Genomic DNA, 57,317 nt, shown 5'->3' with positions numbered 1-57,317 from the left:
ATACTCCCGAGTTGCCGGGGAGTCTGGACGACTTGCGGCGCAGGATCGGCATGGCCGAGGAGCGCACCCTGCGTCGAGATGGGATCGTCCTGAAAGGGATCCGCTACTCGGGTCCCGATCTCGATCCCATCCTGCGCACCTGGGGACCGGGGATCAAGCTCCGGCTCGTTTTCGACGCCGAGGACCTGGGCAGTATCCAGGTCTGGGCGCCCGAACAGCAGGATCCGGTGACGGTTCCGGCCTTGAACCAGGCTTACGCCAAGGGCCTTACACTCCTCCAGCACGAGCTCATCCAGCAGCAGGTCCGTGAAAACGGTCACTCCGCCGAGAACCCCGACGCCCTGGCCAAAGCCAAGTACGACCTAGCCATTGCGGTGGATGAACTGCTCAAGGGACGCAAACAGCGCAGCCGGCGCCGGGCGGCCAATATCCACGGCAAGACCAGCACTCATCCCGAGGCCCGACTTGATCCTGGCACGCCTCCCAAGCCCGTCACTAAACCCGTCCCGACACCGAAGGCGGCTCTCGACGAACCACCCGCGCCGCTGCCCACCTTCCAGCTCTCGCGAGGGAAGCACGGATGAACGTCGCAGAATTCGAAGCCCTGCGGGTGTTCACCAGCGAATACCTGCAGTTTCCTCCATTCGTATCGGCCTTCAACGAGATCGACAGGCTCGTCCAACTCTACCGGCAGACCAGCGTCGCCCAGCATCTGCTGGTGACCGGGGAGTCCGGCACGGGTAAGACGACGCTCTGTAAAGCGCTGGTAGAACGCTATCCACGTGCGACCTTGCCGGAGCGCGATGTGGTGCCGGTCCTCGTCGTACCGATTCCACCGGCTGCAACCATCGCCAGCGTGGCCGAAGCCATGCTGGCCCGCCTGGGGGATCCGGCTCCAACGACGGGTACGACCTCCGCCAAGACAGCCCGGGCTGCACGTCTTTCGCGAGCCTGCGGCGCCGAGCTCCTGATGTTCGACGAAGCCAACCATATCCAGGACCGGGGCCAGTCCCCCACCCAGTACATGGTGGGGGACTGGCTCAAAGGCTTGATGGACGATGTCCAGGTGCCCACAGTGCTTCTGGGCCTGCCTCGGGTCGAGGACCTGCTTAGGGTCAATGAGCAGCTACGGCGCCGCTTCACGCGCCGTCTGCAGATGGCCTTGGGACAGGATCCCGACAACTCCATCGAAACCCAGTGTCTGCGGCTGTTCACGTCCCTGACTCCTTCTCTGCCAGTGCCCTTCAACAAGGGCGCAACGACTTGGAACGAGCTCGCATACCGGCTACACGCGGCCACGGATGGAAGGGTCGCTTACGTCAAGTCTCTGCTGATCGGGGCGATTCGCTTGGTGTTCGAGCGGGAGGTGTCCGAGATCACTCTGGCGGAGCTGGAAACCGCATTCACTGCCGAGATCTGGCCTCAAGGGGTTGGCGCGCTCAATCCCTTCTGTCCGAATTTCGATTTTCGGCGCCTGGACAGGGCAGGGGAGCCCTTCGAGCGGGGGGCTCTGGTGGATCGACCTTCGCGGAGGCGTGCCCATGCTGCTTGAACTGGCAGGCTATCCCCTCCGACCCACACGCCAGCCGGGCGAGAGTCTGGCCGGGTTTGTGAGCCGGCATTTCGGTACGAACGGTCACTGGATGCCGGAGGCGCTGCACCGTGCGCTTTCAACCCTGTACCGCTCCGAGGACGCTTCGGCACGCGAGGAGGCTTGGGAGCTGATTTGCAGCCTCACCGGCCAGGCCTCCCTTGCAGATCACAAGATATGGGTGGAGGAACGCTTCACTCTGCCTGAAGCCGCGCCGAGACGTAAGGGGCGCCACTGGCAGCGCGCTTACTCGTCGAAAGTACGCATCTGCCCTTACTGCTTGGCGGAGTACGGTGTTCATCTGGCCCTCTGGGAGTTGCCCCTGGTGGATGTATGTCCGCGCCACGGCGGCCTGCTCGTGCATCGCTGCGAGTGCGGAAATGAACTGACATGGCCAAGCATGGGGCCGGACTGGACCTGTCGTTGTGGCAAGCCCCTTTCAAGCCTGCCCAGTCGACCGGCGTCGGGATCACTCAGGCAGCTCGCGCAAGTGGTTGCAGCCGCCAGCGGGCTGCCCTTCCCATGGGGATCACCCAGTTCGGCCGGGCGCATCGCCGCGAACCTGCGCCAAACCTATGAGGCACTCTTCTGGCTGCAGAGGCTCGTCGCGTTGATCACGGAAACAAGCCAAAACCCGATGCCCCCAGAACCTCGGCCTGGGCGTCGGGTTGGATACCTCCTTCGCGACTGGCCCGATGGGATGGCGGCCCGGATTCGGCGATTACTTTGCTTCCGCCACCGGCATGACCAGAACAGTCTTGTCTTGCTGCTTGACGATGCCCATCCGTCGAAGCGGCTGCTCGATTACCTGGCCAATACCGGGGCGTTGTCTTCGGAACTACCGGCAGACCTGCTTCAGAGTGCGTGGGCAGTGGTCGAGCATTTACGGTCGCCCATCGGCCCACCACCAACGTTGATCTTCAATCCAGCGCTCAGCATTTCAGAACGGCAGCAGCGCATCACGTCATTGAGAGATTGGTGGTCCGATCTTCGCGACCGGATGGAGGTGGAGGAGGCGCCAAGAGTGGCTCCCAGTTCGCCTGTGCTTCACTTGGACAATCTCGATGCGCGGTTCCGCATGCTGCTGATCAATATCCTCGTCAACGCGGCCAGGACAAAGATCTCTCCACAGCGCTTCCGCCGCTTCGCCGTTGTCTGGCCGCCGGCTCGTCCTCTGCTGGCAAATGCTAGTCCGGAGCTCTTCATCCAGGTGCTGGATGCACAGCTACGAACGGTATCCAGCGCACACCTGCAATACCTCTGCGAACTCGCGTGTCACGCGGCAGGAGTCACCCGTGCAGCGGTTTGAGCCGATTTACCACGCATCCGCTGCCGTGTCGGTGACGGGAGGTGGGTGTTGGTGGCGGCGTCGTGGTCTCCCGGTGCGCCCGAGGCCTTATCCGGGTGAGTGGGCGTACGGCTATCTGGTACGGGTCGCGGAGGCTAATGGTTATGAATCACCCCGTGCCCTGTGGCGTGGTTTGGGGCCGAGGCGCACGGGATCCATCTCCTCGGTCAGGTACGCGCTGCGCTTGTCTCCTGCCGAATGGAGTTTCTTGTCGGGACCCTGGCCGCGCTTCTGTCGCGTTGAACAAGTGTTGGCTGAGGGCCTAACCCCATCCGATTACTGCCATGACCACTTGCGCTGGTGCCCCCATTGCCTCGCCGAGCAGCGGTTTCTGCAAGCTCGGTGGGTGATCAAGCTATGCGTCGTGTGTCCTGAGCACAAGTGCTATCTATGGGACACCTGCGCTGTCTGCCATCAGTATCAACGGCCAGAACGAGCCGTGCTCGACCGCTGCCTGTGCGGCGCTTCGCTGATTGGCATCCCCGTTGAGCGTGTCACCGATGATGAGCTCCGGCTCCAGCTTGCCTTTCAGGGTGCCTTGGCAGGGCAAGTCCAGGAGGGCATCCCTTCGTTGAGCGTGCCTGCCTGGATGACACTCTTTCATCGTGTAGCCGCGCTCTTCGATGCCGAGCGGGAAAGTCGCAGCGGCCAGATACCTGGGCTCCACCGTCTTGATCTGGCCATTGCGGTGAATCGGCAACTCGCCAGTCTGCTCGCCGCCTGGCCTGCTGGCTTTTATCACTACCTGGACGATTTGCAGCGACATGCGGAACCATCGTTCAGCTTGGTTCGAACCTTCGGGCGCCTGTACCGCTGGCTGTACCGGGATTTCGAGGGGGACGAGTTTGCCTTTCTGCGCGACGCATTCGAGGACTACCTCCGAGAACACTGGTGGGGGCTGTTGTGTCGTCGTAACCGCCGCCTTGGCACCCGAACCACCGGCAGTCGGAAGACAGCCCAGGCTATCGCCGCAGCGGCAGGCACAACTCCGGCTCGTGTCCGGCAGTTGCACCTGGTCGGGTGGGTCGAAGCCGACATTGCGGCCCAGCCCAGCGGCCGTCGTGCGTGGTCTTTTCCTGCTTCGCAGGTCGAACCTATTGCCACCTTGATCGCTGATGGCCTCACTCTGAAGGACGCGGCCACCTATCTACAGCTTCCCAAGCACCGTGTTCGCGAGTTGATCGCGGCAGACATGATCAAACCGCTTCTTTCGACAGCAGGACATGGAGCGGCAACGTGGCTGATTTCCAAGCATCAACTGGATGACCTGGGCCGCACGCACTTGGCAGGCCAAGCTCCAGTAGCCGACGAAGAACCCCCGGACTGCGTTCCGCTCGTGCAGATTCTCAAGGCCTGGCGCCTGGAGGCCGGGGCATTCCCCGCACTGCTTCATGCGCTTCAATCAGGCGTGCTCGCGGCGGCTCACACCCGCGACATGGAAAGCACTGGGCTGGGAGGTCTGCTGCTTCCTCGTCGGGGAGTACAGGCCTGGCTTGCGCACTGGCGTGAGTCCAACGGCAGGAGCTACTCGATCACCGACGCGGCCGGAATTCTGGGGATCAAGGCTCAAGTGGCCTACCACCTGGTTCGATGCGGTCTCCTGGAAAGCACGTCGTCCCCGCTGACGCAGGTGCGTCGAGTTTCTCGCGACGGGATCGCGAAGTTCAAGGCGCGTTACATCTCCTTGGTGGAGATCGCCAAGCGCTCGGGCACTTCGCCCAAACAAGCCCTTCACCGCCTGCAAATTCACCCTGTGGTAGGCCCTGCTATCGATGGATGCCGGCAGTACTTCTATCTGCGCAGCGACGTGGAGCACCTTCTTGACCAACCTCTCCAAACCCAGGAGTCGGGCAATGCTTAACCGTGAAGACATACCAGATACCGACCTTGACCGTTTGCAGGCTGAGATCCTCAGCGGTCCCTTCGACGCCGCACTCCCCGTCAACATGACCGACGAGTGGTTGAACCTGATCGCACGGGATATCTGTGAAGCCCTGAGTGACGACGAGCCCACTACGCAAAATCCAGGCGTGCTGCGTGCAGAAGCCCCTTTCCGGCTGATCACACGCCTCTTGGTCGAAAGTGAAGACAAGGCCTGGCATGTCGAGGACTTCGACTCCCTGCAGGGCCACTACATGAACTACCTCGCCGAAGTCGTCCTGGAATTGGTCAGACGCCAGAAGGGGCACTGGATACCACCCGCGACGCTGGACACGGTCCTGACGCGGACGGATCTGACGTTGGAGCAGGCCCTCTATGGTGTCGCCAAGGTGCGTTGTGAGTGAGCTGATGACGAAGTCGAGTCGGAGAGTGCGGCCGCCCCCCAACTGCCACTCGAACACCCTCGTCAATCCGGAGTAATCATGAAAAATCCCCGATACGAACGTTTCCGCATCCTGATGCGCCAGTATCACCGCAACCACCCCTGGCGCCTGACCAACGGCTTGTTCATCCCACATGCCTATCCGGAGCCCGACAAAGTGAACCTGTGGGATGACGTCGGCTTCATCCTCAACGGACGCCGGGTGATGGTGTGGTGGATTCACCCCAAAGCCAGGTACGAGGACGAGATCGCCCGACGAGCCTACGAGGAAGCCGGGCCAATGCCCGAAGATTCTGCTCCGTGGAGCGAAGAGACGCGCTGCAAGCGCGTCGGCCGTTCAAGGAAAAGGGCGGTCACGTACCGTACCCAGGGCTGGTCGGACCAGATGAAGGCGTATTTTGAGCGGGTTGATGCTATCGAAGAGCGACTGCGTCAGGAGGGAATCGACTACGAGGCCCGCCCAAGTCTAGTTGTGCGGTGGTATCGATGGGGGATCGGGATGGAGCTCTGCGCACCGCTGGAGGTGAGGGGGGTAGAGGGCGTCCGGGCCTTGGCTCAATTTGCCAAACGGCTCATGAGATATAAGCAGATTGCGCTCAAAGGGCTGCGCGTCGATGCCGGAGTTGAACTTACCCCGCACTTTCGAACGGGGCAAGTGATCAACCCACACTGTCAGGCGACGATTTTGCAGTTCGAGCCGCACTCGGACTGCGCCAGCAAATTGTCACCCCACTTACCGTCTGCGTAGGTCCGCAGGTAAGGCACCTTGCCTGCTTCACGGACTACGCCGATATATGCGCGTTTCCCGGTTGCCCTGTCGACCGTGTAGAAGGCTTCGGATTTGGACTCAATGCGAGCAATGGCGGCCTCCCGAGTGAGGCGCCATTGGTTCACCGTATGCCCAATATGCGTAATGTGCTCATGCGGGCTGTTGCGATTGGGCTTGTTCACACAGTTCACTTCGAATTCTTTCATTTTGCGATCCTTTATAAATTTTGCATCAACCGCGATGATGCGGCTGCAAGAGAATCGTACTTGCTGATTCGCCCCTTTGCAAGCACAATTGTGCATCAACCTGATTGATGCACAATGAACGTGATACTCAGAAGCTTGGCTGACGTACAGGCTGGCCACCCTTTTCGCGGTAGCGTGCCTTTCGCGGAGAACGGCAACGCCTACGCACTGCAAATGCGCGATCTCAGCCCCAGCGGCGAAGTCGCCTGGAACGGTTTGCTTCGTACAGAAGTAGATGCCAGCAAGCCTGTGCAATGGCTAGAGGCAGGAGATGTGGTTTTCGTAGCTCGAGGAGCACGCAACTATGCCGTATGCCTGCGCGAGATCCCCAAACCCACCGTGTGCTCTCCGAACTTCTTTTTGGTGCGCGTCAAGACACCAGCACTGCTGCCTGAATTCCTTGCTTGGCAGATCAATCGCACGCCTGCTCAACGTTACTTGGCCAGCAACGCAGAAGGCTCAGATCAGCTCAGCATCCGTCGGCCGGTACTAGAGGCCATGCCTTTGGCGGTACCACCGCTAAGTCAGCAACTCCTCATCATTGCACTGGCTGAGGAGGCCGTGCATGAAGAGCGCCAGCTACAGGCGTTGATCCGCAACCGCCAGCAACAGCTCGACGCGCTGGCGTTTGCGCTGTTTTCAAACAAATCACAAACGAATTGACGTCATGACCGCCACACCTATCCAGCAAGACTCGATCAATGCAGCCGTCTGGAACGCCTGCGATACGTTTCGAGGCACGGTGGACCCAAGCATCTACAAGGACTACGTCCTGACCATGCTCTTCTTGAAATACATCTCCGATGTCTGGCAGGACCACTACGATCGCTACGAGGCTGAGCACGGAGACCACCCGGCGCTAATCGAAGAGCTGCTGAAGAACGAACGCTTCGTCCTGCCTCGCAGCGCTAACTTCTACGCCTTGTATGAAGCCCGTCATCAGCCCGGCAACGGCGAGCGCATCGACAAGGCCCTGCATGCCATTGAAGAGGCCAACCTGACCAAGCTGCGAGATGTTTTCCAGGACATCAGCTTCAACTCGACCAAGTTGGGTGACGAGGCACAGAAGAACGACATCCTGAGGCATCTGCTTGAGGACTTTGCCAAGCCCGAACTTGATCTGCGCGAGAGCCGGGTGGGCACCCTGGACGTGATCGGCAACGCGTATGAATTCCTGATCAAGAACTTCGCCTCAACCAGTGGAAAGAAGGCCGGCGAGTTCTATACGCCGCCCGAAGTTTCTCAACTCATGGCCCGTTTGATGGCCCCGCAGGAGGGGGACGAAATCTGCGATCCAACCTGTGGTTCAGGCTCTCTGCTCATGAAGTGTGGTCAGCTCATTCGCGCCCAAGCCGGGAGCCGCAAATATGCGCTCTACGGGCAAGAGGCCATTGGTAGCACCTGGGCCTTGGCCAAGATGAACATGTTCCTGCACGCTGAGGACAACCACCGCATCGAATGGGGCGACACGCTGCGCAATCCCAAGCTGCTCGATGGCAAGGGCTTACTCAAGCACTTTGACATCGTCGTGGCCAACCCGCCGTTTTCACTGGAAAAGTGGGGACACGAGGCGGCCGCCGATGACCCGTACAAGCGTTTCCGCCGTGGCGTGCCTCCTCGCACCAAGGCCGACTACGCCTTCATCTTGCACATGGTCGAAACCATGAAGCCCGGCACTGGCCGTATGGCTGTGGTGGTGCCGCATGGTGTGCTCTTTCGTGGTGCCGCCGAAGGCAAGATCCGTCAGAAGCTGATCGAAGAGAACCTGCTCGATGTGGTCATCGGGCTGCCCGAAAAGCTGTTCTATGGCACGGGAATTCCTGCCGCCATCCTGGTGCTGCGCAAGAAGAAGACCGATGACAAGGTGCTCTTCATCGACGCTAGCCGCGACTACCAGGACGGCAAGAACCAGAACGTCCTGCGCCCGCAGGACCTTGAACGCATCGAACAAACCGTGCGCGGAAGGCAAAGCGTTGAGAAGTACGCTTGCCTAGCTAGCCCGGCTGAGATTGCTGAGAACGAGTTCAACCTCAACATCCCACGCTACGTGGACACCTTCGAAGAGGCTGAGACCATCGACCTGAAGGCGGTCCGCGAAGAACGCCTGAAGCTCAAAGCTGAGCTGGCGGTTCTGGAGGAAAAGATGGCGGGCTATCTGAAGGAGCTGGGCTATGAGTGAGCAAATGCCGCGCGCCGAACTGGTGCTATACGCCACTGAAGATGGCTCTGCGCAATTCTTCCTGCGCGCCGAGGATGGTAGCGTCTGGCTCAGCCAAGCCGAACTGGCCGAGCTCTTCCAGACTTCCATCCCGAACGTCAACATTCACATCAAAAATGTGCTCGATGAAGGAGAGTTGGCTGAAGTTCGAACTATTAAAGATGACTTAATAGTTCAAACCGAGGGCAGTCGCCAAGTCCGCCGAACGGTCAAGCTGTACAACCTCGACATGATTCTGGCCATCGGTTACCGGGTGAAGTCGCCACGCGGCACCCAGTTCCGCCAGTGGGCCACCACCCACCTCAAGGAGTACCTAATCAAGGGGTTCGTCATGGACGACGAGCGCCTGAAGGGCAGCGACCGCTGGGACTACTTCGACGAGCTCTTGCAGCGCATCCGCGACATACGTTCGTCGGAGAAGCGCTTCTACCAAAAGGTGCGAGACCTGTTCGCGCTCTCCGTGGATTACGCGGACGATGGCCAAGCTACGGGCCTCTTCTTTGCCGAGGTGCAGAACAAGATGTTCTTTGCGGTGACGGGCCACACTGCCGCCGAGTTGATCGTGCAGCGCGCCGATCCAACCCAGCCCAATATGGCGCTCACCTCCTGGAAGGGCGGACGTGTCCGCAAGGGTGATGTGACCGTGGCCAAGAACTATCTGAACGCCGAAGAGTTGGACCAGCTCAACCGCATCGTCGAGATGTTCCTGAACTTTGCTGAGATGCGAGCCGTGCAACGCAAGAACCTGCGTATGACCGACTGGCGAGCCTATGTGGACAGCTTCATGGCCTTCAACGAGCAGGCCGTGCTGCAGGGCCCAGGCCGTATGAGCCATCAGGCCATGACGACGATTGCGCACGAACGCTACGAGCAGTTTGATGCAGCGCGGCGTCAGGCAGAAGCGTTGGAGGCTGATCGCGCAGAGATGCGAGCACTAGAGCAGGTGGAGAAGCAACTGAGTAGCCGACGCAAAAGCGGCAAGGAAGGGAAAGATGTTGCCTAAAGGATGGAGGCGTGTGCCATTGCACACCGTTGCCGAAATCCGCACGGGGCTGGCGAAAGGAAAACAAGGACTTATTGATCCTGTGGAGTTGCCGTATCTGCGAGTCGCAAATGTCCAAGACGGTCACTTCAATCTGGACGAGATTAAGACGATTCAGGTCGAGCGAAGTGCCGTAGCCAGATACTCGTTGCAGCCCGGCGATGTCTTGATGACCGAGGGCGGTGACTTCGACAAGCTGGGGCGTGGGGCCGTTTGGCAAGCTCCCATTGTACCCTGTTTGCACCAGAATCATGTTTTCGCAGTGCGCCCAAACCCAGGGATTCTTGACTCCACATTTCTTGCCGCTCTTTCCTCTAGCCGGTACGGTCGAACCTATTTTGAAAGTTGCGCAAAGCGAAGTACCAACTTGGCGAGCATCAACTCTTCCCAGTTGAAAGACTTTCCGGCGCTGCTGCCACCCTATGCAGAGCAGTTAGGCATCGCCCGAGTGCTGAACGTTTGGGATGATGCGATTGCTACAACCGAAAGGCTTCTCGCTAGCATCCGCAAGCAGAAGCAGTCGTTGATCGGCCATGTCCTGATGCCCGTCCCTCTCGGCAATGGAAAACGCACCGCAGGCGATGCCTTTCCCCCTTCTGTTCAGCCAGGCATTCCTCACTTGCCGCCAACCCCGGAGGGCTGGTCCAAGACCACATTGGGCGCCCATCTGAAAGAAGTCGTTCGTCCTGCAAGCCTTGATCCAGCCATGGTCTATCGACTGGTCACCGTTCGTCGGTCACGTGGTGGTGTCGATGAGCGCTGCGAATTGCCGGGGTCGGAAATCAAGACGCCCACTCAGTTGTACGTCAAGGCAGGAGACTTTCTTATCTCCAAGCGCCAGATTGTTCATGGCGCATGCGGCATCGTTCCGTCAGATCTGGACGGTGCCATCGTCTCCAACGAGTACGCCGTTCTGAACACCCATGGCGATCTTGATCCGCGCTTCCTGCGCTACCTGTCTGAAACCACCTATTTCCAGCAAACGTGCTTTCACTCAAGCAGCGGCGTGCACATCGAGAAGATGCTGTTTCGTCTCGACAAATGGTTGAAATGGCCCCTCAATTTGCCGCCGTTGGATGAGCAGCAGTGCATCGTGGCCATCCTTGATGCTGCAAGCGAAGAGGAGACGACAATTCAGCAACAGTTAGATTTGCTTAGGGAAGAAAAACGCGCCCTCATTGCCGACCTGCTGACCGGCAAACGTCGCGTCCGTGTGCCCGATACCACGGCAGAACCGGAGGCTGCATGAGCGCCCTCCCCCAAACCCGCGAGCAATACAGCGCCCATATCCCGGCGTTGCATCTGCTGATCAATCTGGGCTGGCATTTCTTGAGCACGGCCCAGGCGCTGGCCTTGCGTGGCAGCACACGGGAAGTCATCCTCAAGACGCGCCTCATCGAAGTGCTGCAAACCCGGCGCTTCGACTACAAGGGCGAATGGTTCCCGCTCTCGCCCAGCGGCATCGACCAGATCCTGCGCCAAGTGCAGGCGGTGAACCTGACCGAGGGTCTGTTATCAGCCAACGAGCGCGTCTACCAGATGCTCACACTGGGCGTGACCATCACCGAGTTCATGCCCGATGGCAAGAAGCACCAGCCAACCATTGCCCTCATCGATTGGCACGACGCAGCTGCCAACCGCTGGGACGTAACCGAAGAGTTGGAGGTGCTGTCTACCCATGGCACGCACCACCGTGTGCCTGATGTGGTGGCCTATGTGAACGGCTTGCCTTTGGTGGTACTAGAGGCCAAACGCCCCGATGCCACGCATGTGGGCCAAGCGATGGTCGATGAAGGTATCAGCCAGCAGTTGCGCAACCAGCGGCCTGACGAGATTCCGCAGCTCTTTGCCTACGCCCAGTTGCTATTGGCCGTGAGCCACACCGAAGGGCGCTATGGCACCACCGGCACGCCCATGAAGTTCTGGGCGCGCTGGCGTGAAGAGCAGTTTGGTGACACGCAACTGAGCGAATGGAAGAACCGGCCACTCAGCACCGATGCGGAGACTGCATTGCTGGCCGGCAAGCCAGCCAAGCTTCAAACCTACTTCCGCCAACTGTGGGCGCAGCCGCTGCTCCCGACCGATCAAGACCGCCTGCTTGCTGCCTTGCTGTACCCGCAGCGCTTGTTGGAGTACCTGCGGCTGTTCGTCTTGTTTGATCGCAAGGCGGGCAAGGTGGTGGCCCGCTACCAGCAGTTTTTTGGCATTCGGGCCTTGCTGGAGCGCATCAACCAGCGCAAGCCAGATGGCGGGCGCGAAGGCGGTGTGGTGTGGCACACCACGGGCTCGGGCAAGAGCTTTACCATGGTCTTCCTGACCAAAGCACTGGTGTTGCACCAGAACACCCAGGCTTGCCGCGTGGTGGTGGTGACCGATCGGCTGGACTTGGAAGACCAACTGGCGCGCAACTTCCTGAACAGCGGTGCCTTCGGCTCGGCAGTTGCGACCAAGAAGGACGGCGAGAAAGCCAAGGTGGGCTCGGGCCGCGAACTGGCCAAGCGCATTGGTCAGGGTTCTGAGCGCATCATCTTCACCCTGATCCACAAGTTCGCAACCGCCTCGAAGCTGCCCGAGTGCTACAACCCGTCGGCAGATATGATCGTGCTGGTGGACGAAGGCCACCGCAGCCACGGCGGCGAAACCCACGAGCGCATGCGCAGGGCTTTACCGCGCGCGGCCTACGTGGCTTTCACGGGCACGCCCCTGCTGAAGAAGGACAAGACCGCCAACAAGTTCGGCCCTATCGTGCATGCTTACACCATGCAGCGTGCCGTGGAAGATGGCACCGTGGCACCGCTGCTGTACGAAGAGCGAGTGCCAGAGTTGGCGATCAATGATGAGGCCGTCAACCGATGGTTTGATCGCATCACGGCGGGTCTGAGCCCCGAGCAGGCGGCCGACCTGAAGCGAAAGTTCGCCAACAAGCAAGCCGTCTATGGCGCCGCGAACCGCATCGAGCTCATCGCCTGGGACATCGCCCAACATTTCAACGAGAACATCAAGAAGCTTGGGCAAGGCCTCAAAGGTCAGGTGGCCACGGCCAGCAAGCTGGAAGCCATTCGCTACAAGCAGTACCTTGACGACACGGGGCTAGTGAGCAGCGCCGTCATCATTTCCGCCCCGGACAGCCGCGAAGGCAACACCGAGGTTGATGAGAGCAAGCTGCCCGAGGTTCAGAAGTGGTGGAACACCCATGTTGGTAAGAACGCCGAGGCCTACGAGGAGCGGGTGCTGCAGGACTTCGGCAGCGACGGCGAGCCGGACTTGCTCATTGTGGTGGACCGACTGCTGACCGGCTTCGACGAACCGCGCAACACGGTACTCTATATCGACAAGCCGCTTAAGGAGCACAACCTCATCCAGGCCGTGGCGCGTGTTAACCGCTTGCATGAGGCCAAGCGCTACGGCGTGCTAGTGGATTACCGCGGCATCCTCAAGGAGTTGGATACGGCAGTGAGGGCCTATCAAGACCTTGAGGCCCGCACTCAGGGCGGCTATGAACTGGCCGACATTGAGGGGCTGTATCACCAGATCAGCACTGAGTACAAACGGCTGCCTAGCCTACACGACACCCTGTGGACCATCTTTGCCGAGGTGAAGAACAAGCAGGACCTGGAGCAGTACCGGCAAGTCTTGATGCCGCGCTACGCGGAAGACGATGAGGGTCAGACCTACGACACGCGCCAGAAGGTACGCGACGACTTCTATGGCGCGCTGACGGCTTTCGGCCTGTGTCTGCAGACCGCACTGTCATCGCGCAGCTTCTTCGAGGACCATAGCTTTTCGGATGCCGATGTGCAGCGCTACAAGGAGGATCTACGCTTTTTCGCCAGTCTGCGTACGATCGCACGACAGGATGCGTTGGAGACAGTGGACTACAGCGTTTACGAAGAGCAAATCCGACGCCTCGTGGACAAGCAGGTGATCGGTAGCCAGGTACGCGAGCCTGAGGGTGTCTATGTCGTCCACCAGCTTGGCCAGCCAGAAGAAACCGAACAATGGAGCGAGGAGAAGACGCGCAACGAGACGGACATGATCCGCACGCGTCTGAAGAAGACCATTGAGCAGGATCTGGCCGACGACCCCTATGCACAAAAGGTGTTCGCCGACCTGCTAAAGCAGGCGATCGCCGAGGCCGAGGCAATGTTCGACCACCCAATCAAGCAGTATGCCCTGTTCAAGGAGTTCGAAGAGAAGGTCGAAGCGAGAGATGTGGAAGGCGTACCGGACAGCTTCGGCGACAACAAGCACGCGCGTGCCTACTTTGGTATCTGCCGCATGGTATTGGGCGAAGACAGCTTTAAAGCTCTGAACCCTGGCTCCCTGGTGAAGGAAGCAGAGGGCATCGACGATGTGGTAAAGCAAGCCGTAGCGGAAAACTCCCTGAATCCCCAGAACATCGAGGCGGCCATCCGGAAAGCTTTACTGCCTAAACTGTTCAGCCTGATGGGATTAGACAAAGCAAAAGAGGTAATAGACCAGGTGATCCAGGTCATGCGGATTGGCCTCGCGCGTGGCAGTCTCTGACGTGGAAACGCAATCCATCATCTATGGTGACGAGCGGATCGGATTCACTGTCCGCTTTTTGCCACGCCCACAGCGCTGCGTTGCTATTCATGTCATGCCTGACGGTGCGGTTTGCGTAGATGCCCCAGAACACAGTGAGCTTACCCAAGTCATTGCGGCCGTCAGACAACGAGCACGGTGGATCTGGTCTCAGTTAGAGGCTCAACGCAAACGGCACCTCCACGTATTGCCGCGCGAGTATGTGAGCGGCGAAACCCATCTCTATCTGGGTCGTCGGCACATTCTGAAGGTTCACCTGGATGAACAGGTGCCGTCTCGAGTGAGGATGTGGAGAGGGCGTCTGGACGTCACAACTCGCAGTCGGGAACCGGTCGCGGTGCGTCGTCTTCTGGAAGACTGGTATCGCATACGGGCTCAAGAAGTATTCGCACAAGTTCTCGCGAGCTTCGCGAAACATACTGCCGAGTCGAAGTCTGCTCCACCTTGGCGCCTCTTGGCGATGCGCACGCAGTGGGGAAGTTGTTCCCCCAAGGGAGAGCTCCTGCTCAATCCGTACCTTGTGAAAGCGCCACGTGCCTGCATCGAATATGTTGTCGCGCATGAGCTGTGTCATCTGATAGAGCACAACCACAGTCCGCGTTTCTATCAACATCTCAGCGCCATGCTGCCAGACTGGCAAGCACGCAAGGACGAACTGGATGGGATGGCAGAATGGCTACTGAACCGGTAGCGTTGGGCGCCGAAATACATGAAAACGTTGTCAACACAACAGAATTTTTCACTTTCACTGTCACAGATGCCAGGATTTTTCATGTTCTGTGGCACAAGGGACGAACGCGATGTCGAAGAAAATGAAAAAAGTCTTTGAAATCAGAGGATCTGATTTCACTTAGTGTGTCATCCGACAAAGGGTTTTTGGGTTACACGGAAAACGCAATCTATGCCAAGGTAAGAAAAAAGCCCCATATAGGGGCTTTTTTCTTGTGTGTGGTGCAGCATTTTTAGGGTGACGAAGTGAGCGACATCAAGCTTTTTAAATATTCGGAGAACGCAGCAAGCGAATTAGCAGGAAAATCTGCTGCTATTGAGAAGACATTGCAAAACCTGATTGAGTCCCAGATGGAGACTTTTCTTGGTGTGCGTTTCTTGGCTACGGAGTACAGCACTGGAAATAAGCATCGGGGGCGCATCGACTCCTTAGGTCTGGATGAGAACGGCTGTCCGGTGATCATTGAGTACAAGCGTCACAGTAATGAAAATGTTATCAATCAGGGTTTGTTTTACCTGGATTGGTTACTCGATCACAAGGCGGATTTTCGCCTGCTTGTCATGGACAAGCTAGATAAGGAGGAAGCCGACAAGATTGAGTGGAGTGGAACACGGCTATTGTGTATTGCAGCCGACTTCACACGTTACGATGAACATGCGGTTGCACAGATCAACCGGAACATTGAACTGATCCGCTATAAGTTGTTTGGGGATGATTTGTTGCTCTTCGAACTGGTCAACGGCTCCAGTGCAGCAAGTACCGCATCGGCTGGCATTACAGAAGATATCCCTGTCGAAACTAAGCCCGCAAAGACGTTGGCAGCCTCAACGCTGGCGATGAAAACCCATGCTGACCAAGTAGCAACGGCATCGCCGGAATTGCTCGCACTGTTCGAGCAGACGCGAAGCTTCATTCTTGTCCAGGGGGACGACATCATCGAAAAACCCCTCAAACTTTACGTCGCCTTCCGTCGCCTGAAAAACTTCGTTTGCATGTCGCTGATCTCCAAACAAGACCCTCATGTTTTTCTGACACTGAAACTTGATCCAGAAACAGTTGATCTGGAAAAGGGCTTTACTCGGGACGTGACCAACATTGGCCATTGGGGAACAGGTGATCTGGAGGTTGTGTTGCGTAAGCCCGCGGATTTTGAAAAGGTGAAGCCACTTATCGAGCGCGCCTATCAGGAAAACTGAGTCTTAATATTTATATGGGTTATTCAGCGTACGCGAGCTGACTCGCCCATAAGGAAGAATACGTTGAACAGAAGGGCGGAATAGTAAATGAACTCCCCTGCCGGCGAATTTCTGCTGTACGAGAGCGACGATGGCCACACCCGCATTGAGTGCCGATTTGTAGAAGATTCGTTGTGGCTCACGCAGGCGCTGATGGCCGAACTCTTCCAGGTGAGGGTGCCGACGATCAACGAGCACCTGAAGACGATCTATGCTGATAGCGAGCTGCAGCCGGAGGCAACTATTAGGAAATTCCTAATAGTTCGTCAGGAAGGTAGCCGGCAGGTAAGCCGTAACCTCGATCACTACAACCTCGATGCCATCCTCGCCGTGGGCTACCGTGTGCGTTCGGTGCGCGGCACGCAGTTCCGCCGCTGGGCAACCGAGAGGCTGCGCGAATACCTCGTCAAGGGCTTTACGCTGGACGACGAGCGCCTGAAGAATCCTCCGGTGGGCTCTTCGAGCGCGCCGGATCGCTTCGACGAGTTGCTCGACCGCATCCGCGACATTCGCGCCAGCGAGCGGCGGATGTATCTGCGCGTGCGCGAGATTTTTGCGATGGCTACGGACTACGTGCCGAGCCTGTCGGTAACCACGCAGTTCTTTCAGACCATCCAGAACAAGCTGCATGTTGCTATCACCGGCATGACGGCGGCGGAGTTGATTCTGGCCCGGGCCGACGCACTGGCGCCGAACATGGGGCTGACGCATACGAAGACCGGGCGTGTGAGCAAGGCCGACGTACGCGTGGCAAAGAATTACCTGTTTGAAGGAGAGATCGAAGAGCTGAACCGCATCGTGACGATGTGGCTGGATTTCGCCGAGGATCAGGCGAAGCGCCGTAAGGCGGTCTTCCTCAAGGACTGGGAGACGAAGCTCGATGACTTCCTGAGGTTCAACGACCGCGAAGTCTTGCAGGATGCGGGCAGTCGATCGCACAAGCAGGCGATGGTGCATGCTGACGTGGAATACGAGCGCTTTGCGGCCCAGCGTCGTGCCCTGCTGGAGGCCGAGGGCAGTATGCACAACGTGCAGATGCTGGAAGACGCCGCCAAAGTGCTGCCGAAACAGGGCAGGAAGGCGCAAAAGTGAGAGAGCTCAGAGCTCTCAATTTAGTACCTCTTTAGTCAAGCTTACAGCGCCCAAGATTACGCCCGTCCATGTCGAACTCCTGGCATCCCCCCGGCACGTAGCGCTTCCCATCAAAGTCGTAGCGTGTCTTGTAGCACTTCACCGCCGTGCAGTTAGTTTCATCGACCGACGCGAAAGATTTGTCTGTCGCCACGACATCGACACGATCCGCACCGCCGTACAGCAAGACTTTATTGCGGTCATCGACGATCCAATAGGAGAACGTGTGCGCTCCAGCCAGTGGCGAGAAGTGCTCGGCCGATGCTCTGATGAATGCATATTTGCCTGGGCACGCTGAACAAATGGCAACGTTTCTTGCGGCGAGAATAGTTCGTTTGTCCCTGATTTCCTTATGCTCTTTGAAATAGTCGCCCAAGAGACTCTTCAGGTCGGCATCAAGAGACCCGAAGATCGAGCGCGCGACTGTGGCACTGGGCAAACTCCAGCCTGATTTTGTGCTGTCGTCAGTTTGTGTCGTCAGGATGGGGTCAGAGGCCTGGGCTCCGATGGAAACAACCAAGGACAACCAAGCGAACTTCGACGTCATTTGAGCGTGCCGCCAGCTGCTTTGTACCAAGCTTCCAGCGTTTCGTACTTGTGCACACCGAACGAAGTCCATTGCTTTCTCGTCAGTAGTACCTTGATGGGGGTTTTGATCTCGCCGTCGACAATGTGTTGGATCATCTTGAAGCTGCGAATGTTGTCGACCGCAATCAAGTCCTGCGTGTGCGGAGAGAAGTCGACCAACCCTTGTGATTTGATCCCATGTTCTGTCCAGCAGGCGCGGTTGATTTGGTAAAGCCCTGCCGCAGTCGTATGGCCGTCTTTGCCCACTCCGGGGTGAGTTGATTCGTCGGAGAAGGTCCAGGCGTCCTTGCCACGAACCCATCCGAATTTGGCGTGATAGTCACCCCCCTCGGCTTTGGCCGTCATTTGCAGAAACGCCTGCACATTCTTGTTCTTCAACAATTCTTCGTTCTGCGCACGCCGCACGGCCTTCTTGTCGATCTTGAGCGTCTTCGGATCGGTATCGCCGGCAGACGTGGTGGTCGCATTGGCTGCAGCCATCAGCGGTACGCGTGAAGAATGATGAGCCCTACGGGCCACACTATTGCTCATTCAAATCCTCCCAATCACCCATCTCGATGCGGATACCCTCGGCGTTGTTCGTATTACCCACCAGGTGGGTGTAGCCTTGGGCATCTGTCACACCGTATTCTGATCGGCCGTCTGCCCGGTGCACCACGTATTCGCAGTGGGCCAAGGGGGTTCCTGTCTCGTCGTCGACCAGACGGAACCAGTCGTTGAACGCCTTGGCCGTTACTGGAACCGATGTGTGACCCGCATGCGCAAGCCACCCTTCTGCACCGGCCATTTGTGCAATCTCATGGCCTTCAAAGCTCATACGGGCGTTGCCAGATAATGCTTTGAGGCGTGGCGGCGTCGGGCATTTGCAAAGACACAGATCCCCGTCCAAGTTCGCTTGTCGGCCGTCTGCTCCTGTATGGGGATGGTAGGGCGGTACGCACTTAGTCACACCCCAACTTTTGCAGGTATCGCAATACACTGGGTCGCCCTCGAAGCAACCATGTTTCCCATCATAGGTTATTGACCACTGCTGAGGATTCGGGCGCACTCTGCCCCCGCCTGGGGTGAGACTGTCTCCCTCACGAACGAACAGACGCCAGTACATATTTATTTCTCTTTCGTTGGGGTTCATTGCTTGCGTCAGCCACACTACAGATTCCGTCATCGAGCATTCGGCGAGCTCTGGATAATCTAATTGACATATTCTACACCCCTCTCCCAGAATCCCCCTCGCACAATTTCGTGCCAATGTCATGAATCGGCAAGCCGAGAAGGAGCAAGAGGATGACCCAGAATGTGATTTCACTGCCGCTGTCCGTTGAGCAGATCGACCTGGTCCAGAAAGCCCTGGAGGTGCTGGAGCAGCAGTTGGCGGTTTTGATTTCCCTGTCGGTGGATCAGCGGCGGGAGCTGAGCAAGATGGGGCCGAAGTCGGAGATGTTTGCGCGCAAGGCGTATGACGTGATCGCCCAGTCTCCGGAGATCCTGCCGGGGACTTTCGATCTCAAGGAGTTTGGCGCGGACATCCAGGCGCTGGATCGCCTGCGTCCGGTGCTGGCCCGTCTGACCGCGCTGACTCAGCGCGGGGAGGACACCGAGATGGCGCTGGGCAGCGACATCTACGCTGCGGCCCTGGAGGCTTACCGTTTTGCCAAGCTCGCGGGCAAGGGCACGGCACTGGATGAACTCCGCGCTCAGGCGTCGACGCGTTTCAAGGGGCAGAGTCGGCGTCGCGATGAAACGGGTGCCGTTCCGGCCTGATGGTCCTTGCTTGCAGGGGAGTGCGCGAGGCCCGGATCGAAACCCGTGTTGCTCTGAGCTTCACGGGTTTCAATTTTTGGTGAGCCAGCTTCCTTCGGACATGAACGGGCTTCCATCAGGGGTGAGCCAGCTCATGTCGCAGCCTCTAGCGCTTCGCTCTGAGGGAAGTGGGCTTCAATCGTGGGATCAAATGCTGAGTTCCGAGGGAAGTGGACTCCCATCGCGGGATCAAATGCTCAGCTCCGAGGGAAGCGAGTTCAAATCCCGGCATCAAGCGTTCGGCTCCGCGCATCGAAGGTTCAAGTCGGAGAGGCGAGAGTCTGTCCAGGTCTGGCGTGTTTTATCCGGTTTTATCTTGTTCAGGATAAAACCGGATAGTTGGGGCGGATCGCCAGTTGGCCGGGATCGCCGCAAATCTTGACCCCCGCTGTAACTCGGGCCGATACTTCACTCGTTACCTAAACAATGGTGACCGGGATTGGAACCCCGGATCGACATAGGCCGATACGATCAGGCCGCGCTGTGCGCGGTTTTTTCTATTGGTGCATGGCTGCGTCCATCCTATGGCGGGCCGTGCGGGGCAGCCGTGAGGCTGGCCGGTTCCTATGTCCCGGTAGTTCCAACCCCGTACGGTTCCGCCGCCCTCATTGGAACGAGAGCGCGGAAATCCATATCGCAGACATAGGAGCTATCACCATGCACCACCGCGAAATGGGCCCACTTGCCCGAACCCTGCTTTACCGTCTCCGTCCGAGCAGTGTCATGCCTGCATGTCATCCGATCGTCATCGGAAGGAGTGTCGCATGAGCACGCCGATGGCGTTTCCTGCAACGGCCGATCCGCTTTACCTGCTCAACGACGAAGTTGGAAATTTGGCGCTCACCGACCAGCTTTCCGCCCGTCAGGCCCAGCTCCAGGCCTTGCTTGCCGTGACTTTCGGCAGTTCGGGCGACGCCTTTCGGCGTCTCAGTCCCACTTACCAAGACAATTACCTGTGGGCCTGCGCGATGATCGCGGAGGAGGTGCAGGAATTGTTCGAGGCCTTGCGGGCGCGGGGGCGCCCTTAGGGGATCAGTTGGGCCAGAGGGCAGGTGTTTCTTGCCGTTGCGTATGTCGTGCTGGTTGGCGTCGTAACGGCACACTTGCTCCACAAAGGGCTGGGACGCTCTGTCAAAATGGGCCTTCCGCTATCTCCCAATCTCATACCGCAGTTCCACCATGCTGGTCCCCATCTGGCGAACTGACGTCAGCCGCAGTGTGGGGCTCAGGACGCGGCGTGGGAAGATCTGTTTCCCTTTGCCGAGGGTCACGGAGCCGACCTGGATGATGATTTCATCGAGCAGGCCAGCGTCATGAAACTGCCCGGCCAGGTCTCCGCCGCCGACGATCCAGATGTTCTTCGGCCCCGCTGCGGCGCGCATCTGCTGGTGCACCTCGCGCACGTCGCCTTTGACGAAGCGGATGTCCGCAGCTTCGACGATGGGGAGCTGGCGGGTGGTGAATACCCAGGCCGGCTGGGTGTAGGGCCAGGGTGAGCCGGTTTCGGCGGCCACCTGGTCGGCGTTGCGGAGCATCCATTCATAGGTGGAGGACCCCATGGCCAGCGCGCCGACTTCTGCGATGAAGGTAGGATAGCTGGACGCGTTCAGATCGCCAAGGGGAAACAGCCATTCCAGTGAGTCGTCCTCGGTGGCGATGAAGCCATCGAGACTGGAGGCGGTGTAGTACTGGGTTTTCGTCATTCTGCTCACCTCTTGCCAAAGGCGTTGTGCACACGGCGAAAATTACTCTCATGTGATAATCCGGCACACCCCTCCTGCACGGAAGATCCGCATGGAATCCCTGCTCGTCCTGCTGGCGTTTGCCTTTGTCATCGCGCCCATCGTGCTGCTGTTCCTGGTGATCGGCGCCCGGCGCCGGTTGGGGGACCTGGAGCAAAAGGTCCTGCTGCAGGAGGAGCGGATCCAGCAGCTTTATCGTCAAGCCAGTGCAGCCCGGACGGCTGAGTCGCCCGAGGTTCCCGCCGTCCGGCCAGTCGAAGCGTCCGTGGCTCCGACGCCCGGCGAAGCCCCGGCGGCCGTCCCTGCCGAAATCGATTATGGCCCGGTGTTCGTGCCGGCGCTGCCGGGCCGGGAGCCGGCTCCGCTTGCGGAGGCCGTGGCCGACTACGAGCCGGTGCCGGCCACGATGCCCGGCACCGTGGAGACGCCTGCCGAGCCCGTCCGGCCCGCTCCGCCGCCGGAGGCTTACGAACCGGCACCGCCACCGGCCTGGCTGCTGGCCGCCAAGGCCTGGCTGTTCGGCGGCAATCTGGTGGCCAAGGTCGGCCTGCTGATTCTCTTCTTCGGCGTCAGTTTCCTGCTCAAGTACGCCGCGGCGCGGGTCTCGGTGCCGATCGAGCTGCGTCTGGCCGGCATCGTGGTCGCCGACATCGCCCTGCTGCTGTGGGGCTGGCGCATCCGCGCAAGCCGCGCGTCGATCAGCCTGCCGGTGCAGGGGGCGGCCCTCGGCATCCTGATGCTGGTGACCTTCGGCGCCTTCCGTTTGTACGACCTGATTCCGGGCGGCCTGGCCTTCGCACTGCTGTTCGTCCTGACCTTGTTCACCTGCCTGCTGGCGGTCCTGCAGGATGCGGTCTGGCTGGCGGTGTTCGGCATCGTCGGCGGCTTTGCGGCGCCGATCCTGACCTCCACCGGGCAGGGCAGCCATATCGGCCTGTTCTCGTACTACGCGCTGCTCAACGCCGGGGTTCTGGCCATCGCGCTCAAGCGCTCGTGGCGGCTGCTCAACCTGCTCGGCTTCGCCTTCACCTTCCTGATCGGCACGGCCTGGGGCGTGCTGCGCTACCGGCCTGAAGACTATTTCTCGGCCCAGGGTTTCCTGATCCTGTTCTTCGTCTTCTACGTCGCCATCGCCATCCTCTACGCCAGCCGCCAGGCGCCGCGCCTCAAGCACTATGTGGACGGCACGCTGGTCTTCGGCACGCCGCTGCTGGCCTTCGGCCTGCAATACGGCCTCGTCCGCGACACGCCCTTCGGGCTGGCCTTCTCGGCGCTGGCGCTGGGGCTGTTCTACACCGGCCTTACTGTGGCCCTGTGGCGGCGCCGCGGCGACACGCTGAAGCTGCTGGTCGAGTCCTTCCTGGCCCTCGGCATCGTGTTCGGCACCCTGGCCATTCCGTTTGCCCTCGATGGCCGCTGGACCTCGGCCGCCTGGGCGCTGGAAGGCGCCGGCATCGTGTGGGTCGGTCTGCGCCAGAAGCAGACGCTGGCCTGGGTGTTCGGCGTGCTGGTTCAGGTCGGCGCCTGGGTGTCCTACGTGGCATCGGTCAGTGGCCTGCAGCCGGACGTCGCCACCCAGTCCAATCTGTGGCTCGGCTTCCTGCTGCTGGCGGGTACCGGCTTCGTCATGGCGATGAATTTCCGCAAGGAAAGCTTTGCCGACGCCAGCGAAGGCTCGTCCGTCCCGATCGCCGCCACGCTGGCCACCTTCTTCCTCTTCTTTGCCGCGCTGTGGCTGCTGGTCGGCGCCTGGTCGGAGATCTTCCTGCACGGCGGCGCGCACGCGCATACCTTGTATGTGCTGAGCGCGATGGCCGTGGCCGCCATCCTCGGCGTGATCGCCGGGCGCCTGGAATGGCCCATCGCGCGTTATTTCGCGCTGGTTCCGCAGGTGCTCGCCGGTCTGGCCCTCTTCTGGTTGCTGGATTTCGACTTCACCGTTGCGGGGCAGCTTGTCAGCGACAGTCTTTTCGATACCGGCTTCCTCGGCGGCCTGCTGCTTGCGCTGGGCGCGGGGGTCAGCAGCCGGGCCTTCCTGCGCCAGCCGGAAGGCCGCTATCGCCTGCATTCCCGCATCCTGCTCGGCTGGGCCGCCTATTGGTGGTTTGCCTGGGTGCTGGGCAGCCTCAACGGCTGGGGGGAGCAGGTTCTCGCCAGCCATGATCTGTTCCGCGAGACGGCCTGGCCGCTCGTCCATCCCCTCTATTGCCTCTTCCTGGCGCTGGCCGCGCCGCTCTTTGCCCGCCTGGCCACGCGCTGGCAATGGGCCGAGCTGCGCTGGCTCGCCGCCGCCGTGTGGCCGGGCCTGCTCCACGCCACGCTGCGGATTCTCGAGCAGCTCGGCAACCAGCTCGCCATTCCCCCGTGGCCGGTGTGGCTGGCCTTTGTCGCGCTGTGGGCCGCCAGCGAATGGCTGCTGCGGGATGCCGGTCGCGCCGGTTGGTTGCTGCCGGCACGCCAGCCCCGGCTGTTGCGGGTGCTGCACACCCTCCGCACGGTCGGTCCGTGGCTCATCCTGTGGCCGCTCGGGCACCATCTGGTCATCCTGGGCCTGCAGGCCGATTCGCCGGAACAGGCCGAACTGCTGGCTGCCGGCGGCTGGTTCACGGCCGGCAGCTGGGCGCGCTACCTGCCGGCCTGGGCGATGATGGCCTACGTGGCGCTGCTGATCCCCCGCGCCCGCAGCGAGCGCTGGCCGACCACGCCGATTGCCGACTGGTACCGGAGCGTGCTCATCCCGCTGGGTACGCTGTGGTCCGTCGGGGTCGCCGTGATCTGGAACTTCACCCAGAATGGCCTGATGGCGCCCTTGCCCTACCTGCCGCTGCTCAACCCCCTCGACCTCACCACCGGTTACGCCGCACTGCTCGCCGTGGCCAGCTGGCGGCTCACCGCGCCCGGCGGCGAACGCCGGCTGCCGGACTGGCTGCCACAGCTTGCGGCCGGCGCCGCCTATGTGTGGTTCAACCTGATGCTGCTGCGCAGCGCCGCCCACTTCCTCGACATCCCTTACCAGAGCGACGCGCTGTTCCGCTCGCAATTCGTTCAGGCCATGTTGTCGCTGGTATGGAGCGCCACGGCGCTGGTGCTGATGCGCTTCGCCGCCCGGCGCCTGCTGCGCAAGCCCTGGATGGCGGGGGCCGGGCTGCTGGGGCTGGTCATCGGCAAGCTGTTCTTGGTGGACCTCTCCAACATCGGTGGCATCGAGCGTATCGTGTCCTTCCTCGGCGTCGGCGTCCTGATGCTGGCCATCGGGTATCTGGCCCCATTTCCCACCGAACCCACCGACAAGAAACCGTCCGTCGCGCAATGACTGCCATGTACCCACCGCGAGTCCTGGCCTTTCCCGCTGTCCTGCTGGCGGCAAGCCTCGCCGCCCCGGCCGTGGCGGCGTCCACCGCGGTGAAATCGGATTCCCCCGCGGACACCCCGGTGGACTACGCCTACGCGCTGCCCCTGCAGGTCAACGGCAAGCAGGGCGTGGTCAGCCTGCGCCTGCCGCAGACTGTCTATCTCAAGGCCAGAACGGCGGAGCTCGACGATCTGCGGGTTTTTGATGCGCATAGCATGGTCCAGCCGCATGCCTTGTATCGCCCACCGGCAGAGCAGCCGGCCCGGCATGGCGTTCTGGCGGCGCGCATTTTTCCGGTCCGCGGTGGGGCGTCTACGGCTGCCAGCAGGGCGCCGATCGATATCGACATCCAGACCCGCTCCGATGGCAGTGTGCAGTCGGTGCAGGCGCGGACCGGCCGCGTGCCGGACCGTGACCGTGCCGCCATCAGCCAGCTGATCCTGGATTTCGGTCCAGCGGCCAAAGGCGACGACAACGATCCGCTGCGCATCGAAGCCTTGCGCTTCCAGGCTCCCAGCGGGCAGGGCAGCTACAGCGCCGAGGTCTGGCTGGAAACCAGCGACGACCTCAAGCAATGGCACACCGCCGGCGTCGCCGAGCTGAGCTGGCTGCGCAACGACGGCGCCCAGACCCTGGCCAGCGACCGCCTCGAATTGAGTCCGCAGTCCTTCCGCTACGCGCGCCTGAGCTGGCGGCGGGGCGAGCCGATCCTGTTTCCGGGCATCACCGCGGAAACGGTCAAGCCGCAAAGCAGCGAGCCGGCCCGCGAAACCCTGTGGATCAAGCCCGTCGCCGGCAGGCAGGCCGGCGATCTGGTTTACGCGGCGGGAGTCGCCTTGCCCGTGGAGCAGTTCAGCCTCGGGCTGCAGGAGGCGAACATCGTCTATCCGATGGCCCTCGGCGCCTACGTCGAGCGCCCCAGCCGCCAGGCTGGCAAAACCACCGAGTGGGTCTTTCAGCCGCGCTCCCAGGCCACCTTCTACCGGATCACCCAGGACGGCCAGACCCGCCGCTCGGGCGCCGTGGGCATCGGCCTTGGCGTAGGCCATCAGCAGGAATGGGTGATCCGGCCTCTGAATGCCGCCGCGACCGCTCAACCGGAGCTCGGGCTGTCGTGGCAGGCCGCAACGCTGATCTTCCTGGCCGGCGGCACGCCGCCCTATACCCTCAGCTTCGGCCGCAGCGATGCGCCTCCGCTCAACCGGACGCTCGACCAGGTGGCGCCGGGATTCACCCCGGTCGAACTCAGGCAGCTGGAGCAGGCGCAAGTCGGCGAGCTGCAGGTCGGCCGCAGCGGTGCCGCCGCAGCCAGCGCCGCCAGTCAGGCCGCCGCCGCGGCCCGGCAGCGCACTTACATCCTGTGGGGCGTGCTGCTGCTCGGCGTCGCCATCCTGGGCGGAATGGTCTGGCGGCTGGTCCGGCAGATGAATGTGGGCAAGGAAGCTTGAGGCGGAGGGGACCGTCGCTCAGGCCGCCACCAGCCGCAGCACGGTGATCTCCGACGGCGCGCCGAAGCGTTTCGGTGGCCCCCAGTAGCCGGTGCCGCGGCTGGTGTAGACCTGCAGTCCGCCGTGGCGGTGCAGGCCGGCGGTGAAGGGCTGCTGCAGGGGTACGAAGAAATTCCACGGCCAGAACTGGCCGCCGTGGGTGTGGCCGGACAGCTGCAGGTGGAAGCCGGCGGCGTCGGCGGCGGGGGCCGAGCGGGGCTGGTGGGCGAGGAGGATGCGCGGCAGGTCGGCGGGGCTGCCGGCCAGGGCGGCATGCGGGTCGCTGGCATGGGCGGCGTCGAAGGCGCCGGCGGAATAGTCGGTCACGCCGGCCAGCACAAAGCGGCCACCGCGGTGGTGGATGACCACGTGGCGGTTGTGCAGCCCGCGCAGGCCGATGCGCTCGAACTCGCGCATCCACGGCGCCGCGCCGGAATAGTATTCGTGGTTGCCGGTCACGAAATAGCTGCCATGCCGGCTCAGCAGGCCGCCCAGCGGCGCGGTATGGGCGCGCAGCTGGTCGACGCTGCCGTCGACCACGTCGCCGGTGATGGCGACGAGGTCGGCATCCAGTTCATTGACGCGGTTCACGATGGCCTGCACGTAGTCGCGCTTGATCGTCGGCCCGACGTGGATGTCGCTGAGCTGGACGATGGTGAAGCCGGCCAGCTCCGGCGGCAGGTCGGCCAGCGGGATATCCACGCGGACGATGCCGGCCAGCCGCCGGGCATTGAAATAGCCGACCACGGTGAACAGGCTGGCCAGCCCGAGGACGGCCAGGGCGCTCGGCTCGGCCAGCGACGGCGCATCGGCGATCAGCAGGGCGACATCGCGCAGCACGGTGAGCACCAGCACCGAGGACAGCCAGCCCATCGCCAGGCTGCCCAGCCAGGAGAGCCGGTCGGCCAGCGCCTGGTTGGTGACGAGGAAGCGCCCCAGCAGGCCGAGCGGCATGAGGCCGGTGGACAGCACCAGCCCGCCGATGGCCAGCGCCAGGCCGGCCGGGCCCAGGTCGAGGGGCGGCAGCAGCCGCCAGCCGATGTAGGCGTGCAGGGCGCCGATTAGCGGCAGCATGCGCCACAGCGCGCGGCGCAGGTGGCTGGGCAGGCGCGTCTGGCTGCTTGAAGGCGGCATCTCGGTGCGGGTCTGGGGCATGGGGGGCATCCGTTCTGGTTGTTTCAGGCCTTGCCGGAAGATTGATCGCTGCTGTCGCCAGTGCTCTCCGGGGTGTCGGTCTTGCCCGGCAACCCGCAGCGGCCCCAGCGGCTGTGGAAGCGGCCCTTGAGCTGCTGGCGCTCTTCCGGCGTCAGGCTCTCCCACTGGGCCCGGCGCTCGCGCCAGTGGCCGTGGCAGCCGCCGCGCAGGCCGCCGAAGAGGATCCGGCTGAGCACCAGCACGCCCAGCGCCTGCCAGTAGCCGATGCGCGAGACGCCGGCAAACAGGTCGGGCAGCAGGCAGTTCCACAATTCCATGACGACCCAGGTGAGGGCGCCGACGCCGGCCACGGCCAGCAGGCCGATCTTGATGCAGCGCGATACGCAGCCGGATTTCTCGGTAGAGCATTTCATCTTGGTTGTTTCCCGTTCAGTTTCGTTCGTCGTAAAGGGGCTGGAGGCGCTCGCGCAGGTGCAGCACCGCCTGGCGCTTCCAGCCGAGCAAGGTGTTCAGGGGGACGCCGCTGTCGGCTGCCATGTCCTTGAAGCTGCGCCCGTCGATCTCGTGGCCGATGAAGGTGTCGCGTGGCCCCGGCGGCAATTCGTCGAGGGCCGCCGCGATGGCTTCCAGCCACAGCCGCCGCAGGTGCGCCGCCTCGGGCCCGCCGTCGCCGGCCGGCAGCGCGTTGTCCAGCCAGTGCGCGTCGTCGTCGCCGTCCTCCGGCCCGGCGAGCGGCAGGGGCTCGTCGCGCCGCTTGCGAAAGCGGTCCACGATGCGGTTGCGCGCCACCCGGAACAGCCACGCGCCGACCTGCTCGATCGGCTGCGGCAGACGCCAGGCCTGCACCAGCTCGAAGAAGACATCCTGCAGGATGTCCTCCGCCTCGCCCGAGTCCGGCACCCGCTGACGGATGAAACTGCCCAGCCGCCCGCTCTCGCGGGCGATGGTTTCAGTCAGGCGTCGGTCCTGCTCGGCCATCGGCGTGGGCTCTTCGTGGGGCAGAGGAAGTGAAAACGATGCGTCCATGCCTGGGTAGACGAACGCCGGGCGTGGATATTGTGGGATACGGGAAAAATAGTTGGGGGCCTGCGCATGTGAAGTCTAGCCGGACTGCTTAGCAAAACTTCGCATAAGCGCTGTCCCTTCCGCGCAAGGTTCGCCCCAGCCCCGCGCGTTATCATCAGCGCCCCTTTATGACGTTTTCGAGCCCTGCGCCATCATGTCCCTGATCCCCCGTCGCCTGCCCCTGGCCGTCTTTCTTGCCGTACAGATGCTGATGCCCGCCGCGGAGGCCGCGGGGAAAACCGAGGCGGCCGTGCCGAAGGCGGAGGCCGAGGCGGGCGGGTTTGCGTCGTACCGGCTGGCCAATGGCTTCAAGATCATCCTGGCGCCGTTTCCGTCGGCGGCGAGCGTGCGGGTGGAGCTGCTGGTGAAGACCGGTAGCAAGCAGGAGGGCTATGGCGAGACCGGCATGGCGCACCTGCTGGAGCACATGCTGTTCAAGAGCGCCGGCCCGCGCGCCGACCTGAAGCGGGACCTGACCGCGCTGGGGGCGACGTGGAACGGTACGACCTCCACCGACCGCACCAACTATTTCGAGGTGGTGGCCGCCGAGCCGGAGAAGGTGGACGAGGTGCTGCGCCTGGAGGCGGACCGCTTCATCCGCGCCAGCTTCACCAAGGCCCACCTGACCAGCGAGATGACGGTGGTGCGCAACGAGCTGGAGCGCAACGACAACGATCCGGGCAGCGTGGTGATGCGTGCGCTGCAGCGCCAGTCCTATTTCTGGCACGGCTACGGGCGGCCGACCATCGGCGCGCGCAGCGACATCGAGGACGCGCCCTTCGAGGCGCTGCAGGCCTTTCACCGCAAGCATTACCGGCCGGACAACGCGGCGCTGATCGTCACCGGCAACTTCGACGCGCAGCGCGTGCTGGCGTTGGCCAGCCGCCTGTTCGCCGAGGCGCGCAACCCGGCCGAGCCGAAGCCGGCCACGTGGACGCGCGAGGAGCCGCGCGCCGTCATCAACCGCAGCGAGCTGTTCCTGCCGGCCGGCACCACCATCGCCGCCAGCGGCTGGAAGCTGCCGGGCATGCGCGACCGCAGCCTGTACGCCTTCGATCTCGGTGTCAGCGCCATCTGCGCGCAGGACTGGGGCAGCCTGCGCAAGGATCTGGTGCTGGAGCGCAAGCTGGCCGTGTCGGCCCGGTGCGGCGCCCAGTTCCAGCCCGACTACAGCTTGCTGGTCGGGAGCGCCTCGGCGGGCAAGGACGCGGACGCCGAAGCCCTCGGCCGCGCGCTGCGCGAGCACCTCGAGACGGCGGCGCGCCAGGGCATCACCCAGGAACAGCTGGAGCGCGCCCGCCAGGCCGAGCTGAACGGCTACGAGCGCCTGGCCAGCAACCACGAGAGCGTGGCCAGCCTGCTGTCCCGTGCCGAGGTGGCCGGCGACTGGCGGTTGTTCTTCTGGCAGCGCGACCGGGCCCGCGACGTGACGCTGGAAGAGGTCAACGCCGCGCTGCGCAAGTGGGTCGTGCCGACCAACCGGGCCGATGTGCTGCTGCGCCACGGCGACCAGCCCGAGGTGCCGGCGTGGACGGCTGCGCCGGCGGCGCAGGAACTGGTGGCCGGCGGCCAGTGGCCGGCGCTGGCGGAGGTGAGTGATCCCATCCCGGGCAGCGCCGCGGAACTGGGCAGGGCGACCACCCGCATCCCGCTCGATGGCGAGGCGGCGAAGGCCGCGCTGATTGCCCGCAAGACCCAGGGCAAGCTGGCCTGGATCAGTCTCAACAACGATTACGGCAACGTGCAGGCGCTGAGCGGTCGCCGCGTGGCCTGCAACTTCGGCAGCAGCCTGCTGGCCTACGGCGGCGGCGGGCTGGACCGCGACCAGCTGGACGCCCGGCTCGAAGCCCTGCAGGCCCAATGGTCCCTCAGCCTGGGCGAGATCACCCTGGAGGTGCCACGCAAGAATGCCGAGGCCGCGCTGGACATCCTGCTGTCGGCATGGGCCAGCCCGAGCCTGCCGAAGAACGAATTCGAGCGCCTGAAGGCGGCCACCGTCGCCCGCCTCGAAGCCGCGCTGAAGGACCCGGCCGCGGTGGCCGCCAACCAGGCCACGCTGCGTTTCGACAATTACCCCGATGGCCATCCCAATCAGCCGTGGCCGCTGGACAGGCAGCTCGCCGCGGTGCGGGCGACTACCTACGAGCAGACCCGCCAGTGCGTTGCCGATCTGCACGGCATCGCCAACGTGCGCTTGGCGGCGGTGGGAGACTTCACGCCGAACGACGTGCAGGCCATCTGGGGCAAGGTCGCCCGGCTGCCGAAATCCCCGGTGCCCTACGAGCGGATCCGCGAGGAGGCCGCGCCGACGGCCGTCGATACCGCGCCGATCGTGGTGCGCATGCCGGCCAAGCCGAACGCCTCGGTGGTCGGCCAGGCCCTGCTGCCGATCACCGACGATTCGCCGGATTTCCCGGCCCTGCGCATTGCCGCCAAGGTGCTCGGTGGCGACGCGGACAGCCGCATCTGGCAGCGTCTGCGGGAGAAGGAAGGTCTGGCCTACGGGGCCGGCGTCAGCCTCGCCGGGCGCAGCTTCGACCCGCGCAGCAGCTTCCGGCTGCAGGCCTCGGCGGCCAGCCCGCAGGCGGCCGCCGCGCTGGCCAGCCTGAAGGCCGAGCTGGAGCGGGCGCTGCAGGACGGTTTCAGCGAGCAGGAAGTGGAACGCGCCAAGCGCACCTGGCTGGAAGAGCGCAAGACCGGGCTGCGCAGCGAGAAGGGCTTCGTCGGCGTGCTGTCCGCCGGCCTGGAAAACGGCCATGACTACGCGTGGATCGCCCAGTACGACGCGCAGATTTCCCGCCTCAGCGCCGCCGAAGTGACCGCCGTGTTCCGCAAGTACCTGCAGGGCGCGCCGCTCGTGTGGTCGGTCGGCCGCGGCGAGTAGGCGCGCCGTCGCCGCTTCATCCCAGGAACAGCCGTTAGAGTTATCCGCCGCTGGCGAAGGCTGCGCTGATGGAGTCAAAGCCGTTGAATTCGCCCTACGACAGCGGCGGCGGCCAACTGCGGCTGTACAAGCCGCAGGCTAGGTGTGGATGGCGCCCAGGTAGTGCGCCATGTAGTCCTCGAAGCTGCCTTGCTGCTCGCTTTCCAGCCGGGCCTGGGCGGCCAGGGAGTCGCGGGCGGCCTGTTCGAAGCGGGCTTCCGTGGCGGCGTCCAGCGGGCGCTGGCTGAACCATTCGGCGTGGCGTTCGGCCTCGCGGCGGGCGAAGGCGAACAGGCTCAGCTTGTCGTCCTGCAGGCTTCGCAGCACCTGTGCGGAGGGCGTCAGGGACACGTCCTCCAGCTTGGCCTGTTGCACTTCCAGCGCGCGGCGGTGCTGGTCGTGGCCGAAGGCGGCGTCGAGCCGGTCGGCACAGGCGCCGATGCGTTCGAGCAGTTCCAGCCCCCATTCCTTGAGGCCGATGGGCTTGCCGTGGCGGCTCAGCTGCAGGCCCGGCTTGCGCCCTTCATTGACGCTGCGTGCGAAGTTGCCGGTGCATTCGCCGCATTCGCCGGAGATCAGGCCGGGGCCGTCCTCCAGTGCGCAGAACAGCAGGAAGGCGTCGAGGAAGCGCGTTTCGGTGAGGTCGATGCCCAGCGGCAGGAAGGGGTTGAGGTCCAGGCAGCGGACTTCCACGTACTGCACGCCGCGGGCGCCCAGCGCCTGCAGCGGCCGCTCGCCACTGTTGATCACGCGCTTGGGGCGGATCGTCGAGTAGTACTCGTTCTCGATCTGCAGCACGTTGGTGTTGAGCTGCACCCACTCTCCGTCCCGCTGCGTGCCGACCGCCGCGTAGGGGGCGTAAGGCGTGGTCACGGCGCGGCGCAGGCTGTCCAGGTAGCTGTCCAGGCTGTCGTAGCAGGGCGTCAGGCTGGCCTGAGCCTCGCTCTGGTAGCCCAGGTCGCTCATGCGCAGGCTGGTCGCCCACGGCAGGTACAGGGTTTCGGCGTCCAGCGTGTCGAGGCGGTGCGGCTGGCCGCGGAAGAAGCTGGCGCCCACCGCCGGCGAGGCGCCGAACAGGTAGGGCAGCAGCCAGCTGTAGCGGCGGAAGTTGCGGATCAGCGCGATGTAACAGGCCGACTGCCAGTCCTGCGCCGGGCGCGTGTCGCCTTCCTCCTGCTGCAGCAGCGGCCACAGGGCTTCGGGCAGCGAGAAGTTGTAGTGGATGCCGGCGATGCATTGCATCGTCTTGCCGTAGCGCACCGCCAGGCCCTTGCGGTAGATGTGCTTGAGCTGGCCGACGTGGCTGTTGCCGTAGTCGGCGATGGGGATGGTGGCCTCGTCCGGCAGCTGGCACGGCATGGAGTGGGGCCATAGCCGCTCTTCGCCGAGGTGGGCGTGGACGAAGCGGTGGATGGTGTCCAGCTCGTCGAGCGTCTCGGCGGCGTCCTCGCGGGCGTCGGTGATGAATTCCAGCAGTGCTTCGGAATAATCGGTGGTGATCTGGGCGTGGGTCAGCGCCGAGCCGAGGGCCCGCGGATGGGGTGTCAGGGCCAGGTTGCCGGCCGGATCGACGCGCAGGCTCTCCCGCTCCACGCCGTGTCGGCAGTGGCGCAGCAGGGTGTGCTGGTCTGCACGGTCGAAGAGGGCCAGGCGGCGCAACAGGGGATCGCTCAAGGGTTGGATTCCTAGGGGCAGATTCAGTCGGGGCGGATGGGGCTGCCGGCAGGCGGCGACCGGGCCGTGACGGGCGGTGCCGCGCGGCGTCATCCTCCAGTGTTGGGCGGCATTATGAAGGAAGCAGGCCCATGCACGACTATTGTGCGTATCCCTTAGGGCCGTGGCGGCAGCGCCAGCAGATCCAGGTGGCCGATTTCCAGGGACAGCAGGCCGCCCTCTAGCTGGGTCCGACGGGCGGCGGCCCAGCCGGCAATCAGTCCGGCGGCGGCGGCGGCGGGGGCGGTGGCGTGGGCGACCGCCGTGGCCTCATCGAGCAGGTAGCGCAGCATGTCCTGCTGGGCCGGTCCGATGCGCCAGTCGCTGCGCGCCGTCGTCACCGCATGACCATGGCCGGCGAGGCCGGCGGCCAGATGGGCGACGGCTTCGTTAGCCAGGGATGCCCCAAAGCCCTTGTCGACGCCCTGATGGCGCGTGAAGCCGGCCAGCACCTGGGCGTCGGCGGGATGCGGCGGGTGCCAGGTCCGGCGGCCGTCCACGGTCAGCGTGGCGAGCAGCGGCCGTTGCTGGCGGGCCAGCAGGTTGCCGAGCCGGTCCAGCCAGGTGGCCGAGACCAGGTCCAGGAAGGCGGTGGTGACCAGGCCGTCGAAGGGAATCCGTTCGAGCGCCTCGAGTTCGCTGGCCAGGTCGAGGCGTAGCCCGCGCACGCGCCAGCGGGCCTGGCCGGTGTCGACGGCGATGTGCTCGCCATCCGCCGTCCAGCGCCAGCCATGGCGGGTGGCCCAGTCTACGATCTCGGCACGCTGGGCGGTGAGCAGTGCCGGGTCGTGGTCCACCAGCAGCCAGTCCTGATCGCTGCCCAGCAGGGGAGCCAGGGCCCGGAAATTGGCGCCGCTGCCGGCGGCCAGGTCGACGATCCGCAGTGGCCCCTCAGCCTGCCGGTGCACGGCGGCGGCAAAGCCGCGGGCGAGGGCAGCGCTGCGTGCCAGGCGGTCGAAGGGCTCGCGCAGGCGCAGCCAGGCGGCGGAAAACCCCGTCATGCCGCCACCTGTTCCAGCGCCGCCGCCCAGCGGTCGACGGCCTGTGTCCAGTCGGGCAGGGCCGCGGCGGCGTCACTGGCGCCGGCGGCCAGGCGGCTGCGCAGCGCGGTGTCGGAGAGCAGGCGCCGCAGCGCCTCCTGCAGGGCTGCCACGTCGCCGGGCGGGACGAGCAGGGCGGCGGCAGCCGGTACGGTGTCCGGGATGGCGCCGGCCGTAGTGGCGACGATGGGCAGGCCGTGGGCCAGGGCTTCCGCGAACACCATGCCGTAGCCCTCGTGGAAGGACGGCAGTGCGAAGAGGTCGGCGTGGCGGTAGGCCTCCGCCACGTGGTCGGCGGGCTGTTCGCCGCGCAACACGACCCGTTCCTCGAACCCGTGGGCGGCGATGGCGGCGCGCAGCGCATTGACGGTGTCGGGGGCCCGCTCCAGGCTGCCGATGCAGTTGAGGTGCCAGTCCAGGTCGAGCAGGCCGGCCAGCGCCTCGATCAGCATGAGATGCCCCTTGCGCGGGGTGAGCGTGCCGACCGTGAGGATCTCCAGCCTGCTCCTGGCGCGGCGCGGGCCGCCGCTGGCGGGCCTCGCCGTGCCGGGTGGTGCGACGGCCACGCGTGCGTCGGCCAGGCCGGCGGCCAGCAGATGGCGGGCGGTGTGCGGGCTGGGGCAGACGGCGCCGCGCAGCCGCGGCCACAGGTCCGCTTCCAAAGTGGCGTAGCGGTCCGCGTCGGCCGGGCCGAGGCCGGTTTCGAGCGACAGGGGGTGATGGATGAAGCCGACCAGGCGCAGGCGTGTGGCTTCCCGTGCCAGGCACGGAGCGAAAGCTGGCAGGGCCAGGCCATCGATCACCGCGATGGCGCCGTCCGGCAGGCGGGACAGCGCTATGGCGGCGGCCTGCCGGGCGTGTTCGTCGGCCTCCGGATGGCGGCCTTCCAGTTCCACGACCTGAACCTGGTGGCCGCGGGCGCGCAGGCCGTGCACGACCTGCCGGTCGTAGAGATAGCCGCCGGTGAGTTGATCCAGCGCGCCGGGCACCAGGAAGGCCAGTTCCATCAGTGCAGGCTGCCCTCGAAGGCGGCCCAGGCGACCGGCGACTCGCGCAGCACCACGCGCAGGGATTCCAGCGCGTCGGCGGTGTCCGGCCCGATGTCACCGGCCGCCACGCGGGTTTTGAGGCGCTGGAAGATCACGCCGGCCATCACCTCGGTGGTGGTGTTCTTGCCGTGCAGTTCGGGCAGCGTGTCGAGGTTCTTGAAATTGAATTCGCCCAGCACTTCCTTGAGGACTTGAAGGGCCAGGCCGATGTCGCAGACCAGGCCGTTGGCGTCCAGCTCGCGGCGGCGGAATTCGACTTCCACGCCGTAGGTGGCGCCGTGCAGCTGCTGGGCCGGGCCGAAGATTTCGCCGCGGAAGCTGTGGGCGATCATGATGTGGTCGGATACGGCAAGGCTGTACATGGGGCGGACTCCGGGCTTTGGGTAGGGGTGTTCAGGGGTAGGTGACGACGTGGCACAGCGCCCCGTCGGGGGCGTCGGCCAGGCGGGGCAGGACGGTGGGGAGCTCGGCAAACGGGCTTTCGCCGGACAGCAGGGCATCGAAGACGGGGTCGGCGAGCAGGTCGAGGGCCAGCTGCATGCGGCGGCGGTGGCTCCAGCGGGCCCGCTGGGCGGTGGCCACGCTGCCCACCTGGGACGAGCGCAGGTTCAGGCGGCGGGCGTGGAAGGCTTCGCCGAGGGGCAGTGCCACCGGCCGGTCGCCGTACCAGCTCAGCTCCACCACGCTGGCTTCGAAGCCGGCGATCCGTAGTCCGGTGGCGAGGCCGTCGGGGTGGCCGCTGGCGTGGAGCACCAGGTCTGCGTCGGCGCTGGCTTCATCCGGCGTGGCGAAGCTGCAGCCCAGCCGGTCGGCCAAGGCGGCGCGGCGCGGGTCGGTATCGATCAGCTCGACGCGCACGCCGGGGATGCGGGCGGCCAGCGCCGCGACGAGGCTGCCGACCACGCCGGCGCCGATCACCGCGACCCGGTCGCCGAGGCGCGGTGTCGCATCCCACAGGCCGTTGACGGCGGTTTCCATGTTGGCGGCCAGCACGCCGCGGGTGTCGCTGACCGCGTCCGGCAGCGGGATGACGGCGTCGGCCGGCACCACGTAACAGTCCTGGTGCGGATACAGGCAGAACACGCGCCGGCCGAGCAGCGTGGCCGGCCCGGCTTCGACGCGCCCGACGGAGGCGTAGCCGTATTTCAGCGGGCCGGGAAAGTCGCCCTCCTGAAAGGGGCAGCGTATCGCCGTCCATTGGCTTGGCGGCACCTGGCCGCGAAAGACCAGGCTCTCGGTGCCGCGGCTGATGCCGCTGCGCAGGCTGCGGACCAGTACCTCGTCGGCGCCGGGGGCGCGCAGCGGGGTCCGGCGGATCTCGCCACGTCCCGGCGCGACGGTCCAGAAGGCCTGGGCAAAGGGCGCCTCAGCCATGGAAGTCGCACTCGATCATCACGTCCTCGCCGAGGATGAAGCGCCGCGTGCGTGGGCGCAGGCTGTGGCACAGGTCGGTGATCTCCGGCAGCACGATGCTCGGCCGGCCGGAGCCGAGAATCACCGGCGCCACGGTGATCTGCAGGCGGTCCAGTGCGCCGGCGGCCAGGAAGCGCGATACGGTGACGCCGCCGCCTTCGATGAACAGCCAGGCCAGCCCGCGTTGCTGCAGCGCGTGGCGGATCTGGTGGGGGTCGAGGCCGTGGGTGCCGCGGGCGATCGGGATCACCTCGGCCTGGCCACGCCGCTCGCCGGGGCGGGCCAGGTCGTCGGCAATCAGCAGCAGGGTCGGTGCCGCGCCGTCGGTGAAGACGCGCTGGCTGCCGTCGAGGCGACCGTCCGGGTCGATCACCACGCGGACCGGGTTGCGCCCGGCGCACAGGCGCACCGTCAGTTGGGGGTCGTCGTGCAGCACGGTGTTGGCGCCCACCAGCACGGCATCGGCGATGGCGCGCATGCGGTGGGTGTGGAGCAGGTCTTCGCCGCCGCTCAGCCAGCGGGAGATGCCGCTGGTGGTGGCGATGCGGCCGTCCAGGCTCTGGGCCAGGTGGCCGACGGCGTACGGGCCGCGGGAGGTGAGCAGGGGCTGATACAGGGCCTGCAGCGGGCAGCCGGCATGGGACGGCGGGGCTTCGTTGCGGTGCTCGAGCAAGGTCTGCCAGCGGGCCTCGTCTGCCGCTGCCGGCACAGGGGTGGCCGCGGCCAGGCCGGTGGTGACGGCCGGATTCATTCGCCCTCGCCTGCGGCGGACACGGCCAGGCGTGGCGCTGGGCCAAAGGGCGCGAACAGGGCCGCGAACTCGGGTTCGGCGTGGGGGCGGGCTTCTTCCGGTACGCGGCACAGGCCCACGGCGGCCAGCAGCTGGCCGACCCGCGGATGGGCGCTGAGGATGGCCAGCGGGATCGCGCCGGCGAGGCCGAGGACGAAGGGCGCCCACAGCCACACGGCGCCTGGCACAGCGCGCCAGAACAGCACGGTGAAGGCCACGCCCAGCAGGGTCTGTGGCCACAGCCGGCGGGCGGCCAGCCGCAAGGGCACGCCTTCCGCATCCCGGTGCTGGGCGGTCCACCCCACCTGGCGCCCGAAGGGCAGGCCGAGCAGGAACAGCGTCACCGCGACGGCGGAGACCGGTGCCAGCAGCATCGAGAAGAGGGTTTCCAGTACCGCGCTGGCAACGACCCGCAGGCTGCCGCCGTAGGCCTGCCGCAACGCCGGCCGGGCCAGCACGTCGGCGAGGGTGGCGAGCTTGGGCGCGAAGCTCATGCCCATCGTCAGTGCGAACAGCACGCTGCCGAGCTCCGGCTGCATCGGTAGCTGGCGGATCAGGCCCAGCGCGACGAGGCCGAGCCAGGCCGGTGCGCCGGCATACATCGCGATGGCGAGGCCCAGCTGGCAGCGGCTCACCGGCAGCAGGCGCGGCATGCGCAGGAAGTGGAAATACTGCATGTTGCCCTGGCACCAGCGCAGGTCGCGGCGGACGAACTCGGGCAGGGTCGGCGGATTCTCCTCCCAGCTGCCGGACTCGTCGGGCAGCACCCGTACTTCGTAGCCGGCGCGGCGCATCAGCACCGCTTCGAGCTGGTCGTGGCTCAGCACGTCGCCGCCCAGTGGTGGCTGGCCGGGCAGCACCGGCAGATGGCAGTGTTCGGTGAAGGGCGCCACGCGGAGGATCGCGTTGTGCCCCCAGTAGGGGCCGCTGTCGCCCTGCCAGCTTGCCGCGCCGAGGGTGTACGAACGCATGCCGAGGCGCATGCCGAACTGGAAGATGCGGGCGAAGGCGCTGGCGCTCGGCAGGCCGGTGACCAGCGTCTGCAGGATGCCGATCTGCGGCTGCACCTGCATGATCCGCACGAGGCGCAGCATGGCGGCCGGCGTCATCACGCTGTCGGCGTCGAGGACGATAGCGAATTCGTGTCGGCTCCCCCAGCGTTCGCAGAAGTCGCGGATGTTGCCGGCCTTGAAGCCGCCGCCCTGCTCGCGGCGACGGTAGGTGACGGCGACATCGGCGCCGAAGCGCGCGGACAGGCGGGCGGCAACCGCCTGCTCGTCGGCGATGATCGCCGCGTCGTTGCTGTCGCTGAGCATGTAGAGGTGGAACCAGCGCCCTTCGCCGGTGGCGGCCAGGCCGCCGAGCATCAGTTCCAGGTTGCGTTCCAGGCGCTGGGCGTCCTCGTTGCGGATGCAGATCAGCAGCGCGGTGGCGCTGGCGATCGGTTCCTTGCCGGTGATGCTGCGCAGGTGTGGCGCCACCAGGCCGGCCGGATCGCGCGTGAAGTGCATCAGCGCGAAGCCGATTGCCGCGTTCCAGAAGCCGATCGTCGTCCATGGCAGGGTCAGCGCGAACAGCAGCAGCATGGCGATGCCGAGGGCGTCGAGCGGGCCGACGAACAGCGTCGCCGCCATCAGCCCCAGCAGGGCGGCGGAGGTGCCGAGCACCAGGGCGCCAAAGCCGAGGCGGCGGCGGCGCAACAGCGCCCGTTCGCTGACAGTCCCGGCGGCGAAGGGGGGGGAGGTGGTTTTCATCGGAAGCTCGGCCGTACTCAGCGGGCTTTCAGCGCGTCCGGCGCGGCCCATTCCCGCTCATCCGGCAAGGCGTGTCCCATGCGCTGGCGCTTGGTCTTGATGTAGCCGATGGAGTGCGTGTTGGGCCGGGTGATCACCGGCAGGCAGCCGTCGATCTGGACACCCAGCGCCGTCAGCTTGGTCAGCTTGTCGGGATTGTTGGTCATCAGGCGGATGCTGGGCACCTTGAAATAGCCCAGCATTTCCGGCACCACGTCGTAGGAGCGGGCGTCGTCGGGCAGGCCCAGCATGCGATTGGCGTCCACCGTGTCGTAGCCCCGCGACTGCAGGTGATAGGCGCGCACCTTGTTGGCAAGGCCGATGCCACGGCCTTCCTGGCGCAGATACAGGACGATGCCGGCGCCGAGGCGGACGATTTCGGACAAGGCCAGATCCAGCTGGTCCCGGCAATCGCATTTGAGGGAGCCGAAGACTTCGCCGGTCAGGCATTCGGAATGCACCCGCACGGGCAGGCCGGCAACGCCGTCGACCTGGCCATGGACCAGCGCCACGTGTTCCCGGAAGCCCTGTTCCGGATCGGGCACCGTGCTGCGGAACACATGCATCGCAAATGGACCGTAGGCGGTCGGCAGGCTGGTCGAGGCCAGCCAGTTCGAATGGCGTGGCGGCGCAGGTGAAGCGGACATGTTGAGATCTTCTATTTGCAGCGGGATTCGTGGACAAACGAAACCTGCACGCATCTGTGGGGTTGTACGGACGGCATTGCCTTATCGGGTGTCGGAATACCCTTTGATTTGGCGACGATCCTAGCATGAGGGATCGGTAAATTCATGTCCGCTGGAAGTGCGGAAGATGCCGTTTCGGCATATTGGAAGGAGAGGATGTGGGCAATCGGAAAGCAGTGCCCGTGGGCAGAAATTCCGGCCTCCGGCGGTGTTTGTGATCTTGATGAATGCCGTATTTTGCGTTCTTTAGCCGGATTTTGAAGTTGAAATAGGTGGATTTTGCGCCTGATCCTTCATCTCCAAGCGAAGGAGAGATATATTTTCATGGGATTTTTTTGGGCGATGGAGGGAATTGCCTTTGGCATGCGCCGGCTACTCAATTAATTAAATAGTGATAAGCATGTGAGTATTTCTTAGTAAATCGACGGACATCCTGGATGCCGAATGACAACTGCGCCGTCGGGGCGGGGCGTGCTGCGTGCCAAGCAACTGGAGACCGGCTGTGTGGAAATCAGCAGCCGCTGCCTGCGGCAGTATCCGGTGATGTGTCGAGCGCATGGGCATCGCCGTCTTTGCCTGAGTCACGCGATTCTGCTGCTATTCTCAATTGTCTTGAATAAACTGGCATTTATGACAAATTGCCGGGCCGTGCAATGGAGTGCTTAGGTGATCCGGGTGTTTGGCAAGCCAATAGACTGTATTGAATACATTGAATAGAGAATAGACCTGTTGTTTTTTGTATTTCGTTTTTATCCGCTGCGTGGCACGGGTATTGCCATGACAGGCGTTTTGGCAAATGTCATGGAAACGGAAGCAGAGAGAACAATGGGAAAAATCTTTCAGGCGGTCGATAAGCGCAAACGCATGGCAGGGGTCGTGCTCGGAATGTTCTCCGGTATGGTGGGGGCACAGGCGGACGGGAGTGCAAAGGAGGACACCACTGCATTCGATACCGTCGTGGTGACCGGTGCCCGTTCCGGCGGGCGGCGGACCGTGTTGGACAGCAGTTCGCCGGTGGATGTGCTGTCGGGCGACGATCTCCGCAAGACCGGCAAGCAGAATCTCAAGGATGCCCTGGTGGCCCTGGCCCCATCCTTCGCCAACTCGCCCGGCGGGGCGCGCGGCCAGCAGGGGGCCGCCGTCAAGACGGCGGGTCTGCGGGGCCTCGGGCCCGGTGAAACGCTGGTGCTCATCAATGGCAAGCGCCGCCACGGGATGGCGATCACCTTCATTCCGGGGCGTCCGCAGTCGGGTCAATCGCCGGCCGACCTCGACCTGATCCCCACCAGCGCCGTGCAGCGGGTGGAGATCCTGCGCGACGGTGCGTCCGCGCAATACGGCTCGGACGCCATTGCCGGGGTGATCAACATCATCCTGAAGAGCAACGACAGCGGGGGTTCGGCATCCGTGTCCTATGGACAGAATGCGGACGGTGTCGGGCACATCGACAACTACGGGAAGAGCAAGCGCCTTCTGCTCAACCAGGGGCTCAAGCTGGGCGCCGAAGGGGCCCTGAGCCTGAGCGCCGAACTGGACGAGACGGATTCGTGGAATGCCTTCGGGCCGGAGGCGAGCAATATCTATTACACGTTGCCCGGCGGCGCGCTGGATCCGCGAGAGGGGGGCGATCGCTATCGGCAATTGAACGGCGGGCCCGAGAGCAGGAAAGGCGCCTTCGCCTACAACCTGCGGCTTCCGACCAGCATCGCGGATCTCTATTCCTTTGCCACCTATTCGCGCCGCAAGTCCGCGGGGCCGGGTGCCTATCGCGGGGCGAATTCGTCGCAGAACCTGGTTTCGATATACCCGGACGGCTATCTGCCGATGAACAACATCAAGGAAGAGGACTTCCAGGTCGTGTTCGGCGGGGCTGGTGAATTGGCGCAGGGCTGGAATCTGAACGTGAGTTCGTCGTTTTCCCAGAATGACGCGCAGTTTGACCACTCCGATTCCCTGTCACCCAGTTTCGGCGGCGCCACGCCGCAGTCGCCGGTGCATGGCTATACCGCGCCGCCGACGGCGCTGAATCTCGGCCGCCTGATCTTCCAGCAATGGACCAACAATGCCGATTTTTCAGGCAGCGTGACCACCGGACTTTTCGAGCAGCCGCTGGGTGCCTCGTTCGGGCTGGAATACCGGAAGGAGTTCTACGAGGTGCGTCCGGGCGAATATGCGTCCTATGCCGACGGGGGCTATGTCTTTCCCGCCGGGCACCCGCGTGCCGGGCAGCGGCCGAGTCCCGGCGCGTCGGGTACGGGCGGGTATAGCCCGGAGCAGGCCGTGGACGCTTCGCGCAATGTCAGCGCGGTATACGTCGACTTCAGCCAGAAGCTCGGTGACAGACTGGAGCTCGGGCTGGCCGGGCGGCTGGAGTCGTACAGCGATGTCGGCAGTTCGAACAGCGGCAAGCTCTCCGGTCGCTACAAGCTGTCCGACCAATATGCTTTCCGCACGACGGTGAACAATGGCTTCAAGGCGCCGACACTGCAGCAGCTGTATTACTCCCAGGCATCGGCAATCTGGGGGAAACTGGCCACTACCGGCAAGCAGGGGATCAACAGCAATATCTACTCCAATCCGTCGAATCCCTTTGCGGTTGCGATGGGCGCCGCTCCGCTGACACCCCAGAAATCGCTCAATTACAGTTTCGGCTTTACCGGCAAGCCGTCCCGCGACCTGGATTTCAGCATCGACTTCTATCAGATCTCGCTGAAGGACCGGATCGTCTATCAGAGTTCCGGCAACAGCCTCGTGACCTCGAAGATCCTGTCCGCTGCGGGGCTGATCAATGTGCAGGATGGTTGGGAATACACGGTTTCCTATCTGACCAACGGTGTCGACACCAAGACCCAGGGGATCGACCTGGTCGTCAATTACCGTACGGATTTTGGCCCCTACGGCAATGTGAAATGGACTTTGCTGAGCGCCCAGAACAGGACCAGCATCGAGCGCGTCCGCAGCGTGCCGGGCAATCTGCAGGGGCTCCTGACGCAATCGGATTTCTTTTCCAGAAGCAGTCTCGGCGTCTACACCGATCTCGAGCCGAAGAACAAAACCTATCTGACGGCGGACTGGACGCTCGGCCGGCTGGATATTCGGCCGACGCTCAAACGGTATTCCAAGGTCGTCACCAAGCACGACACCGATCCGGCCCGCGACCACGTGGTCGACAGTGCGTGGATCACCGACCTGGAGATCGGCTATCGGCCCGACGCGAACACGCGCGTTTCCGTTGGCGGGACCAATATCTTCGGCAAGCGTCCGGAAGGCAGCAGCGCTGCGCAGCAGCCTTACAACAACCAGCTCGAACCTTCTTACGCGGTCTTTTCGCCGTATGGCGCCTGGGGGGCCTATTTCTACGCCAAGCTGGACCGGTCCTGGTAAGCCAGGGCAAAAAAGCCTCCGCGCCGGGGCTGGCGCGGAGCTTGGAGATGTGGATTGCGATCAGCGGCCGGCCTTGAGCTCGGTATACAGCCAGCGCACGAAGCGTTCGGAAGTCTGCTGACCCTGGGGCACCTGGGCGTCGAACTCGGCGGTGGGGCGGCTGGCCAGCACCTCGTCCAGGCTGCGGCCGGCGGCCACCACGGGTGCGAGTTTGGTGCGCACCGCCTCCAGCAGATCGCGCTGGGCGATCAGGCCGTTGCGGTCGGTGATCGGGCCGTGGCCCGGCACGATGCGGGTGGCCTTGCCGCTCAGTCCGATGGTCTGCCCCAGGCCATCGAGCAGGCCCTTGAGGGAGCCGCCGTTGTTGAGATCCACCAGCGGATAGCCGGTGGTGCGGAAGTAGTCGCCGACCGCCAGCACGTCATGGCGCACGAACTGCACCAGCGTGTCGCCATCGGTGTGGGCGCGGCGGATGGGAATCAGGCGGATGTCCTCGCCGTTGAGGTGGAGGGTGACCGGGCCGTCGTAGGTGACCACCGGCAGGGCGCCGGCAGGCGCTGGCACGCCGGGGCTGCCGTCCGCTGCCGGAGCTGGACGGATGAGGCGCTCGCGCAGCTGGTCGCGGCTGAAGATGGTGACGCCCAGCTTGGCGAAGTTCTCGTTGCCGCCCGTGTGGTCGGGATGCACGTGGGTGTTGATCAGGAAGCGCAGCGGTTTGTCGGTGATCTTGCGGATCGCCTCGACGAGCTTCTGCGTCAGCGGCGCGAACTGGGAGTCCACCACCAGCACCCCTTCCGGACCGGTGAGCACGGTGATCGTGCCGCCCTGGCCTTCGAGGGTGTACAGGTTGTCGGCCAGCCGGGTGGTCTTGATGTCGACCTTCGAGAAGTCGGGGCCGCGCGCCTGTGTGGCAGGAGCAGCGGGCGCCGGTGTGGTCTGGGCCAATGCGTTGCAGGCCGTCAGGGCCAGCAGGGCACCGGCCAGGGCCTGGCCGAGCCGGTGATGGGGAGCGCGTCGCGGGGAAGCTGAGAGCATGGTGGTCATGAGTGTTGGGTGGGGGAATGTCCCGGATTTCCCCGCACTATCCATGCCAGCGCAATGGGACTGATTTCATGGGAGGCGCCCACGGTGGGCTGCTGCGCTGTGAACTCCAGGTGCTGAATTTTCAGCTCCAGGGTGGAAAGTCGCTGCGTCGGCAACAGCCCGCGTGGGCCGAAGCGGGATCGTCCGCCGCGGCACACCGCAAGAATCACTGGCCCTGGGGCAGGGGCAGCGGGTCCATGTCCTTGAAGCCCGGGATCGCCGCGATGCGCGCCAGCCAGGCCTGGATGTGCGGGTAGGGGGCGAGGCCGATGCCGCCCTCCGGTGCGTGGGCGATGTAGGCGTAACAGGCCAGATCGGCCAGCGTCGGGTGGTCCGCGGCGAGGAAGCGGCGTTCCGCCAGATGGCCTTCCATGAAAGCGAACAGGCGCGCGGCGATGGCCTTGGCGGCGGCCAGATCGCCGGGCAGGTTCCACTGGCTCACCGCCCGCGCCGTCGCCGGGCCGAAGCGCACCTCGGCCGAGGCGATCGACAGCCAGCGCTGCACTTCGGCGCGGGTCAGCGGATCACGCGGCAGCCACGGGCTGTCCGGCGCGTATTTCTCCGCCAGGTAGATGAGGATCGCGGTGCTGTCGCAGATCACCGCGTCGCCATCCACCAGCACCGGGATCTGCCCCAGTGGATTCAGCGCCAGGAATTCCGGCGTCTTGCGCACGTCGGCCGTCGCCGTCACGTAGGTGTAGGGCAGGCCCAGCAGGGTCAGGAAAACCTCCACCCGGTGGGCATGGCCCGACGGCGGGGTTCCGTAAAGGGTGATCGAATCGGCGTGGCTCATCGCATTTCCTCGGCTTGATGGGGGAGGGGAAATGCTGAATGGTTTGCTGGGGCTTGGCAACCGACAAACCCGGCCCGGTTCACCCGCCGTGGTAGAACAGGTAACCCACGATGATCGCCCCGATCAGCCCCACGAAATCGGCGATCAGGCCGCAGGCGATGGCGTAGCGGGTGCGGGTGATGTTGACGCTGCCGAAATACACCGCCAGCACGTAGAAGGTGGTTTCGGTCGAGCCCTGGATGATGGCGGCGAGGCGGCCCTGGAAGGAGTCGACGCCGTAGGTCGTCATCACGTCCACCATCAGCCCGCGGGCGCCGCTGCCGCTGAGGGTCTTCATCAGGCCGACCGGCAGCGCCGGCACGAAGTCGGCGTTGATGCCGAGGGCCACCACCACGTGGCGGATGCCGTCGATCAGGTAGCCCATGCAGCCGCTCGTGCGGAAGATCGAGATCGCCACCAGCATGGCGATCAGGTAGGGAATGATCTGCACCGCGACGCCGAAGCCTTCCTTGGCGCCTTCCACGAAGGATTCGTACACATCCACGCCGCGCCACGCGGCGACGCCGACGAACAGCACGATCAGCGAGACGATGATGCCGCTGCCGAGCAGGCCGATCATCTGCGTCATGTCGGCTGGCGGCAGCGGTGCGAGCCACGCGTAGAGCCCGCCCATCAGCAGCCCGAAGCCGGCGAAGAAGGCCAGCAGCGGGGCGGACAGCAGGTTGATGCGCTGCCAGGCGGCCACTGCGACCAGGCCGGCGCAGAAGGAGATGAAGGTGCTCAGCAGCGTCGGCAGGAAGATGTCCGCCGCGTTGAAATTGGCGAGCCCCTGCTGCACCGCCATGCTCTGGCGGATCGCGATCACCGACGTGGGGATCAGCGTGATGCCCGCCGTGTTGAGCACCAGGAACATGATCATCGGGTTGCTGGCGGTGTCCTTGCGCGGGTTGATCTCCTGCAGCTCCTGCATCGCCTTGAGGCCCAGCGGCGTGGCGGCGTTGTCCAGCCCGAGCAGGTTGGCGCTGAAGTTCATGACGATGCTGCCGCTGGCCGGATGGCCCGGCGGAATGTCCGGAAAGACGCGGCGGAAGAAGGGCGCGACGAGCCGCCCGAAGAGCTGGATCAGGCCGCCTTTCTCGCCGATCTTCATCACGCCCAGCCACAGGCTCATGACCCCGGCGAGGCCAAGGGCGATCTCGAAGCCGCTCTTGGCGGTGTCGAACAGGCCAGTCAGCAGACGCGAGAAGATGTCGAGATCGCCCTGGATGGTCTGGACCAGGGCCGCGACGAAACCGACGAGGACAAACGCGACCCAGATCCGGTTGAGCACGATGACGGGAGCGGCCCGGCGCCTTGCGGGGCGTGGGCGGGGAAGGGTTGAAATGCCGGCAGTCTATCGACGGTGCCGGCGCCTGTCACCGCCGCGGCAGGCCCCAGGCCTGTTGGTGGCGGGCGAACTCGGCCTCGGGCAGTTGCACCAGCAGCGGCTGGCGCTCGCCGTCCAGCCAGCTGGCAAGGGTCAGCATGTCGGGCAAGCTCATCGCGGTGCAGCCCGCCGTCGGTGTGCCCGGTGTTTCCCACACATGCAGGAAGATGCACGACCCGGCCCCCGGCAGCAGCGGTGCGGTGTTGTGGGCGACGACGGCGCCGGCCTCGTAGCGCCGGTCCTGGCGCAGCATGTCCTCGCAGGAGGCCCAGTCGGCCGCCACCGCGGATTGATCGACGAGGCAGTTGTAATGGGCCGATGCCGGATCGTCGACGCACTTGAGCCCGGGCCGTGCCGCGAAGTAGGGCAGGCGTAGGCCGGCCGTCCACCCGTCGCCCGCCACCGCGTAGCCGAACAGCCCGGTGATCGCGAATACCCCGGCCGGCGCGCGGCCATCGCCCTCGCATTTGCCGGCGCCATCCACCGCCGGATGCACGCCGCGCCCCCACGCCATGCCGTTGCGCCCGAGCGTCACTGAGATCGTTGAACCTACCGGCCGCCAGTCTTCGCCGGCGCTTCGCTCGAAGCGCTGCAGGTGGCCGGCCGGGGCGTCCCAGTCCAGGGAAAGGCACACCAGCAATTGGGTGGAGTGGGCGGAAATCATGGCTGTGGCGTCCCTCCGGCATCGCCCTGCACGTGCGGGCTCCTGAGCGGCAGGCTCACGACGAAGGTGCTGCCCACGCCGACTTCGCTGGAAACCTCGATGTTTCCACCGTGCTTCTTGATGATGTCGTAGGACAGGGATAGCCCGAGGCCGGTGCCTTTGCCGACGGGCTTGGTGGTGTAGAAGGGCTCGAAGATCCGTTTCAGCACCTCCGTCGGCATGCCCTTGCCGGTGTCGCTGATCTCGATGCGCGCATGGTCCTCGTCGCTGTGGGTGCGGATCGTGATGGTGCCGTGGTTCTCGATGGCCTGGGCGGCGTTGACGACCAGGTTCATCACCACCTGGTTGATCTGTGCGGCGATGCACGGCACCGGTGGCAGCGGGCCAAAGTCCCGCAGCACCTCGGCGCGGTATTTCAGCTCATGGGCGACGACGTTGAGCGTGCTGTCGATGCCGGCGTTGAGGTCCGCGTCCTGCCATTCGGCGCGGTCCACGTGGGAGAAATCCTTCAGGTCGGCGACGATCTTCTTCACGCGGGCCAGGCCGTCGCTGGATTCGTGGAGCAGGTCGACGATGTCGGTCTTCAGGTAGTCGAAGTCGATGGCGTCGTAGTCGGCCTGGATGGCCTCGCCGCGGCGGCAGCGTTCAAGCAGCTCCACGATGCTCTCGCTGTAGCGCTTCAGCGTGCCCATGTTGGAGCTGACGAAGCTGACCGGGTTGTTGATCTCGTGGGCCACGCCGGCCGCCAGCTGGCCGATGGCGGCCATCTTCTCGGATTGGAGCAGCTGCCCCTGGGTGGTCTGCAGTTCCCGTACCTTGTCGTCGAGTTCCAGCCAGCGGCGCCGCAGTTGTTCCAGCAGCAGCCAGCCGACGGCGGTGCCGAACAGGAACACCGCGCCATGGGTGAGCAGCGAGTCGCGGATGCCCGCGGCGACGGCGTCCTCGATGGGTTGTTGCCGTTGCGACACGCTGAGGCCGCCGCGGATGTCGCCCACCTGGTAGCCCTGGTTGCCGTGGCACTGCAGGCAACTCGGCTCGACTTTAAGAGGTGCCATGAAGCGCAGCATGTTGCCGTCCGGCCCCTTGGCGCTGCCGATGTATTCCCGCGCGCCGCCTTCGAAGGCCCGTAGCGCCTCGGCTTCCCACGGGTCCGGCGCGTTGCCGGGGCGCAGCGGCTTGAGGCTGGTGAGGCGGAACACCGCGCCCGATGAGGATTCCGCCGTCTCGCCGATCAGGCGGGTCATGTAGGCGGGGTTGACCAGGGTCAGCTGCTGCCCGTCGCTGGTGATCACGTCCCGGTTGGGCACGTGGAGGTAGGGGTTGGGCTGCGTCTGCGGCGTGACCGGCACATAGACGCCGCCGTGGCTGGCGTTCCAGTTCCGGGCGAGCAGCACCGAGCGGAACATGTTGCGGGCGCCCTCGATCGCCACCGCCGTGGTCTGCTGCCTGATCTGCTCTCCGTGGGAGTACAGCGACAGGGCTGTGGCGGCGAACCACACTGCGAGCAGGAGCAGCCACCAGCCCCGGTTCCGGATACTGCTGGGGACACGGCTGGCGGGGTGGGCCGGATTTTCCGGAGCGGGAAGCGAGCTGCTGGCAGGCATGGCGCGGGCGGGCGTGGATCGGATGGAGCCTAATTTATAGCAGGGCAGGCTTCCGCTTCCTTGAGACATATCATCACGGCGGCCCGTCCGACCGCCAGCGTGCCTCGAACGTGTCGTTCAGTGCCCGCTCAGCGCCTGGCGCAGCACCAGCACGATCACCACGATGGCCAGCAACACGGTGCTGCCCTGCCAGAAGCGCACCGGGTTGCGTTCGATCAGCGGCGGCGTCCGTTGGCTGCGGAACTGCTGGCCGGGGGCGTGCAGGTCATGGACGAACTCGGAGACGACTTCCTGGCGTTTGCCCGGTGTGACTTGCAGGGCCTTGCCCAGCACCGCGTCCACCCACGGCGGCAGATCCGGGCGGTGGTGGCGCAGCGGCACGTAGCGCAGCCGGCGCAGGTCCTGCGGGCTGCGCACGCGGGCCGCGTCGAGGCCGTAGGGCAGCTGGCCGCTGAGCATACGGTAGGTGAGGGCGGCCAGCGCGTAGAGGTCGGTGCGCGGGCTGCCGGGGTGGCCGAGCAGGCATTCCGGCGCGATGTACTGCAGCGTGCCGGGGGCCGCGTCGGCGTCGCTGTCGGGTTGGTCCTCGGCCAGGCCGGCAACGTGGACGGTGGCCAGGTCGATGAGCTTGACCGTGCCTTGCGAGTCGATCATCACGTTCTCGGGGCGCAGGTCCTGGTGCACCATCTCGCGCCGGTGCAGGGCCTGCAGGCCCTGGGCCAACTGCGCGACGATGGCGCGCACGCTGTTGAGCGCCGGTTGCGGGTGGTCCACCATCCACTGGGCGAGGGTCTGGCCGTCGATGTATTCCATCGCCACGTAGAGGTGGCTGCGCGGACGCTCGCCGGCCCAGGCCTTGATGACGTGGGGGCTGTCCACGCGGCGGGCGACCCATTCCTCCAGCACGAAGCTGTCCAGGTAGGCGGCGTCCTCGCGCCGGTCGATGGACGGCGCCTTGAGCGCCACCGCCGCGCCGCTGGCGTCATCGACGGCGAGGAAGACGTGGCTGCGGGCGCTGACCTGCAGCTCCCGCACGATGGTGAAGCCCTCGAAGGCCATCCGCGGCGCCAGCGGTGGTGGCAGTGCCAGCCCGTCGCGGCGCAGGTCGGCGCGCGGCGCGCCGGCGTCGGGCAGCGCGTCGATGCGCAGCAGCTGGAGCGTGGCGTCGTCGCTGCTGCCGCGCAGGCGGGCCTGCTCCACCAGCCACGCCGCGGCGGCGTCCAGGTCCTGCGGGTGGCGGTGCAGCGCGTCGTGCACCGTGGTTGCGTCGAGCTGGGCATAGGCGCCGTCGGTGGCGAGCAGGTAGAGCTCGCCGGCCTCCGCTTCCCAGCTGCGGTAATCGATCTCGATGTTCGGGCTGGTTCCCAGCGCGCGGCCCAGGTAGGACTCGACGGACGACAGGCGGACCCGGTGGTCCTCGGTGAGCTGTTCGAGGGCCTGGGCATGCACGCGGAAGATGCGCGAATCGCCCACGTGGAACAGGTGCAGGTCGCGCCCCTTGAGGATCAGTGCGCTGAAGGTGCACACATAGCCCCGGTCCTTCTCGAAGCGGGCGTCGCTGGCGATGGTCTGGGAATGCAGCCAGGAGTTGGCCGCGCTCAGCACCCGCTCGGCGGCCCGGCGCACCGACCAGGCTTCCGAGGTGGCGTAATAGTCTTCGAGGAAGGAGCGGACGGCGGTCTGGCTCGCCACCTGGCTGACCCGGCTGGAGCTGATGCCGTCGGCGATGGCCAGCGCGATGCCCTTGCCGGCGAGCTGGCTGCCCCTGGGCAGCACGGCGCCGTGGAAGTCCTGGTTGGTGTCGTGGGCCCCGGCCAGGGAAGCTTGGCCGAGACTCACGCGCAGCGGTGCCGACATGGGGCGGCGGTCCGTGCGTCCGTGCTGATCAGGCGGCGCGGCGCTTGGGGGCGGTCTTGTAGTGGGTGGAGTACAGCGTGGCGCCGACGAAGGTCAGGCCACCGACCAGGTTGCCGAGCACGGTCGGGATCTCGTTCCAGATCAGGTAGTCCATGAAGGTGAAGTTGCCACCCAGCATCAGGCCCGACGGGAACAGGTACATGTTCACGATGCTGTGCTCGAAGCCCATGTAGAAGAACACCAGGATCGGCATCCACATGCCGATGACCTTGCCGGACACGCTGGTGGACATCATCGCGGCGACCACGCCGGTGGATACCATCCAGTTGCACATCACCGCGCGCACGAACAGCGTCAGCATGCCTGCCGCGCCGTGGGCGGCGTAGCCGACGGTGCGGCCCTCGCCGATGTGGCCGATCTTCTGGCCGATGGCGTTGGGCGCCTCGGAGAAGCCGTTGGTGAAGATGATGGCCATGAACACCGCCACCGTCAGCGCACCGGCGAAGTTGCCGGTGAACACCAGGCCCCAGTTGCGCAGCACGCCGCTCCAGGTGGCGCCGGCGCGCTTGTCGAGCACGGCCAGCGGGGCCAGCGTGAACACGCCGGTCAGCAGGTCGAAGCCCATCAGGTAGAGCATGCAGAAGCCGACCGGGAACAGCAGCGCGCCGATCAGCGGGTTGGCGGTGTTCACCGACACCGTCACCGCGAAGGCGGCGGCGAGGGCCAGGATCGCGCCGGCCATATAGGCGCGGATCAGGGTGTCGCGAGTGGACATCAGCAATTTGGATTCACCGGCGTCCACCATCTTGGTGACGAACTCGGCGGGAGCGAGATAAGCCATTTCAGTTCCTTTCTGAATGCGGGGCGGGGCTCAGCTTAGGGCGACCAGCACGCGCTGGTCGTCGATGCGCACCGAGTGGGCGCGCACGGAGTGCTCGGGCGCTTCCAGGCAGGCGCCGGTGGCCAGATCGAAGTGGTTCTTGTAGAGCGGCGAGGCCACCACGACGTGTTCGCCGAGGTTGCCCAGCAGGCCACGCGACAGCACGCTGGCGCCGGACTTCGGGTCCACGTTGTCGATGGCGTAGAAGTCGGACTGGCCGACGCGGAACACGGCTACGTGGCGGTCTTCCACCAGCGCGCAGACGCCGGTGTTGGGCAGGATTTCGTCCACTTTGCAGACGGTGGTCCAGACGAGGGGGGCGATGCTCATGGCGGGTCTCCTCAGGCGGGAATGGCGTTGTCGTCGAGCGCGGCGGTGGAGCGTTCGTCGGCGCGGGCGGGGCGGATCTGGCCGCGCTCCTCCACGAAGACGATGTGCTCGTCGGCCTTGTCGCTATTGACGAAGGAACGGAAGCGCTGGCGCACCTCGGGGTTGGTGACGGCGGTCTTCCACTCGCACTGGTAGGTGTCCACCACGTGCTGCATCTGGCTCTCCAGCTCGGCGGCGAGGCCCAGGCTGTCGTTCACCACCACGTCCTTCAGGTAGTCCAGGCCGCCGTCCAGGTTGTCGCGCCAGGTGCTGGTGCGCTGCAGGCGGTCGGCGGTGCGGATGTAGAACATCAGGAAGCGGTCGATCAGCTGCACCAGCTGGGCCTTGGTCAGATCCGCGGCGAGCAGCTCGGCGTGGCGCGGCTTCATGCCGCCGTTGCCGCACACGTAGAGGTTCCAGCCCTTCTCGGTGGCGATGATGCCGACGTCCTTGCCCTGGGCCTCGGCGCATTCCCGCGTGCAGCCGGACACCCCGAACTTGATCTTGTGCGGCGCGCGCAGGCCCTTGTAGCGGTTCTCCAGCTCCACGGCGAGGCCGACGCTGTCATCCACGCCGTAGCGGCACCAAGTGCTGCCGACGCAGCTCTTCACGGTGCGCAGGGACTTGCCGTAGGCGTGGCCGGATTCGAAGCCGGCGGCGATCAGCTCTTCCCAGATCAGCGGCAGCTGCTCGACGCGGGCGCCGAACAGGTCCACCCGCTGGCCGCCGGTGACCTTGGTGTACAGGCCGTACTTCTTGGCCACCTGGCCGACGGCGATCAGGCCGTCCGGCGTCACCTCGCCGCCCGCCATGCGCGGCACCACGGAATAGGTGCCGTCCTTCTGGATGTTGCCGAGGAAATAGTCGTTGCTGTCCTGCAGGCCGGCCAGCTCCTTCTTCAGCACGAACTCGTTCCAGCACGACGCGAAGATGCTCGCCGCGGCGGGCTTGCAGATGTCGCAGCCGAGGCCCTGGCCATGCTTGGCCAGCAGCTCGTCGAAGGTCTTGATCTGGCCGACCTTGATGAGGTGGAACAGCTCCTGGCGGGAGTAGGAGAAGTGCTCGCAGAGGTGGTTGTTCACCGCCATGCCCAGGCGGCCCATCTCGGCCTTCATCACCTGCGTCACCAGCGGCACGCAGCCGCCACAGGTGGCGCCGGCCTTGGTGCAGGCCTTCAGTTCGCCGATGGTGGTGGCGCCGTCGGCCACCGCCGCGCAGATCTGGCCCTTGCTGACGTTGTTGCAGGAGCAGATCTGGGCGCTGTCGGGCAGCGCATCGACGCCCAGGCCGGGCTTGGCCTTGCCGTCGCTGGACGGCAGGATCAGGAATTCCGGGTCGGCCGGCAGCGCGATGCCGTTGAGGGCCATCTGCAGCAGCGTGCCGTACTCGTCGGCGTTGCCGACCAGCACCGCGCCGATCAGCTGCTTGCCGTCGGCGCTGGTGACGATCTTCTTGTAGATCTGCTTCACCTCGTCCATATAGCGGAAGCTGCGGCAGCCGGCGGTGCGCCCCTGCGCGTCGCCGATGCTGGCCACATCCACACCCATCAGCTTGAGCTTGGTGCTCATGTCGGCGCCGGCGAAGGCCGCATCCACCTGGCCGGTCATGTGGCGGGCCGCCACGCGGGCCATGTCGTAGCCGGGGGCGACGAGGCCGAACAGCTGGTCCTTCCACGCCGCGCATTCGCCGATGGCGTAGATGTCCGGATCGGTGCTGCGGCAGTGGTCATCCACCGCGATGCCGCCGCGGGCGCCGACGGCCAGCGCATTCTGGCGGGCCAGCTCGTCGCGCGGGCGGATGCCGGCGGAGAACACGATCATGTCGGTCTCGAGGTAGGTGCCGTCGTCGAACACCATGCGGTGGCGCGCACGGGCGCCGTCGGTGATCTCCGTCGTGTGACGGCTGGTATGCACGCGCACGCCCAGCTCCTCGATCTTGCTGCGCAGGATGCGGCCGCCATCGTCGTCCACCTGCACCGCCATCAGGCGCGGCGCAAATTCCACCACGTGGGTTTCCAGGCCGAGGTCGCGCAGGGCCTTGGCGCATTCCAGGCCGAGCAGGCCGCCGCCGATCACCACGCCGCTCTTCGAGCGCTTGCCTGCCTCGGTCATCGCTTCCAGGTCTTCGATGGTGCGATAGACGAAGCAGTCGGCCCGGTCGGCGCCGCGCAGCGGCGGCACGAAGGGTACGGAACCGGTGGCCAGCACCAGCTTGTCGTAGGACAGCACCTCGCCGTCGGCGGTGGTCACCGTCTTCTTGCGGCGGTCGATGGCGCTGGCGCGGGTCTTCAGGCGCAGCGCAAAGCCGCTTTCGTCGAAGAAGCCGGGCGCCACCAGGGACAGCTCGTCGGCGCTCTTGCCGGCGAAGAATTCGGACAGATGGACCCGGTCGTAAGCCGCGCGCGGCTCCTCGCAGAGGACGCTGACTTCAGTGGGGACGGATGCCAGTTGGTGAAGTTCTTCGAGGAACTTGTGGCCCACCATGCCATGGCCGACAACGATGATTTTCATATTCGATCCTGCGAGTCCGGCTCCATGGGCAGCCTCGCAGGATCACCGGCGATTCACGGACGTGAATGGCACAGCGCATCAAGGGCCCCCGCGGAACGCGGCTCAAACTCGGGTTGGAACTGGCGAGCGGCGCCCAAGGGCATCCTGCTCACTCGAATCCCGCCGTCGTTGGCGGAGGCAAATTCCCCTTCGGCAGCGTTGCCAGCCGGGGTCTGGTTTCTCTTTAGCAAAAGGTGGGCCAGCCCCGCTTTGCGCGAGAAATAGGCGGTGAACAGGGGGTGGGGGGCGGAAATGCGCGGAGGGATGCACTTGGCTGGTGCGTGGGGCACGGGTTTGGAGCGGGGCGGTTTGAGGGCCGATGCGACACCAAAATTTGCCGGGGTGGGGTCGCATCCAGCTCATAATTCTGCAAATGCATTGTCATGTTTTGCGCCGTCGCCTGTGGTCCCTGCTTTTCACTGCCCTGCTGGTGTCTCCTGGCATGGGCTGGGCCTTGGAAAAGGTCTCCCTGCAGCTCAAGTGGAGCCATGCCTTCCAGTTTGCCGGCTATTACGCGGCGCTGGAGAAGGGCTATTACCGGGAGGCCGGCCTGGATGTCCAGTTGCGTGAAGCCACGCCGGGTGTCGACCCGCTGCAGGCGGTCCTGACCGATCAGGCCCAGTACGGGGTTGGCACCAGCAGCCTGCTGCTGGCCCGCAAGTCGGGCAAGCCGGTAGTCGTGCTGGCGGTGATCTTCCAGCACTCGCCGCTGGTGCTGATCGCGCGTCAGTCCGATGTGGACAACGGTACCCAGGCCATCCATGACATCGTTGGCAAGCGCGTCATGATCGAGCCGCAGTCGGACGAGCTGGTCGCCTATCTCAAACAGGAGGGCATCACACTGGATCGCCTCGTCCAGTTGCCCCACAGCTTCAAGCCGGATGACCTGATCGAAGGTCGGGTCGATGCCATTTCCGCCTACGTCAGCAACGAGCCTTACTACCTGGACAGCGCCAAGTTCGACTATCAGGTCTATACGCCGCGGGCCGGCGGCATCGATTTCTACGGCGACAACCTGTTCACCACCGAGCAGGAACTGAAGACCCACCCGGAGCGCGTGCGCGCCTTTCGGGAGGCCAGCCTGCGCGGCTGGCAATATGCGATGCAACATCCGGAGGAAATAGCGGACCTGATCCTGACCAAGTACTCCACACAACATCCTCGCGGCTTCTATCTTTTCGAGGCGCAGCGCATGGCGTCGCTGATGCGCACCGATCTGGTCGAGGTCGGCTACATGAACCGCGGGCGCTGGCGCCACATCGCCGACACCTACGCCGATATCGGGCTGCTGCCCGGCAACTACTCCCTGAATGGCTTTCTTTACGAGCCCGACGTTCCGCGCGACCCGACGACGCTATACATCGCGCTGGGCTTGCTGGCCGGCGTCAGTGCGCTGGCCATCTATATCTACCGCATCAACCACCGCCTGCGCCGTGCCCTCGGCGAAAGCCGGGAGGCGGAAGGGCGCATCCGTCATCTGGCGCAACACGATCCGCTGACCGACCTGCCCAACCGTGCGCTCTTTTCCGACCGCCTCGATCAGGCCCTGGCCAACGCCAAACGCGATGGCCAGCTGCTGGCGGTCATGTTCATGGATCTGGATGGCTTCAAGCGGATCAACGACAACCTGGGGCACGGCATCGGTGATTGCTTGCTGCAGCAGGTCGCCCTCCGCCTGCGCCACAGTCTGCGCGAATCCGACACCGTGGCGCGGGTGGGCGGCGACGAGTTCATCCTGCTCCTGCGCAACATCACGGACGCGCCCGATGCCCTGGCCGTTGCGCAAAAACTCGGCGCTGCTCTCGCCGCGCCCTTCAAGATCGAAGGGCATGCCATCCAGATCTCCGCCAGTGTCGGCATCGCCCTTTATCCCGAGCACGGCCTCGGCAGCATCGAATTGCTCAAGCATGCCGATGAAGCCATGTACGAGGCCAAGCGCGCCGGCCGGAACCGGGTGCAGATTTTCGCGCAGGCGTGAATCGAGATCGGGCGGCAGCACCGGGGTCAGCTTTCCGGAACGAGAAATTCCGGCTGCCGGTATTTGGGCAGGCGCAGTGCCACCAACTGGTGGGCCCGTGTCAGCGCGGCCTTCAATTCCGCTTCGCCAAGGGGATAAGGCAGCTCCATCGCGATCCAGCGCGCACGGGCCAGGTAGGGGGCCGGCCGGATTCCGGGGCGGTCGGTGTACCCCAGAAACAGATCGCCATCGACCTTGAAGGCCAGCCCTTCCACGCCCTTGGCCGGCGCGCTGAGGATCGCGAACATCTTCTCGTCCGCAATCGAAAAAACCCGGTTGTTGCCCCATTTGAGAGACTCACGGGTACCCGGCAGGGTCAGGCAGAACTCGGCAACCTGGTTCGGCGTCATCGACATGTGGAGCGCTCTCTTTCGGTGTGGCATCGGTGCTTGGATATAGCGGATCTTCCACGCCTGTACTTGGAGGCGCCAGTTTAGTCCCGTCGGCATCACTCTCAGGCTGCTCGGAAAGGACTACGGCCGTGGTTTCTCTGACAAGAACCTGCCCCACATGCGGCTCTTTGCCGAGGTTTTTCCGCAGGCGCAGATTGTCTCCGCAGCGCGAAGACAATTGAGCTGGACCCACGTCAGGACGCTGAGCCATACCGGCAATCCGCTCAAGCGCGACTTCTACCTTCAGATGTACCAACTGGAGCCGGGGTCGGGGAGTGTCTGGCGGGGCGGATCGCTTGTGCGGAGTGAGTCGGTAGGGGATGAGCGGATGGCCGCGGAACGTGGCAGGGTGTTGGCGTGCCGCCGGACTGCTGCGGAGAGTGGGCCGGCCGACAAACGGTCTGTCACGTAAGGCTGCTGATCGGCCGTGGACTAAACCGCTCTCGCGGTAGCCCTTCGATCCCGCGAGGTGGTCGCGGATAGAGGGGCGCGGTTTCCTACCTTG

Annotated in this window: 48 protein-coding genes and 1 pseudogene (1 of these 49 running past the window's edge); 23 read left to right on the top strand and 26 right to left on the bottom strand. The window is 64.5% G+C overall.

The features are described 5' to 3' along the window. The 7 genes and pseudogenes from B4920_RS09950 to B4920_RS28765 form a co-directional block, all read left to right on the top strand. A protein-coding gene (locus B4920_RS09950; protein WP_079434501.1) for a Mu transposase C-terminal domain-containing protein crosses the window boundary here: on the top strand, window positions 1-584 show its 3' portion. The gene continues 1,384 nt to the left of window position 1, outside the view; the window shows 584 of its 1,968 coding nt (coding positions 1,385-1,968); its start codon lies off the left edge, out of view; its stop codon occupies window positions 582-584. Next, window positions 581-1,552 carry a TniB family NTP-binding protein gene (locus tag B4920_RS09945; protein ID WP_079434500.1) on the top strand — a complete coding sequence of 324 codons (972 nt, stop codon included), beginning with the start codon at window positions 581-583 and terminating at the stop codon, window positions 1,550-1,552. Before B4920_RS09950 ends, B4920_RS09945 begins: the two co-directional genes overlap by 4 nt. Beyond that, the gene (locus tag B4920_RS09940) at window positions 1,542-2,900 is read left to right on the top strand and encodes a TniQ family protein (protein WP_079434498.1); all 1,359 of its coding nucleotides are present in this window, start codon (window positions 1,542-1,544) and stop codon (window positions 2,898-2,900) included. Before B4920_RS09945 ends, B4920_RS09940 begins: the two co-directional genes overlap by 11 nt. Next, a pseudogene (locus B4920_RS30935) lies at window positions 2,809-3,318 on the top strand (TniQ family protein); the annotation flags it as partial. The gene B4920_RS09940 and the pseudogene B4920_RS30935, both read left to right, overlap by 92 nt. Window positions 3,319-3,378: 60 nt before the next feature. Then, window positions 3,379-4,800, top strand: a complete 1,422-nt coding sequence (locus tag B4920_RS09935; RefSeq protein WP_254050897.1) for a hypothetical protein — start codon at window positions 3,379-3,381, stop codon at window positions 4,798-4,800. After that, window positions 4,793-5,224, top strand: coding sequence for a hypothetical protein (locus B4920_RS09930; protein WP_079434495.1), 432 nt, complete (start codon window positions 4,793-4,795; stop codon window positions 5,222-5,224). The genes B4920_RS09935 and B4920_RS09930 overlap by 8 nt, the downstream gene beginning before the upstream one ends. 78 nt (window positions 5,225-5,302) lie before the next feature. Further along, the gene (locus tag B4920_RS28765; protein WP_139379477.1) at window positions 5,303-6,010 is read left to right on the top strand and encodes a hypothetical protein; all 708 of its coding nucleotides are present in this window, start codon (window positions 5,303-5,305) and stop codon (window positions 6,008-6,010) included. Here B4920_RS28765 and B4920_RS30930 read toward each other — a convergent pair. Beyond that, window positions 5,935-6,237: a DUF3892 domain-containing protein gene (locus B4920_RS30930; protein WP_079434493.1), complete on the bottom strand. Its 303-nt coding sequence runs from the start codon at window positions 6,235-6,237 to the stop codon at window positions 5,935-5,937. The two genes, B4920_RS28765 and B4920_RS30930, sit on opposite strands and share 76 nt — an antisense overlap. 135 nt (window positions 6,238-6,372) lie before the next feature. Here B4920_RS30930 and B4920_RS09920 point away from each other — a divergent pair, with 135 nt between their 5' ends. The 8 genes from B4920_RS09920 (at window position 6,373) to B4920_RS09885 (ending at window position 17,159) form a co-directional block, all read left to right on the top strand. Beyond that, window positions 6,373-6,939 (top strand): hypothetical protein, encoded by a 567-nt coding sequence (locus tag B4920_RS09920; protein ID WP_216819821.1) that lies wholly within the window; start codon window positions 6,373-6,375, stop codon window positions 6,937-6,939. Between the two features lie 4 nt (window positions 6,940-6,943). Continuing rightward, complete coding sequence (locus B4920_RS09915; protein WP_079434489.1) at window positions 6,944-8,455, top strand: type I restriction-modification system subunit M; 1,512 nt, start codon at window positions 6,944-6,946, stop codon at window positions 8,453-8,455. Then, the gene (locus B4920_RS09910) at window positions 8,448-9,497 is read left to right on the top strand and encodes a virulence RhuM family protein (protein ID WP_079434488.1); all 1,050 of its coding nucleotides are present in this window, start codon (window positions 8,448-8,450) and stop codon (window positions 9,495-9,497) included. Before B4920_RS09915 ends, B4920_RS09910 begins: the two co-directional genes overlap by 8 nt. Before the next feature lie 19 nt (window positions 9,498-9,516). Continuing rightward, window positions 9,517-10,785 (top strand): restriction endonuclease subunit S, encoded by a 1,269-nt coding sequence (locus tag B4920_RS09905; protein ID WP_161493268.1) that lies wholly within the window; start codon window positions 9,517-9,519, stop codon window positions 10,783-10,785. Then, window positions 10,782-14,063, top strand: coding sequence for a type I restriction endonuclease subunit R (locus B4920_RS09900; protein ID WP_079434486.1), 3,282 nt, complete (start codon window positions 10,782-10,784; stop codon window positions 14,061-14,063). Before B4920_RS09905 ends, B4920_RS09900 begins: the two co-directional genes overlap by 4 nt. Before the next feature lies 1 nt (window position 14,064). Then, window positions 14,065-14,793: a M48 family metallopeptidase gene (locus B4920_RS09895; RefSeq protein ID WP_088179440.1), complete on the top strand. Its 729-nt coding sequence runs from the start codon at window positions 14,065-14,067 to the stop codon at window positions 14,791-14,793. 284 nt (window positions 14,794-15,077) lie between these two features. After that, window positions 15,078-16,028, top strand: coding sequence for a DUF5655 domain-containing protein (locus tag B4920_RS09890; RefSeq protein ID WP_079434485.1), 951 nt, complete (start codon window positions 15,078-15,080; stop codon window positions 16,026-16,028). 87 nt (window positions 16,029-16,115) lie between these two features. Further along, window positions 16,116-17,159: a virulence RhuM family protein gene (locus B4920_RS09885; RefSeq protein WP_079434484.1), complete on the top strand. Its 1,044-nt coding sequence runs from the start codon at window positions 16,116-16,118 to the stop codon at window positions 17,157-17,159. A 31-nt stretch (window positions 17,160-17,190) separates the two neighbouring features. Here the strand turns inward: B4920_RS09885 and B4920_RS09880 are convergent, their stop codons facing one another. The 3 genes from B4920_RS09880 to B4920_RS09870 are packed head-to-tail and all read right to left on the bottom strand — an operon-like array spanning window position 17,191 to window position 18,603. Beyond that, window positions 17,191-17,745, bottom strand: coding sequence for a hypothetical protein (locus tag B4920_RS09880; RefSeq protein WP_079434483.1), 555 nt, complete (start codon window positions 17,743-17,745; stop codon window positions 17,191-17,193). Then, complete coding sequence (locus tag B4920_RS09875) at window positions 17,742-18,317, bottom strand: hypothetical protein (protein ID WP_216819820.1); 576 nt, start codon at window positions 18,315-18,317, stop codon at window positions 17,742-17,744. The genes B4920_RS09880 and B4920_RS09875 overlap by 4 nt, the downstream gene beginning before the upstream one ends. Next, window positions 18,307-18,603, bottom strand: a complete 297-nt coding sequence (locus B4920_RS09870) for a hypothetical protein (RefSeq protein ID WP_079434481.1) — start codon at window positions 18,601-18,603, stop codon at window positions 18,307-18,309. The genes B4920_RS09875 and B4920_RS09870 overlap by 11 nt, the downstream gene beginning before the upstream one ends. Before the next feature lie 467 nt (window positions 18,604-19,070). On the opposite strand from B4920_RS09870, the gene B4920_RS09865 reads away from it, so the two are divergent. Both B4920_RS09865 and B4920_RS09860 read left to right on the top strand, forming a co-directional pair. Continuing rightward, on the top strand, window positions 19,071-19,547 hold the full coding sequence (locus B4920_RS09865) for a hypothetical protein (RefSeq protein WP_216819819.1): 477 nt from the start codon (window positions 19,071-19,073) through the stop codon (window positions 19,545-19,547). Window positions 19,548-20,350: 803 nt separating this feature from the next. Beyond that, window positions 20,351-20,614, top strand: coding sequence for a hypothetical protein (locus tag B4920_RS09860; RefSeq protein WP_079434479.1), 264 nt, complete (start codon window positions 20,351-20,353; stop codon window positions 20,612-20,614). A 120-nt stretch (window positions 20,615-20,734) separates the two neighbouring features. Here B4920_RS09860 and B4920_RS09855 read toward each other — a convergent pair whose 3' ends face one another. Next, on the bottom strand, window positions 20,735-21,289 hold the full coding sequence (locus tag B4920_RS09855; RefSeq protein WP_079434478.1) for a dihydrofolate reductase family protein: 555 nt from the start codon (window positions 21,287-21,289) through the stop codon (window positions 20,735-20,737). A gap of 91 nt (window positions 21,290-21,380) precedes the next feature. On the opposite strand from B4920_RS09855, the gene B4920_RS09850 reads away from it, so the two are divergent. Together B4920_RS09850 and B4920_RS09845 are read left to right on the top strand one after the other, a co-directional pair. After that, the gene (locus B4920_RS09850; RefSeq protein ID WP_079434476.1) at window positions 21,381-24,641 is read left to right on the top strand and encodes a DUF2339 domain-containing protein; all 3,261 of its coding nucleotides are present in this window, start codon (window positions 21,381-21,383) and stop codon (window positions 24,639-24,641) included. 5 nt (window positions 24,642-24,646) lie between these two features. After that, window positions 24,647-26,128, top strand: a complete 1,482-nt coding sequence (locus B4920_RS09845; RefSeq protein WP_079434707.1) for a DUF3999 family protein — start codon at window positions 24,647-24,649, stop codon at window positions 26,126-26,128. A gap of 18 nt (window positions 26,129-26,146) precedes the next feature. On the opposite strand, the gene B4920_RS09840 is transcribed toward B4920_RS09845, so the two are convergent. Genes B4920_RS09840 through B4920_RS09830 form a run of 3 tightly spaced genes read right to left on the bottom strand, consistent with a single transcriptional unit; the run spans window position 26,147 to window position 28,348 of the window. Beyond that, entirely contained in the window at window positions 26,147-27,322 is a 1,176-nt protein-coding gene (locus B4920_RS09840; RefSeq protein ID WP_254050896.1) for a metallophosphoesterase, read from the bottom strand. A 23-nt stretch (window positions 27,323-27,345) separates the two neighbouring features. Then, entirely contained in the window at window positions 27,346-27,735 is a 390-nt protein-coding gene (locus B4920_RS09835; protein ID WP_079434474.1) for a hypothetical protein, read from the bottom strand. A 16-nt stretch (window positions 27,736-27,751) separates the two neighbouring features. Next, entirely contained in the window at window positions 27,752-28,348 is a 597-nt protein-coding gene (locus B4920_RS09830; RefSeq protein ID WP_079434472.1) for an RNA polymerase sigma factor, read from the bottom strand. Between the two features lie 193 nt (window positions 28,349-28,541). Here B4920_RS09830 and B4920_RS09825 point away from each other — a divergent pair, with 193 nt between their 5' ends. Further along, entirely contained in the window at window positions 28,542-31,271 is a 2,730-nt protein-coding gene (locus B4920_RS09825) for a pitrilysin family protein (protein ID WP_079434471.1), read from the top strand. A gap of 138 nt (window positions 31,272-31,409) precedes the next feature. Here the strand turns inward: B4920_RS09825 and gshA are convergent, their stop codons facing one another. From gshA to ribA, 8 genes are all read right to left on the bottom strand, one after another. Beyond that, on the bottom strand, window positions 31,410-32,984 hold the full coding sequence (gene gshA, locus B4920_RS09820; protein ID WP_079434470.1) for a glutamate--cysteine ligase: 1,575 nt from the start codon (window positions 32,982-32,984) through the stop codon (window positions 31,410-31,412). Window positions 32,985-33,139: 155 nt separating this feature from the next. Beyond that, on the bottom strand, window positions 33,140-34,024 hold the full coding sequence (locus B4920_RS09815) for a hypothetical protein (protein WP_079434469.1): 885 nt from the start codon (window positions 34,022-34,024) through the stop codon (window positions 33,140-33,142). Continuing rightward, window positions 34,021-35,070, bottom strand: a complete 1,050-nt coding sequence (locus B4920_RS09810; RefSeq protein WP_079434467.1) for a glycosyltransferase family 4 protein — start codon at window positions 35,068-35,070, stop codon at window positions 34,021-34,023. Before B4920_RS09810 ends, B4920_RS09815 begins: the two co-directional genes overlap by 4 nt. After that, complete coding sequence (locus B4920_RS09805; protein ID WP_079434465.1) at window positions 35,070-35,474, bottom strand: 6-carboxytetrahydropterin synthase; 405 nt, start codon at window positions 35,472-35,474, stop codon at window positions 35,070-35,072. The genes B4920_RS09810 and B4920_RS09805 overlap by 1 nt, the downstream gene beginning before the upstream one ends. 31 nt (window positions 35,475-35,505) lie before the next feature. Continuing rightward, the gene (locus tag B4920_RS09800) at window positions 35,506-36,486 is read right to left on the bottom strand and encodes a zinc-binding alcohol dehydrogenase (RefSeq protein ID WP_079434464.1); all 981 of its coding nucleotides are present in this window, start codon (window positions 36,484-36,486) and stop codon (window positions 35,506-35,508) included. Further along, window positions 36,479-37,276 carry a RibD family protein gene (locus B4920_RS09795; RefSeq protein ID WP_079434463.1) on the bottom strand — a complete coding sequence of 266 codons (798 nt, stop codon included), beginning with the start codon at window positions 37,274-37,276 and terminating at the stop codon, window positions 36,479-36,481. The genes B4920_RS09800 and B4920_RS09795 overlap by 8 nt, the downstream gene beginning before the upstream one ends. Further along, window positions 37,273-39,069: a glucans biosynthesis glucosyltransferase MdoH gene (mdoH, locus tag B4920_RS09790; RefSeq protein WP_079434705.1), complete on the bottom strand. Its 1,797-nt coding sequence runs from the start codon at window positions 39,067-39,069 to the stop codon at window positions 37,273-37,275. The genes B4920_RS09795 and mdoH overlap by 4 nt, the downstream gene beginning before the upstream one ends. A 17-nt stretch (window positions 39,070-39,086) precedes the next feature. Beyond that, entirely contained in the window at window positions 39,087-39,755 is a 669-nt protein-coding gene (gene ribA, locus B4920_RS09785) for a GTP cyclohydrolase II (RefSeq protein WP_079434461.1), read from the bottom strand. A 768-nt stretch (window positions 39,756-40,523) separates the two neighbouring features. Here ribA and B4920_RS09780 point away from each other — a divergent pair. After that, window positions 40,524-43,178 carry a TonB-dependent siderophore receptor gene (locus B4920_RS09780; protein WP_139379476.1) on the top strand — a complete coding sequence of 885 codons (2,655 nt, stop codon included), beginning with the start codon at window positions 40,524-40,526 and terminating at the stop codon, window positions 43,176-43,178. A 60-nt stretch (window positions 43,179-43,238) separates the two neighbouring features. On the opposite strand, the gene B4920_RS09775 is transcribed toward B4920_RS09780, so the two are convergent. The 9 genes from B4920_RS09775 to nirB form a co-directional block, all read right to left on the bottom strand. Further along, window positions 43,239-44,222 (bottom strand): MBL fold metallo-hydrolase, encoded by a 984-nt coding sequence (locus tag B4920_RS09775; RefSeq protein WP_161493267.1) that lies wholly within the window; start codon window positions 44,220-44,222, stop codon window positions 43,239-43,241. Between the two features lie 205 nt (window positions 44,223-44,427). Beyond that, complete coding sequence (locus tag B4920_RS09770; protein ID WP_079434455.1) at window positions 44,428-45,054, bottom strand: glutathione S-transferase family protein; 627 nt, start codon at window positions 45,052-45,054, stop codon at window positions 44,428-44,430. Between the two features lie 79 nt (window positions 45,055-45,133). Further along, a complete protein-coding gene (locus B4920_RS09765; protein ID WP_216819818.1) occupies window positions 45,134-46,384 on the bottom strand; it encodes a nucleoside recognition domain-containing protein in 1,251 nt (416 codons plus the stop codon). Window positions 46,385-46,469: 85 nt separating this feature from the next. Continuing rightward, window positions 46,470-47,144 carry a L,D-transpeptidase gene (locus tag B4920_RS09760; RefSeq protein WP_079434452.1) on the bottom strand — a complete coding sequence of 225 codons (675 nt, stop codon included), beginning with the start codon at window positions 47,142-47,144 and terminating at the stop codon, window positions 46,470-46,472. Then, window positions 47,141-48,748, bottom strand: coding sequence for an ATP-binding protein (locus B4920_RS29480; protein ID WP_254050895.1), 1,608 nt, complete (start codon window positions 48,746-48,748; stop codon window positions 47,141-47,143). Before B4920_RS29480 ends, B4920_RS09760 begins: the two co-directional genes overlap by 4 nt. 117 nt (window positions 48,749-48,865) lie before the next feature. Next, window positions 48,866-50,605: a bifunctional protein-serine/threonine kinase/phosphatase gene (locus B4920_RS09750; protein ID WP_079434450.1), complete on the bottom strand. Its 1,740-nt coding sequence runs from the start codon at window positions 50,603-50,605 to the stop codon at window positions 48,866-48,868. A gap of 28 nt (window positions 50,606-50,633) precedes the next feature. After that, on the bottom strand, window positions 50,634-51,446 hold the full coding sequence (locus B4920_RS09745) for a formate/nitrite transporter family protein (RefSeq protein ID WP_079434449.1): 813 nt from the start codon (window positions 51,444-51,446) through the stop codon (window positions 50,634-50,636). Window positions 51,447-51,476: 30 nt separating this feature from the next. Beyond that, window positions 51,477-51,815 carry a nitrite reductase small subunit NirD gene (gene nirD, locus B4920_RS09740; RefSeq protein ID WP_079434448.1) on the bottom strand — a complete coding sequence of 113 codons (339 nt, stop codon included), beginning with the start codon at window positions 51,813-51,815 and terminating at the stop codon, window positions 51,477-51,479. Window positions 51,816-51,826: 11 nt separating this feature from the next. Continuing rightward, window positions 51,827-54,364 carry a nitrite reductase large subunit NirB gene (gene nirB / locus B4920_RS09735; protein WP_079434447.1) on the bottom strand — a complete coding sequence of 846 codons (2,538 nt, stop codon included), beginning with the start codon at window positions 54,362-54,364 and terminating at the stop codon, window positions 51,827-51,829. Window positions 54,365-54,845: 481 nt separating this feature from the next. Between nirB and B4920_RS09730 the strand changes: the two genes are divergently transcribed. Then, window positions 54,846-56,381: a GGDEF domain-containing protein gene (locus tag B4920_RS09730; protein WP_079434704.1), complete on the top strand. Its 1,536-nt coding sequence runs from the start codon at window positions 54,846-54,848 to the stop codon at window positions 56,379-56,381. Window positions 56,382-56,407: 26 nt separating this feature from the next. Here the strand turns inward: B4920_RS09730 and B4920_RS09725 are convergent, their stop codons facing one another. Next, window positions 56,408-56,776, bottom strand: a complete 369-nt coding sequence (locus B4920_RS09725) for an MmcQ/YjbR family DNA-binding protein (protein WP_254050894.1) — start codon at window positions 56,774-56,776, stop codon at window positions 56,408-56,410. 46 nt (window positions 56,777-56,822) lie between these two features. Between B4920_RS09725 and B4920_RS30925 the strand changes: the two genes are divergently transcribed. Further along, a complete protein-coding gene (locus B4920_RS30925) occupies window positions 56,823-57,224 on the top strand; it encodes a DUF1016 N-terminal domain-containing protein (protein ID WP_079434446.1) in 402 nt (133 codons plus the stop codon). The last annotated feature ends 93 nt before the right edge of the window (window positions 57,225-57,317 follow it).

Source organism: Zoogloea sp. LCSB751 (assembly GCF_002028455.1).
Taxonomy (GTDB): Bacteria; Pseudomonadota; Gammaproteobacteria; order Burkholderiales; family Rhodocyclaceae; genus Zoogloea.
Note: the sequence above shows the minus strand (reverse complement) of the source record. Positions and strands in the feature narration are given on the sequence as shown.

Excerpts from the sequence above, each read along its gene's own strand:
- B4920_RS29480 (WP_254050895.1), bottom strand. The coding sequence starts at position 48,748 with ATGCCTGCCAGCAGCTCGCTTCCCGCTCCGGAAAATCCGGCCCACCCC.
- B4920_RS09900 (WP_079434486.1), top strand. The coding sequence starts at position 10,782 with ATGAGCGCCCTCCCCCAAACCCGCGAGCAATACAGCGCCCATATCCCG.
- B4920_RS09745 (WP_079434449.1), bottom strand. The coding sequence starts at position 51,446 with ATGGCTTATCTCGCTCCCGCCGAGTTCGTCACCAAGATGGTGGACGCC.
- B4920_RS09940 (WP_079434498.1), top strand. The coding sequence starts at position 1,542 with ATGCTGCTTGAACTGGCAGGCTATCCCCTCCGACCCACACGCCAGCCG.
- B4920_RS09795 (WP_079434463.1), bottom strand. The coding sequence starts at position 37,276 with ATGAATCCGGCCGTCACCACCGGCCTGGCCGCGGCCACCCCTGTGCCG.
- B4920_RS09750 (WP_079434450.1), bottom strand. The coding sequence starts at position 50,605 with ATGTCGGCACCGCTGCGCGTGAGTCTCGGCCAAGCTTCCCTGGCCGGG.
- B4920_RS09855 (WP_079434478.1), bottom strand. The coding sequence starts at position 21,289 with ATGACGAAAACCCAGTACTACACCGCCTCCAGTCTCGATGGCTTCATC.
- B4920_RS09840 (WP_254050896.1), bottom strand. The coding sequence starts at position 27,322 with ATGCCCCAGACCCGCACCGAGATGCCGCCTTCAAGCAGCCAGACGCGC.
- B4920_RS09945 (WP_079434500.1), top strand. The coding sequence starts at position 581 with ATGAACGTCGCAGAATTCGAAGCCCTGCGGGTGTTCACCAGCGAATAC.
- mdoH (WP_079434705.1), bottom strand. The coding sequence starts at position 39,069 with ATGAAAACCACCTCCCCCCCCTTCGCCGCCGGGACTGTCAGCGAACGG.
- nirB (WP_079434447.1), bottom strand. The coding sequence starts at position 54,364 with ATGAAAATCATCGTTGTCGGCCATGGCATGGTGGGCCACAAGTTCCTC.
- B4920_RS09870 (WP_079434481.1), bottom strand. The coding sequence starts at position 18,603 with ATGAGCTTTGAAGGCCATGAGATTGCACAAATGGCCGGTGCAGAAGGG.
- B4920_RS09775 (WP_161493267.1), bottom strand. The coding sequence starts at position 44,222 with ATGACCACCATGCTCTCAGCTTCCCCGCGACGCGCTCCCCATCACCGG.
- B4920_RS09800 (WP_079434464.1), bottom strand. The coding sequence starts at position 36,486 with ATGGCTGAGGCGCCCTTTGCCCAGGCCTTCTGGACCGTCGCGCCGGGA.
- B4920_RS09845 (WP_079434707.1), top strand. The coding sequence starts at position 24,647 with ATGTACCCACCGCGAGTCCTGGCCTTTCCCGCTGTCCTGCTGGCGGCA.
- B4920_RS09930 (WP_079434495.1), top strand. The coding sequence starts at position 4,793 with ATGCTTAACCGTGAAGACATACCAGATACCGACCTTGACCGTTTGCAG.
- nirD (WP_079434448.1), bottom strand. The coding sequence starts at position 51,815 with ATGAGCATCGCCCCCCTCGTCTGGACCACCGTCTGCAAAGTGGACGAA.
- ribA (WP_079434461.1), bottom strand. The coding sequence starts at position 39,755 with ATGTCCGCTTCACCTGCGCCGCCACGCCATTCGAACTGGCTGGCCTCG.
- B4920_RS09825 (WP_079434471.1), top strand. The coding sequence starts at position 28,542 with ATGTCCCTGATCCCCCGTCGCCTGCCCCTGGCCGTCTTTCTTGCCGTA.
- B4920_RS09760 (WP_079434452.1), bottom strand. The coding sequence starts at position 47,144 with ATGATTTCCGCCCACTCCACCCAATTGCTGGTGTGCCTTTCCCTGGAC.
- B4920_RS30930 (WP_079434493.1), bottom strand. The coding sequence starts at position 6,237 with ATGAAAGAATTCGAAGTGAACTGTGTGAACAAGCCCAATCGCAACAGC.
- B4920_RS09885 (WP_079434484.1), top strand. The coding sequence starts at position 16,116 with ATGAACTCCCCTGCCGGCGAATTTCTGCTGTACGAGAGCGACGATGGC.
- B4920_RS09835 (WP_079434474.1), bottom strand. The coding sequence starts at position 27,735 with ATGAAATGCTCTACCGAGAAATCCGGCTGCGTATCGCGCTGCATCAAG.
- B4920_RS09860 (WP_079434479.1), top strand. The coding sequence starts at position 20,351 with ATGAGCACGCCGATGGCGTTTCCTGCAACGGCCGATCCGCTTTACCTG.
- B4920_RS09805 (WP_079434465.1), bottom strand. The coding sequence starts at position 35,474 with ATGTACAGCCTTGCCGTATCCGACCACATCATGATCGCCCACAGCTTC.
- B4920_RS28765 (WP_139379477.1), top strand. The coding sequence starts at position 5,303 with ATGAAAAATCCCCGATACGAACGTTTCCGCATCCTGATGCGCCAGTAT.
- B4920_RS09880 (WP_079434483.1), bottom strand. The coding sequence starts at position 17,745 with ATGACGTCGAAGTTCGCTTGGTTGTCCTTGGTTGTTTCCATCGGAGCC.
- B4920_RS09830 (WP_079434472.1), bottom strand. The coding sequence starts at position 28,348 with ATGGACGCATCGTTTTCACTTCCTCTGCCCCACGAAGAGCCCACGCCG.
- B4920_RS09730 (WP_079434704.1), top strand. The coding sequence starts at position 54,846 with ATGGGCTGGGCCTTGGAAAAGGTCTCCCTGCAGCTCAAGTGGAGCCAT.
- B4920_RS09865 (WP_216819819.1), top strand. The coding sequence starts at position 19,071 with ATGACCCAGAATGTGATTTCACTGCCGCTGTCCGTTGAGCAGATCGAC.
- B4920_RS09915 (WP_079434489.1), top strand. The coding sequence starts at position 6,944 with ATGACCGCCACACCTATCCAGCAAGACTCGATCAATGCAGCCGTCTGG.
- B4920_RS09725 (WP_254050894.1), bottom strand. The coding sequence starts at position 56,776 with ATGTCGATGACGCCGAACCAGGTTGCCGAGTTCTGCCTGACCCTGCCG.
- B4920_RS09910 (WP_079434488.1), top strand. The coding sequence starts at position 8,448 with ATGAGTGAGCAAATGCCGCGCGCCGAACTGGTGCTATACGCCACTGAA.
- B4920_RS09850 (WP_079434476.1), top strand. The coding sequence starts at position 21,381 with ATGGAATCCCTGCTCGTCCTGCTGGCGTTTGCCTTTGTCATCGCGCCC.
- B4920_RS09770 (WP_079434455.1), bottom strand. The coding sequence starts at position 45,054 with ATGAGCCACGCCGATTCGATCACCCTTTACGGAACCCCGCCGTCGGGC.
- B4920_RS09875 (WP_216819820.1), bottom strand. The coding sequence starts at position 18,317 with ATGAGCAATAGTGTGGCCCGTAGGGCTCATCATTCTTCACGCGTACCG.
- B4920_RS09810 (WP_079434467.1), bottom strand. The coding sequence starts at position 35,070 with ATGGAACTGGCCTTCCTGGTGCCCGGCGCGCTGGATCAACTCACCGGC.
- B4920_RS09815 (WP_079434469.1), bottom strand. The coding sequence starts at position 34,024 with ATGACGGGGTTTTCCGCCGCCTGGCTGCGCCTGCGCGAGCCCTTCGAC.